The 57671-nt window shown below is 56.9% G+C and carries 48 protein-coding genes (1 of these 48 running past the window's edge); 19 read left to right on the top strand and 29 right to left on the bottom strand.

Features of this window, described 5'->3' with window-relative positions; translation table 11 throughout:
• Together VEG30_04750 and VEG30_04745 are read right to left on the bottom strand one after the other, a co-directional pair.
• Positions 1 to 468: part of a hypothetical protein coding region (locus tag VEG30_04750; GenBank protein HXZ79217.1), annotated on the bottom strand (this coding region is incomplete at its 3' end). Its footprint begins 532 nt before the window's first position; the window shows 468 of its 1000 annotated nt.
• On the bottom strand, positions 417 to 914 hold the full coding sequence (locus VEG30_04745; protein ID HXZ79216.1) for a hypothetical protein: 498 nt from the start codon (positions 912 to 914) through the stop codon (positions 417 to 419). The genes VEG30_04745 and VEG30_04750, both read right to left, overlap by 52 nt.
• Positions 915 to 1288: 374 nt before the next feature.
• Between VEG30_04745 and VEG30_04740 the strand changes: the two genes are divergently transcribed.
• Together VEG30_04740 and VEG30_04735 are read left to right on the top strand one after the other, a co-directional pair.
• On the top strand, positions 1289 to 1690 hold the full coding sequence (locus VEG30_04740) for a hypothetical protein (GenBank protein HXZ79215.1): 402 nt from the start codon (positions 1289 to 1291) through the stop codon (positions 1688 to 1690).
• Between the two features lie 74 nt (positions 1691 to 1764).
• Positions 1765 to 1887 (top strand): hypothetical protein, encoded by a 123-nt coding sequence (locus VEG30_04735; protein HXZ79214.1) that lies wholly within the window; start codon positions 1765 to 1767, stop codon positions 1885 to 1887.
• A 161-nt stretch (positions 1888 to 2048) separates the two neighbouring features.
• Here the strand turns inward: VEG30_04735 and VEG30_04730 are convergent, their stop codons facing one another.
• The 6 genes from VEG30_04730 to VEG30_04705 form a co-directional block, all read right to left on the bottom strand.
• Complete coding sequence (locus tag VEG30_04730) at positions 2049 to 5186, bottom strand: DUF3857 domain-containing protein (protein ID HXZ79213.1); 3138 nt, start codon at positions 5184 to 5186, stop codon at positions 2049 to 2051.
• Positions 5187 to 5603: 417 nt separating this feature from the next.
• Positions 5604 to 6386: a hypothetical protein gene (locus VEG30_04725; protein ID HXZ79212.1), complete on the bottom strand. Its 783-nt coding sequence runs from the start codon at positions 6384 to 6386 to the stop codon at positions 5604 to 5606.
• A gap of 104 nt (positions 6387 to 6490) precedes the next feature.
• On the bottom strand, positions 6491 to 7603 hold the full coding sequence (locus tag VEG30_04720) for a radical SAM protein (GenBank protein HXZ79211.1): 1113 nt from the start codon (positions 7601 to 7603) through the stop codon (positions 6491 to 6493).
• Positions 7600 to 7926, bottom strand: a complete 327-nt coding sequence (locus VEG30_04715; GenBank protein HXZ79210.1) for a PqqD family protein — start codon at positions 7924 to 7926, stop codon at positions 7600 to 7602. The genes VEG30_04720 and VEG30_04715 overlap by 4 nt, the downstream gene beginning before the upstream one ends.
• Before the next feature lie 11 nt (positions 7927 to 7937).
• A complete protein-coding gene (locus tag VEG30_04710; GenBank protein ID HXZ79209.1) occupies positions 7938 to 8762 on the bottom strand; it encodes a hypothetical protein in 825 nt (274 codons plus the stop codon).
• On the bottom strand, positions 8759 to 9190 hold the full coding sequence (locus VEG30_04705) for a signal peptidase I (protein HXZ79208.1): 432 nt from the start codon (positions 9188 to 9190) through the stop codon (positions 8759 to 8761). Before VEG30_04705 ends, VEG30_04710 begins: the two co-directional genes overlap by 4 nt.
• Before the next feature lie 533 nt (positions 9191 to 9723).
• Here VEG30_04705 and VEG30_04700 point away from each other — a divergent pair.
• Together VEG30_04700 and VEG30_04695 are read left to right on the top strand one after the other, a co-directional pair.
• Positions 9724 to 11556 carry a hypothetical protein gene (locus VEG30_04700; protein ID HXZ79207.1) on the top strand — a complete coding sequence of 611 codons (1833 nt, stop codon included), beginning with the start codon at positions 9724 to 9726 and terminating at the stop codon, positions 11554 to 11556.
• A gap of 81 nt (positions 11557 to 11637) precedes the next feature.
• The gene (locus VEG30_04695; GenBank protein HXZ79206.1) at positions 11638 to 11997 is read left to right on the top strand and encodes a hypothetical protein; all 360 of its coding nucleotides are present in this window, start codon (positions 11638 to 11640) and stop codon (positions 11995 to 11997) included.
• Here VEG30_04695 and VEG30_04690 read toward each other — a convergent pair.
• Positions 11994 to 12689, bottom strand: a complete 696-nt coding sequence (locus tag VEG30_04690; GenBank protein ID HXZ79205.1) for an outer membrane beta-barrel protein — start codon at positions 12687 to 12689, stop codon at positions 11994 to 11996. The genes VEG30_04695 and VEG30_04690 overlap by 4 nt on opposite strands.
• Positions 12690 to 13125: 436 nt before the next feature.
• On the opposite strand from VEG30_04690, the gene VEG30_04685 reads away from it, so the two are divergent.
• Positions 13126 to 13863: a carbonic anhydrase family protein gene (locus VEG30_04685; GenBank protein HXZ79204.1), complete on the top strand. Its 738-nt coding sequence runs from the start codon at positions 13126 to 13128 to the stop codon at positions 13861 to 13863.
• Between the two features lie 141 nt (positions 13864 to 14004).
• Here VEG30_04685 and VEG30_04680 read toward each other — a convergent pair whose 3' ends face one another.
• The 4 genes from VEG30_04680 to VEG30_04665 form a co-directional block, all read right to left on the bottom strand.
• On the bottom strand, positions 14005 to 15429 hold the full coding sequence (locus VEG30_04680) for an esterase-like activity of phytase family protein (GenBank protein HXZ79203.1): 1425 nt from the start codon (positions 15427 to 15429) through the stop codon (positions 14005 to 14007).
• A 302-nt stretch (positions 15430 to 15731) separates the two neighbouring features.
• Entirely contained in the window at positions 15732 to 17030 is a 1299-nt protein-coding gene (locus tag VEG30_04675; GenBank protein ID HXZ79202.1) for a hypothetical protein, read from the bottom strand.
• A 371-nt stretch (positions 17031 to 17401) separates the two neighbouring features.
• Positions 17402 to 18193 carry an SDR family NAD(P)-dependent oxidoreductase gene (locus VEG30_04670; protein HXZ79201.1) on the bottom strand — a complete coding sequence of 264 codons (792 nt, stop codon included), beginning with the start codon at positions 18191 to 18193 and terminating at the stop codon, positions 17402 to 17404.
• 204 nt (positions 18194 to 18397) lie between these two features.
• The gene (locus VEG30_04665) at positions 18398 to 18772 is read right to left on the bottom strand and encodes a response regulator transcription factor (protein ID HXZ79200.1); all 375 of its coding nucleotides are present in this window, start codon (positions 18770 to 18772) and stop codon (positions 18398 to 18400) included.
• Positions 18773 to 19558: 786 nt separating this feature from the next.
• On the opposite strand from VEG30_04665, the gene VEG30_04660 reads away from it, so the two are divergent.
• From VEG30_04660 to VEG30_04635, 6 genes are read left to right on the top strand one after another with little or no spacing between them, the layout of a single operon-like run.
• Complete coding sequence (locus VEG30_04660) at positions 19559 to 19924, top strand: STAS domain-containing protein (protein HXZ79199.1); 366 nt, start codon at positions 19559 to 19561, stop codon at positions 19922 to 19924.
• Positions 19924 to 20727: an ABC transporter permease gene (locus tag VEG30_04655; GenBank protein ID HXZ79198.1), complete on the top strand. Its 804-nt coding sequence runs from the start codon at positions 19924 to 19926 to the stop codon at positions 20725 to 20727. The genes VEG30_04660 and VEG30_04655 overlap by 1 nt, the downstream gene beginning before the upstream one ends.
• Positions 20727 to 21530: an ATP-binding cassette domain-containing protein gene (locus VEG30_04650; protein HXZ79197.1), complete on the top strand. Its 804-nt coding sequence runs from the start codon at positions 20727 to 20729 to the stop codon at positions 21528 to 21530. The genes VEG30_04655 and VEG30_04650 overlap by 1 nt, the downstream gene beginning before the upstream one ends.
• Positions 21527 to 22450, top strand: a complete 924-nt coding sequence (locus tag VEG30_04645; GenBank protein ID HXZ79196.1) for an MlaD family protein — start codon at positions 21527 to 21529, stop codon at positions 22448 to 22450. Before VEG30_04650 ends, VEG30_04645 begins: the two co-directional genes overlap by 4 nt.
• Positions 22451 to 22465: 15 nt before the next feature.
• Positions 22466 to 23071, top strand: coding sequence for an ABC-type transport auxiliary lipoprotein family protein (locus VEG30_04640; protein HXZ79195.1), 606 nt, complete (start codon positions 22466 to 22468; stop codon positions 23069 to 23071).
• Between the two features lie 11 nt (positions 23072 to 23082).
• Positions 23083 to 24012, top strand: coding sequence for an alpha/beta hydrolase (locus VEG30_04635; protein HXZ79194.1), 930 nt, complete (start codon positions 23083 to 23085; stop codon positions 24010 to 24012).
• A 196-nt stretch (positions 24013 to 24208) separates the two neighbouring features.
• Here VEG30_04635 and VEG30_04630 read toward each other — a convergent pair whose 3' ends face one another.
• Genes VEG30_04630 through VEG30_04610 form a run of 5 tightly spaced genes read right to left on the bottom strand, consistent with a single transcriptional unit; the run spans position 24209 to position 30510 of the window.
• Positions 24209 to 25036, bottom strand: coding sequence for an endonuclease/exonuclease/phosphatase family protein (locus VEG30_04630; GenBank protein ID HXZ79193.1), 828 nt, complete (start codon positions 25034 to 25036; stop codon positions 24209 to 24211).
• Positions 25033 to 25788, bottom strand: a complete 756-nt coding sequence (locus tag VEG30_04625; GenBank protein ID HXZ79192.1) for a phosphocholine cytidylyltransferase family protein — start codon at positions 25786 to 25788, stop codon at positions 25033 to 25035. Before VEG30_04625 ends, VEG30_04630 begins: the two co-directional genes overlap by 4 nt.
• Positions 25785 to 27032, bottom strand: a complete 1248-nt coding sequence (locus tag VEG30_04620) for a CDP-alcohol phosphatidyltransferase family protein (protein HXZ79191.1) — start codon at positions 27030 to 27032, stop codon at positions 25785 to 25787. The genes VEG30_04625 and VEG30_04620 overlap by 4 nt, the downstream gene beginning before the upstream one ends.
• On the bottom strand, positions 27014 to 28003 hold the full coding sequence (locus tag VEG30_04615) for a lysylphosphatidylglycerol synthase domain-containing protein (GenBank protein ID HXZ79190.1): 990 nt from the start codon (positions 28001 to 28003) through the stop codon (positions 27014 to 27016). The genes VEG30_04620 and VEG30_04615 overlap by 19 nt, the downstream gene beginning before the upstream one ends.
• A gap of 56 nt (positions 28004 to 28059) precedes the next feature.
• Entirely contained in the window at positions 28060 to 30510 is a 2451-nt protein-coding gene (locus VEG30_04610; protein ID HXZ79189.1) for a TonB-dependent receptor, read from the bottom strand.
• Positions 30511 to 30899: 389 nt separating this feature from the next.
• Here VEG30_04610 and VEG30_04605 point away from each other — a divergent pair, with 389 nt between their 5' ends.
• Entirely contained in the window at positions 30900 to 32081 is a 1182-nt protein-coding gene (locus tag VEG30_04605; protein ID HXZ79188.1) for a sigma 54-interacting transcriptional regulator, read from the top strand.
• A 176-nt stretch (positions 32082 to 32257) separates the two neighbouring features.
• Here the strand turns inward: VEG30_04605 and VEG30_04600 are convergent, their stop codons facing one another.
• The 4 genes from VEG30_04600 to VEG30_04585 all read right to left on the bottom strand — a co-directional run bounded on the left by VEG30_04600 (position 32258) and on the right by VEG30_04585 (position 35300).
• A complete protein-coding gene (locus VEG30_04600; GenBank protein HXZ79187.1) occupies positions 32258 to 33178 on the bottom strand; it encodes a universal stress protein in 921 nt (306 codons plus the stop codon).
• A gap of 26 nt (positions 33179 to 33204) precedes the next feature.
• Entirely contained in the window at positions 33205 to 34023 is an 819-nt protein-coding gene (locus tag VEG30_04595; GenBank protein ID HXZ79186.1) for a hypothetical protein, read from the bottom strand.
• Positions 34024 to 34087: 64 nt separating this feature from the next.
• Positions 34088 to 34711 (bottom strand): hypothetical protein, encoded by a 624-nt coding sequence (locus tag VEG30_04590; protein ID HXZ79185.1) that lies wholly within the window; start codon positions 34709 to 34711, stop codon positions 34088 to 34090.
• 4 nt (positions 34712 to 34715) lie between these two features.
• Entirely contained in the window at positions 34716 to 35300 is a 585-nt protein-coding gene (locus VEG30_04585; protein HXZ79184.1) for a hypothetical protein, read from the bottom strand.
• Positions 35301 to 36161: 861 nt separating this feature from the next.
• Here VEG30_04585 and VEG30_04580 point away from each other — a divergent pair.
• Positions 36162 to 36515: a hypothetical protein gene (locus VEG30_04580; protein HXZ79183.1), complete on the top strand. Its 354-nt coding sequence runs from the start codon at positions 36162 to 36164 to the stop codon at positions 36513 to 36515.
• A gap of 124 nt (positions 36516 to 36639) precedes the next feature.
• Here the strand turns inward: VEG30_04580 and VEG30_04575 are convergent, their stop codons facing one another.
• Positions 36640 to 37749, bottom strand: a complete 1110-nt coding sequence (locus tag VEG30_04575) for an AI-2E family transporter (protein HXZ79182.1) — start codon at positions 37747 to 37749, stop codon at positions 36640 to 36642.
• 392 nt (positions 37750 to 38141) lie between these two features.
• Here VEG30_04575 and VEG30_04570 point away from each other — a divergent pair, with 392 nt between their 5' ends.
• The 4 genes from VEG30_04570 to VEG30_04555 all read left to right on the top strand — a co-directional run bounded on the left by VEG30_04570 (position 38142) and on the right by VEG30_04555 (position 42912).
• Positions 38142 to 39359, top strand: coding sequence for an HlyD family secretion protein (locus VEG30_04570; GenBank protein ID HXZ79181.1), 1218 nt, complete (start codon positions 38142 to 38144; stop codon positions 39357 to 39359).
• An 8-nt stretch (positions 39360 to 39367) separates the two neighbouring features.
• Positions 39368 to 41044: an MFS transporter gene (locus VEG30_04565; GenBank protein ID HXZ79180.1), complete on the top strand. Its 1677-nt coding sequence runs from the start codon at positions 39368 to 39370 to the stop codon at positions 41042 to 41044.
• Between the two features lie 100 nt (positions 41045 to 41144).
• Entirely contained in the window at positions 41145 to 42482 is a 1338-nt protein-coding gene (locus tag VEG30_04560; protein HXZ79179.1) for a TolC family protein, read from the top strand.
• Between the two features lie 214 nt (positions 42483 to 42696).
• Entirely contained in the window at positions 42697 to 42912 is a 216-nt protein-coding gene (locus VEG30_04555) for a hypothetical protein (protein ID HXZ79178.1), read from the top strand.
• Between the two features lie 74 nt (positions 42913 to 42986).
• Here VEG30_04555 and VEG30_04550 read toward each other — a convergent pair whose 3' ends face one another.
• The 5 genes from VEG30_04550 to VEG30_04530 all read right to left on the bottom strand — a co-directional run bounded on the left by VEG30_04550 (position 42987) and on the right by VEG30_04530 (position 51494).
• The gene (locus VEG30_04550) at positions 42987 to 43307 is read right to left on the bottom strand and encodes a hypothetical protein (GenBank protein ID HXZ79177.1); all 321 of its coding nucleotides are present in this window, start codon (positions 43305 to 43307) and stop codon (positions 42987 to 42989) included.
• Positions 43308 to 43531: 224 nt separating this feature from the next.
• Positions 43532 to 44161, bottom strand: a complete 630-nt coding sequence (locus VEG30_04545; protein ID HXZ79176.1) for a response regulator transcription factor — start codon at positions 44159 to 44161, stop codon at positions 43532 to 43534.
• Positions 44162 to 44310: 149 nt separating this feature from the next.
• A complete protein-coding gene (locus tag VEG30_04540) occupies positions 44311 to 47334 on the bottom strand; it encodes a two-component regulator propeller domain-containing protein (protein ID HXZ79175.1) in 3024 nt (1007 codons plus the stop codon).
• A gap of 100 nt (positions 47335 to 47434) precedes the next feature.
• Positions 47435 to 48520 carry a hypothetical protein gene (locus VEG30_04535; protein HXZ79174.1) on the bottom strand — a complete coding sequence of 362 codons (1086 nt, stop codon included), beginning with the start codon at positions 48518 to 48520 and terminating at the stop codon, positions 47435 to 47437.
• A gap of 139 nt (positions 48521 to 48659) precedes the next feature.
• Positions 48660 to 51494: a protein kinase gene (locus VEG30_04530; protein HXZ79173.1), complete on the bottom strand. Its 2835-nt coding sequence runs from the start codon at positions 51492 to 51494 to the stop codon at positions 48660 to 48662.
• Positions 51495 to 52099: 605 nt separating this feature from the next.
• Between VEG30_04530 and VEG30_04525 the strand changes: the two genes are divergently transcribed.
• Together VEG30_04525 and VEG30_04520 are read left to right on the top strand one after the other, a co-directional pair.
• Entirely contained in the window at positions 52100 to 52702 is a 603-nt protein-coding gene (locus VEG30_04525) for a response regulator (GenBank protein ID HXZ79172.1), read from the top strand.
• Between the two features lie 572 nt (positions 52703 to 53274).
• A complete protein-coding gene (locus VEG30_04520; GenBank protein HXZ79171.1) occupies positions 53275 to 56562 on the top strand; it encodes a carboxypeptidase regulatory-like domain-containing protein in 3288 nt (1095 codons plus the stop codon).
• A 31-nt stretch (positions 56563 to 56593) separates the two neighbouring features.
• Here VEG30_04520 and VEG30_04515 read toward each other — a convergent pair.
• Positions 56594 to 57671: triple tyrosine motif-containing protein (locus VEG30_04515; protein ID HXZ79170.1), on the bottom strand; the 1078-nt coding region annotated here is incomplete at its 5' end.

Genomic DNA, 57671 nt, shown 5'->3' with positions numbered 1-57671 from the left:
TAGCGCGACCACCGGCCGCCGCGCATAGTACGGCTGGGAAATCTTCTCGATGAACGATTGTGGGGAGCCGGAGATCAGCGAGAGCTGAACGTTCTTCCAGTCTTCACCGATGGTGTTATCCACGATGGCCCAGCCCTGCAGCAGCGGTTTGGCACCCGATTGCGTGGGCAGGATGATGCGGTACGTACTCTTCCAGATCGGCACCTCGCTGATGTAGCTGACCACCAGGTCGCGGTCACCCGCGCCTGAGGTCGAGATCACCATGCGCCGCAGATCGCGGGCGCGCGAACTTCCGAGCAGGTCCAGGTAGCGGGTCACCTCTTCGTTGAGGTCGCGTTCGGCGAGACGCACGGTAGTTCCGGGCGTGAGCTCAAAAGTGCGCAGCTCGCCGCTCTCGGTCATGAGCGTGCACTCGGTCACGGGCACCAGTTCATCGCCCTTGGCGGTCTGCTTTTTCCTGGTTTCCACGCTGAGCAGCTTGCCCGTTGCAGTGGCCGATCCACTGCCATCTCCACGCGAGCTCCGCGCAGCGCATTGAGGAAGTCCGCCCGAGTCACTTGCTGCCCAAGCGGGATGCGCAGCGAGCGCAGTCGCTCATCCAGAGGAGCGATGGAGTTGTAGCGCACGGCGGTGACACGGCCTTCGCCGGTGTCCATCACGGTGAGCGACTTCAGAACGTCATCCAGTTGCGACGAAGTGAAGTCGATGGTGAGGTGCTGATTGCCGCGGATGCGGCCGGAGTGCTCGAAGTATCCGACACCATTCTTGTAAAGCACTACGCGCTTGATAGGGAGATGGCCGTTTGGCGACACCGGAGCCGCTGAAGCAGTGGTTGGCCGCGAAGGAATGGGTTCGGTCATGGCGGCCAAGCTGGCGATAAACAGCGCGACGAGAATTCTGATGGGGCGAGACATAGGTCCTCCTGCAGGATTAGACACCGCCCGAATTGGCAGGGGCGGGTCACGATCATACTGACGGTTTGTAGGGTGGGGGCCCAGGAACCAGAAATTGTTCGGGAAACCGAAACCATCAGGTTGTAAAGGGCGTGGAGAGACATTGGTTGTCTCAGCGAAAAAATCGCTGATTCCGGCCTTGATTGCCCCGCTTTTCACGCGCTCATCTCGGACTTGTCAAACGTTGGTAACTTCGGGCTTTGCGCTGATTCGTTGCGCTTCTGGGATGAGTCTAACCAGGTGAACACAGGGATTCTGGGGAATGCATGGGCACCAAGCGGGCAACCGCCATGGCTCACCCAGGCCCGAAGCTAAAGGTGAAAAGAGGAGAAGAAATGAAAATCATGAATCGAATGATGTTCACACTGGGAGTGCTGACGTTGTTGGCAGCGAGCGGGTACGCCGAGGATCGTATGGTTGCGAATGTACCGTTTGACTTCACCGCTGAAGGTCACGAATTCGCGGCTGGAAGGTACTACATATCGCAAATGTCCGATGGCTCGAAGGTACTTGCCATTCGCAATGATGCAAACAATGACACCATTTTCGTCCACACTTTTTCCGGGGATTCCTCGGGCGAGACCAAGCTGAGCTTCAATCGCTACGGGGAGACGTACTTCCTGGAGTCCGTCTCGACGCGCGATGCCGGTTACGAACTCGGCCGCTCACAGGCTGAGAAGAAGCTCCGCGCCAGCACCAAAGGAACCGAAACTATTGTTGCTGCGCTGGGTCAATAATGAATAGAGAGCCGAGGCGCTTGGCAAGGTTATGGCGCAAGCGTCTCGGCAAACGTTTTTGGAAAGAAGTAGTCATGGCGAAAGTAATTGAGTTCTACATTCCGGCGGGATACAGAGTGGCGCCGAAATGGAGAACTGAAACCGAAACCGGAAAGATCATTGAGTTTCCTGCAGCAGCGACCAAGAAATCGGCTTGAGGGAAGAGGCGGCGATTGTCCTGGAGCGAAGGGTGTGTGGGGTGATGAAGAAACCGCAAGGTCCTTCCTCAGCGGCCGCGACCCCCAAAAGGGACGGGGGTCGAGAAGAACGGCGGGGGCTTCGCTAAGGATGACAGGCTGAAAGCGATGGCAGTTGCAAATCAATCGGCGGAGGTGACCGCTTCGGGATCGAGCAACTGCACGACGCAACCTTTATCGCCGCAAGAGAGCGTTCCCCGGCGGACCAGTTTGGTGGGGGTGCCGTCGGGGAACGCCACCGGATATTTCCCGCTGTCCAGCTTGGAAGCAAAGCTGCGCAGCTTTTCGTCGCCAGAAAGAAACTTGATGCCGTCGATCTTGGGGCCGTTCTCGAAAACGAAGGCGAAGTCGGCCTGCGCGTTTCCGTTGGCGGTCGAGTCAAAGCGGGGCGCGGGAATGCCCAGGCCATTCTGGGCGGCGTTATGGATTGCCTCGTCCACTTTTTTAGGGTTCTTGAGCAAGGCAGTCAGGACTTCGCGAGCTTCGGGATAAGAATTCTTTGCCGCCAGAGCGGAAGCGTAAAGCCGGATGGCGTCATCTTTGCGACCGGCAGCTTCATAGATCCGGCCGAGGTGATAGGCACTCTCGCCGTGCGCGGTCAGCAACCAGGCAGCAGTGATGTATTTTTCGGCCTGCTCCAGATTGCCGCGCTGGAAGTGAACCCAACCCAGGGTATCCCAGAAGGAACCAATCGCGCCTGAATAGAAGTAATCCTCCAGGCGGAGGCGGGAAACATCCACATTGCGTAGCTGAGCTGCGACCTCGCTGACGGCAGACTCGGCATATTGTTGCGCGCGATCCAGTTCGATCTTGTGGCGTGCCAGTTCATAGGCAACGTTGTTAAAAGTGCTGGAATTGGGTGCGATCTCGACCGCCTTGTTCAGCGCCTCCAGACCTTTTTCCTGCTGACCAACTTCCAGGTAAGTGCGGCCCAGTTGGGTGAGAGTTCCGGCATTGCGGGGCTCCAGGGATGCAGCTTTTTCGAGTTCCGGCAGGGCCTCGGAAAATTTCCGCTGCTCGAGAAGTACCTGCGCCAGTCCGGTGTGGGCTGCAGAATCCAGGGGATTGATCTCCAGCTCCTTGCGAAAGGCAGCCGCTGACTCATCCCAGCGGTGATCGGCTGCGTAAGCGGCGGCAATCCCATTGTTCACTCGCGCCTCATAGGGATTCATCTCGAGAACTTTTCGGTAAGCGACGATGGCGTCGGCGGTCTTGCGCTCGGAAAGATAGGCGGTGCCCAAGCCGATCCAGGCATTCTTGTTCTTGGGCTCGAGCTCGGTGGCACGTTTGTAGGACTCGATGGCAGCGGGGAAATTCCGGTTGCGCATCGCCGCTGCGCCGGCGGCAATCAGGTCATCCGCCTTGAGGCCTTGAGGCAGTTGCGATGCGCCGGCCAGTGAGGTCTCGAGGGAGACCAGCTGTCCCTGGTCGGATTCGATGACGCGGCGAAAAGCGGCATAGTCATCGAGCCGCTGGCGCGGAATCTCACGCCGCAGCAGGCGCAGAGTTCGCTCTGCGGTGATGACGTTCTTCTCGTTCTTGTAAGTGACGGCATAGCTGGCATAGTCACGCGACACCAGGGCAGGCAGAGGAATGCTGACCGCGTAACGTGCGGGCACTTCCAGCTTCAACCTGTACACCGCCTCGATCGGAGCGCCTGTGAGTTCAACCTGCTCAGGCTGCTCGTCTTCGTCGCCCTCGATTTCGGGAGCTGACAGCTTGGGTAGGGGCACGGGAAAGGTTGGGTTCTTGCTCGACCAATCAAGATAATTCGCCACGGTAGCGGTGTAACGAAGCTCAAACGGCTTTTGCGTGTTGGTGGGGTTGTCGACGTTCAAGTTCGAAATCTCGCCGTTGATGCCGCCCGCGGACTTCACCAGGTCTTTCCACTCCGATTCCGGATGGCTGCGAAAGCCGTAGCGGAACATCAGCTCCGAGTCGCCGCGCAAGGTAAGGTGCATGTTGGCAATCAGCGTGCCTATGTCGTCGATCTTCGCATCGACATCGATGATCTGCTGATTGGGAACGGGCGAATCGGAAGGCGTCTCGATGAGAGTGCCGTTGCCGTCGGCCGGCACCCAGAGCGCCTGCTTGTGGCGCAGGCCGAAGCTGAGCAACTGGAAGGGCGCTACTTCGGTGGTGCTGTCGAGCCAGACCCGCTGTTTGCCCAGCGTGACCAGGGTGATGACGTGGTCGAACTGTCCCGGCGAAGGCACGTCGGGATCGATTCTGCGCCGCGAGTTGATGAGCACGGGATCGGCATGAATGCCGGCGATGGCTAGCATCGCTTCCAGCAGCGTGTGCTTATCTTTGCAGTCGCCGTAGCGGTTGGTGAAGATGTCGGCAGCGGCATGCGGCTGGTAGCGGCCGAGTCCAAACGAAAGGCTCACGTAGCGATATTCCGGTGCCACGAAGTCATAGATCGCTTTGATCTTTTCCAGGTCGGTCTTCTTATCTTTGATCAGCTCGGCGGTCTTTTCGCGAAGCACAGGAGTGGCCTGGATGCGCTCCCGCTGCAAAGGCGCGTACCAGGCGCCCACCTCCTGCCAGCTGCGGAAAGTGGTGAGCTGCACGCTAGGCTGCTCTTCCTGGAAGTGGCGGCGCCGCTTGCGGCGGTCTTCGCGGATTTCCTCCGGTGTCCTGTGCTTCAGATTGGCATTGGCCCAGGTATAAATGCGGTAGTCGCCGGATTCGTGAACCTCGGGATCGCGGCCGGGCTCGGTCTTGAGCTTGATAGGTTTGTCTTTGGGAACCGTGATCTCCAGCTTTTCATTGAGCACAATGACTTCGCGGTCGAAGTCGTACTCGAACCAGAACTGATTGGGAGCCAGGGCGGTTTCGATGGTCGTGGTGATGCTGTATTCCAGCTGATCACCAGGGCGCAGCCCCGGAACAGTAATGTGCTTCTGGCGGAAGTCGGTATACATGGGCGCCGTATGCACCACGGCGGACGCCAGGTCCTGCACGGCATCTGCGCCGGCGGTGATGACGCTGCCATCGGGTTTGCGTATGCGGACGTAATCGACGTCCAACTTCTCATTGCCCGAGCTATAGCCGAAGACCAATTGCCCGAGTTGGCGCACGCCCAGCTCGGTATTGACCAGAATGACGGCGGTCATCACCCGCCGGCCGGTACCATTTCTCTCGAACCAGACCTGGTTTTTCAGATCCTGTATGACGAAGGGCTCCTGAGAGAAATCCGGCTTCTTTTCGGCTTCGGCGGTGGCCGGAGGCTTGGATTGCGGCAGGCTATTCGGCACAGGGGGCGATTGCGTCCGATCCTTGATTTGGGAGCCCGGGGTTGAAGAGTCCTTAGAGGCGGATGGATTCTGTGTTGACGCGTTCTGGGCTGAGGCAGCATTCAGCGAGAACAGCAAAACCAAGAAGAAGACGGTGAAAGAAACGGCAACGCCTGAACTTCTCAAAATTAAACTTCTCATAGGTAGAGTCGCCTCTTGGCCCGATGTGCGCGCGCCCGCAATTTGGGAGTGCAGTATTCATTCTGACGCACTCGGGCGCGAAGGGAAAGGCATAACGCGGGAGACCGAGATTACGGAGGGGAAGCGGCGTTAGTGAGCAAGCAATCAGGACTCAGTAATCAGCGGTCAGCCAGGGCGCAACCTGGCCCACGAGCGGCGCCAGCAGGCGCTCGCTCGCAGATCAGGAAGTCAATGTGACTATTTGTAAGTAGCGTTGGTGCGAAGCAGGGAATCGCGGTGCGCGCTGAAGTCCACCATGGAACCAAATGCCGGACCCGTCAGCGGGTTGGCTTTCAGCGTATTTTGCAGCGCCGCATTGACCTTATCCAGTCCCTCCGCGTTCGCTGCGATGTACACAATCACGAACGTGCCGGGCGCTTCGGTGTGGATGGCTTCGGTATCGATTTCGTACTCATGGAGCGTGCCGTCGGCGAGCAGTTTTTCCAGTAGCGGCACAATCGCGCTCTTGCTAAGGGTGTCTACTGCGTCGTCGGGCGCGTCGGCTTTCAATTTATAGGTGCCAACGTGAGTGTAGGCGTTCTTGAATGATCCGGCATGCCAGTTGTAATACCGGCTGACGTAAAGGCTGTCCCAATGTTTTGTAGCACTGCCCAGGACCGGAGTAGTGGCGCCACCGGACTGGTAAAACTGCTCCAGCACATTGAGTATGGCCGCCATGGACATGGCCGACCACCAATCGTCGTGAGTTTCACCTTCCGGTTGGTGAACCAGAGTCACATCGTTACCGTAGGCCACGATGGTGCCTTTGGCGAGCGCCGCGTCGAGGATTTTCTGATCAGCGGCGTTGTTCTTTTCCATGTCGGCCCACTGCGCGCGGGGAATCTTCCAATTCCCCACATAGGAGTACATCGGCGGTTTTTCTTTGACTTCTGAGGTCTGCGCGCATGCGGGTAGTGCCCACAGGGCAGCCATCGCGAGCAGGCACACTACTGCGAACTCTCTTCCCAATTTCCTGTGCATAATCCTCTCCCTTCGGAAAGATAGTCAGGATTACCGATTTTCCTGGAGGCCGTAATGTATACGCGCAGTCTTGGGGAAAAGCCAGTCCAAACTGGCAAGGCTTCTCACGAGGCCAAGGACGATTCCTGCGGCGAGGCGCATCGGATCTGAACCAACTCGGAGGGCCTGAATTCAGTCTTGCGAATCATGTTGGCGGAACGAATGCCAGTTCTCAGCCAGGATTTTTCACAGTCCGCCGATGACGGTCCGCGCATATTGCCTTCCATGTAGGCCAATCCCGGACAGCGAGTGCAGGTTCCAACGTGGGAGCATTCGGAGCAGACCTCGAGATCGCGTGCGCGAATGGATCGCACCTGGTTCAATGCCTGGGAGGCCTTCCAAATGTCGGCGAATCTTTGCTGACGAAGGTTGCCGCAGGGGAGCGGGAACTGCACGCAGGGAAAGACCTCAGCATACGGCGAGATGTAAGCGAATGTGTGGCCGGCGCTGCAAGGATAACCGTCCAGGATGTCCGCTCCAACCGGCGCAGGCGGTGCACAGAATTCCTGGACGTCGCCCACCAGGGTTTCGTCATGCAGGATGCGCTCGAGATCCGTGCTGGGAATGCGCAGACTCAGGATGGTGCGGTCGCCATCCATATGCGGAGTAATGGTCGGGTCAACTGTGTAGTGGACGCCGAGTTCACGCGCCAGCTCCTGGACCCCGGCCTGATCGCCTATATTCCGATTCATGAGCACGTTGGCGATTGAGACGCGGACTCCATGGGCCGTCAGCAAGCGTACTCCTCTTAGAGTGCGCTCTAGAGATCCGGGCAGGTGGGTTATGGCATCGTGAACTTCGGGGCGATGAGAATAGACGCTGATCTGTACCCGATCCACTCCCAGCTCCCGGATTTGCTCCGCTTGCGCTTCGCGGATGAGGACTGCATTGGTTTTGATCTTGACATTGAAAAGCAGCTGACGGGCATGCTCTACCAGCTTCAGAAAGTCGCGGCGCAAAAAAACTTCGCCGCCACTGAAAGTTAGAAAGAAAGTCCCGGCGTCGGCGAGTTGGTCCAGCACTCCGATGATCTCGTCCGTGGTCATTTCGCCGCGGTCATGGTGATCGAGATAGCAGTGTATGCAACGCTCGTTGCAGCGGTAGGTGACATCAAGCTGGACGGAGAGCGGCACGCGAAGATCAATCGCCCGCTGGTTGATTTCCTCCAGCAGACTCATCGATGGAATACCCCCGATGGGGGTGTATTCGCGACCGGAGTGGTGCAGATCCGCAGAATTCCATGCTTCGCGAGCTGCTCCACAAACTCTTCGGCATCGCGCAGGGCAGTTTCGCGATCGATCCCGAAAGCTGAACAGATTCTGCTGTCCACGATATCAGCGAGTAGAGTCTGTCCATCGGCGGCCTGCCAAATCGCAGATGCAACTTCGTTCAGGCTAAAGAAGGTGGAGTCTACGGGAGACATGATCATCATTTCGCCGTCCAGCATGCGCGCAGCAATCGCCGTGCTGCGCGCCACATACTTGATTTGCCTGTTCTCCATGAACTCTGGCCTCAGCCAATCATTTCCCAGACATGTTCATCGGGGACAAACGTGAGCCGCTTGACCGGAACCTGCATCACAAAATCGCACGCAATTTGAAAAACCGAGCCCGCGAGATTCGCCGAATCTGCAAAGAAGAGAATGTTGCGCATCAGGGCATGCAGCGCTTCAGCAGGAGTTACCGGACTGACACAATTCTGGGGTCCTTTATCCAGAAGATAGATGGCCGCCACGGGTGCGGCACAATTCTTTCCAGCCTGGCGAAGCTCGCCGGAGAAAGGCGTGCCAAAGGCCCGGAAGGCGCCTTCCAGTGGACGCAAATATGAAACTTCATCGCTGAGCAGCGTGACATGAGGCGGGGCCAGTCGTGAAATTGTCGTCTTGCCGGCGCCGGAAAGCCCGGTGAAAACGTAAGCGCGCCCGCCGCGAATGGCGCTGGCAGCATGGAGGAGAAATCCACGCTGACCCACAAGCAGCAAGCTATGCAAAATGCGCAACACAGTGTCGATGGAATAAGGATTCGCCGTCTGGCGAACCTTCCCCCTGCCTGACGTCGGATCCCAGACGACGCTGAAGTCTCCCCGGCGCAGATGCCAGCACCCGCCCGTGAAGCGAACCTCCAGATCAGCATCCAAGTCGCTGTTATCGGGAAACTCCAGCAACTCCACCTCCAATTCGAAGCTAGGTTTTGCAGGAAGAGAAATGAAATCGTGATAGTGGCGTAGCAGCATCTGCCGAAAGAAAGGACTCTCCGTGTGTACGGTACCGACGATGCCGCCGATGTTGATTGCGATCGCGTCAGCTGCGGCAGACACGGATGCCAGAACGGCACTCACCAGGCCCTCCGGGCACGGGTATTGTGAGAGAGCTTAAGGTTCAGGGTGAAAAGCAGGTGGCGAAAGCGGTCCGAGCGCCGCACAATCCGTGAAAGAATCCGAGAAGCGAGTCGCGGAGTACGAGAGATCGCCCATCCAGTTCCAAAGCGTTGAGCTGCAGTTACCAGCCCCAAAACCTCTGAGCCACGCACCGGCAGATCGCCCGCTGGGAGAGTATCGCCTCGCGTACGGATCACAAGCTCACCGGCAGGCGCATCCATTCCTACGATGCGATGAGCCATAATGCGATTCTCGCGCAAAAAGAGAATCACATCGCCAGGAGCAAGTTTCTCCACTTTGACGGGCTTTACCCAAACCAGGTCGCCGGGCCAGAGCGTGGGCATCATGCTGGTGCCGCTGAGCCGGAGCTGAATCACCCTACCCGCCACAAGAGCCTGCCGGATCAGCTCGGTTTTTGTTGCGGCGGAAGATTGCGCACTGGCACACATCTTTTGGGCGTTGCGGACGGATCGATTTGCCGGCCAATCTCGAATAGTATGTGAGGCTCAAAGTGAGCTTGGAATAACTCCCCTGATACGGTCTTTCTGAGCCTGGCGTACACCCTTAGTACATATGCTTTCCAGCACTGAGGGTCCTAGCGTGAAAAAGCAGCCTTAGAATGTCTCGGGAGGGTGCGAGTGCTGCATGAGTGACGCCGAGAGAGGCGACGATCAAGAGCCCGCCGGGGATCCTAAGCCAGCTCGAAAGCCTTATCACAAGCCGGAATTCCGCTTCGAGCGCGTGTTTGAAACGACGGCCTTGGCCTGCGGGAAAATTAATGCCACCCAAAAGCACTGTCATTTCAATCGCAAGACTTCATAGCACGGCTGCGCCGATGTCCATAAATTGGGCTCCGCGCCAAAGCGGTCCCAAAATTGGGAGGCTGTGTTCATGAGTCAGAAGTTCGGTGAGGTTACAGGCAATGAAGCTAATTAGGGGAAGTATCGGCCTGCTCAGCTTGCTTATATTGCTGGGATCTACCGCCATGGGGCAGCCAGGCCCGGGGCATGTCAGGGTCGACGATGAGTCCGCGGAGCACGCGCATCACCTCGGATTTCCTGAGGACTGGAGTTCGCGCCACGTAGTCATGACCGGCAACCTCGCCAGCGAAGCGATTGCAGCTGGGTGGAAAGAACCTCGCCATGTTTACAACATGGTCAGGCGCCAGATGGCTGATGAAGCCGGCGCGCCAGTCATCTCCAGCAAGAACGCCGTCAGGATTGATTGGGCAGTCTCGCTGGAAAACGGTTTCGTACCCGCCAACCAGTATCCCGCAAAGTACAGATTCGATGTGACCGCGCAGGATTGTAATGGTGACTACGTAGTTTTTGGGCTAAATGCACCTTCGGGCCAGGCGAATCTGGTGGGCATCAACAACCTGTACACGGAAAAATCGCCGCCCTGCAACAGCGGCAGCCCCTGGGTCGCGTTTGCCTATAACACTTTCACCCAGGGTGGCGGCCACATTCGCACCTCACCTACCATTTCTGTCGACGGCACCAAGGTGGCATTCGTGGAGAGCGCAACCCTGGGATCTTTCTTCCACGTCCTGGTGCTGCCCAATCCGATTCCAGCTCCGCCCTTGCAGACGGGAACAGTGTTATCGCCATCAACTCCATCGTCGTGCACTACACCTACAGCGCCCAACTGCATGACGACGGTGCAGATCTCGACTGGCGCGAATACAGATTCCTCGCCCTATATCGACTACAGCACGGACACGGCTTACGTGGGAACGGATGACGGCAAGCTATACAAGATCACGCCGGTGTTCGGAGGCGGCCAGCCCCAGGTGGTCAATGACAGCAATTGGCCGGTGACAGTGGTAGCCAACGGCCTTGCGAGCAAAGTGGTAACCGATGCAATTGTGGACAGCAATGCCGACCGCATCTTCATGGGAGACGGCAATGGCTATTTGTACGCTATCAGCCTGACCAGTCCCCACCACGGAACGTCGGCACGCGTCGCGATCGGGTGGGTAGGTCATGGTGCGGGAACGGGCGTTATCGACGCTCCGATTGTGGTCAATGATTCGGCCAATCCCGCTGTTGACCAGGTATTTGCCTTCACTGGCTGCAGCAACGTGAATGGCACCGGAGGAGCCATCACTCAGCTTCCCGCTAACTTTACCTCCAGCTTTACAGCCAGTAATTCCAATACGGTCGACCTGGGCTCGGCCAGCGGCGCCGGCGACTGCACCACCGGCAACGTCCACGCCGGCGCCTTCGACAATCAATTCTGGATCGGCGGAACTACTGCTGGGCATATCCTGGGCTGCGGTTTTGTATCAGGTACGACGGGAAATCCGCTGATCCCCTCGAATCCCAAGATGTACATGTATAGCTTCGTGAACCACACCTTGCAGAAGCCTGCGTCCACGGCAACCACCTGGGTGGTCAACAATAGCGTGGGAGATGAGTGCTCACCTTTGACTGAGTTCTACAACGGCACCACCGACCGCATGTTTTTTGGCGTGGGCAGCGTCAATGACGGCTTTCTGGAGAGTTCGACTCTTACTGGGACGGCGTCCCAGCCCAACTGCAGCAATCCCCCGACTTCGAGTTGCGTTGCCGCCCCGCGCGCCTTGGGAGGAACCAGCGGCATTGTGGTGGATAATCAGGTGACCAACGGCGGTACCAACATCTACTTTTCCACCCTGGTAGGCGGCTCGGTGAACGGAGGAAACTGCAAAGTAAGCGGGGGAGCCGCTACTCCTTACTGTGCCGTGAAGCTGACGCAGTCGGCGCTGCAGTAGAAAACTCGTCTTCGGCGCTTGCTTGCACCTCAGACCCGGATCTATGTGCAGTCCAGTGCATTCCCACACCGGGACCGGCGAATGGGCGCCGATCCTTCTAATCTGCCTGGAGATGTTGTTTTCCCCGCTTCAACACTTGCGGGATTCGTCCAGCCTGCGCTGCTTGCGCTCGAGCAATTCATTGAGCTCGCGAATCAGTTCCAGGAATCGATGGTGATCCTTCTCACACTCAATCTGCGCGCACAACTGGTACATGCGTTTGATTTCTTCAGGTTTCATCGATGGTGGGATGGCGTAAATTGGCCCAAGGTATTTACGGGAAAGCGGGTATTCTCGTGTGCGGTGCGCCCTAGGGGTAAGAAAATTGGTATGCAGAAAATGAGTGAGGGGTTGAAATCAAGGCAATTAGATGATGTTCGGGGTTGTGAGCGCTTTGCTTAGCGCAGATGCCCCCAGCGAAAAACCGGGCCAACCGAAAACCGCACATAGTTCTGCCGGCTGGTCAGCAAATTCGAGAACAAATGGGTATTCACCCAGTCTGTCGCGAAACGCACCCCGACTGCTCGCGATACATTCACGTCGAACCCACCACCCAAGCCGAAGAAAACCGCCGTGTCGGTTTGGTGAGAGGCAGGGACGGGAGCGCCCAGCAGGGTCAGGAGTGCTCCAAGTTGTGGGGGCAGATCAAAGTCGGCTGATTCGTGGATTCCGCCCAGGCCGGGTCGGGCGAACAGCGTTATCTTGTCCCACTTGCGCAAGTAAAATTGGGTACCGGCAGCAAACGTGTAGGTAGTGGATCGGAAGGCAATATGAACCGCACTTGGCGGCGGCGCTCCTAACCCTGCGGCCCCGGCCAGCAAGGGGGCGAACACAGTTTCGGTGCCGGTGATGGTCCCTGCGCCGCTCAAAACGTCGTCGCCCATGGCGCTGAAGTCCGCGCCAATCCCCAGCCAAGGTTTCACGATCATACCGAAGTCGCCCTCGAATCCCCGCTCTGTAAGGTTGCGAGCGGGGCTTATCAAGTAATCGAAGCCGGTGAATACGGCATATCGGTTGATGTCCTTCTGCTGTGCAACGCTGGGGGAACAGAGAAGGGCCAGGAGTGCGCATAATAAGAGATTTCTTGGGTTCATCTGTGGTTCCCTGTTATTGAACCAATCGTTAACGCAACGCCGAACTAAGCGGCACTCAGCACGGACCTGCCAAGCCTCTCGTGCTCGGATCCTGTCGTGTACTCGCTCTTGTACAGCCACTGCGGTCTGTACGGCGGTGATCTTGCGAACGGTGTTTTTTGACAGAACCACAGGTAGTCAGCCGTTGAGATCACGTCGATTTCACAGCGACCGGATCACTTGTGAGCCAGGGAGGTTTCAATATGGCGCCAACTCAACTGACACCCGACTTCGTTTTCATCTGTGGTATCCTCGCTGCCCTTAGGGGATCACTAGATCGAGGAACGAAATCGTGCGCCATCCAAACGCCAGAAGGACGACGTGCGAGAACCGTCAGCCCATTTTCTGCTTGGCTCTGACTGGTCTCTTCATACTCGTAAGGCCATGGAGGAAAAATATGACAAGAACCTGTGACGGCTCTCTGGATCGTCGCAGCTTTCTCAGTGTGGGGCTTGGTACTTGTTTCCTCAGTCCTGCCCTGTCTTTATTACCGGCGCAGTTCGCGCCCAGCATGAGGGATTCTTTGACGAAAGAGCAACGTGACAGCATGACCCCGGCGCAGGTTCTTGATGAACTGAAAAAGGGGAACGAGCGCTTCCGCACCGGAAAGATGGCTTCTCGGGATTACCTGGCGGAGAAACGATCAAGCGCCGCGGGGCAATATCCGGCGGCAGTCGTGCTCGGGTGCCTCGATTCCCGAGTGCCAGTCGAGATCGTATTCGACGCTGGGATCGGCGATACCTTTACCGGCAGGGTGGCAGGAAACGTGGTGAACGATGACATGCTCGGCAGCATGGAATTTGGCTGTGCAGTTTCCGGCGCTAAGGTGGTGCTGGTATTAGGGCATACAGCTTGTGGAGCGATTAAGGGCGCGATCGACGACGTCGTGTTGGGTAACCTCACCGGGCTGTTGGCGCGGATCAAGCCGGCCATACCGGCGACCAAGTTTGATGGCGAAAAGTCCAGCAAGAATGCGAGCTATGTCAATGCAGTCGCACGATCCAATGTCATGCTGGGTCTGGCCGAAATCCGCAAGCGTAGTCCAATCCTGGAGGAGATGGAGAGAAAAGGGAGCATCAAGATCACAGGCGCGATGTACGATCTGGCGACCGGCGTCGTCGAGTTTGTCAGCTAGCGCCGAATCTTGCTGTCGGCAATGCTCCCCTTGCCAGTGCCTGGTGGTTAAGGACTGGTGTTAACACAAGTGACCGAGGCTGAAGACGTGGTGATGCCACGTCATCACCGAACACGCCTCGGGCATTCGGCCTACAAGACCCTACTCATCCTCGTCGTGTTCCCGGAACTGAGGCACAAATGTTGAGCCTCCCAAGTCGGCGTCACTGAAGCCGAACACGAAAAACTGGTTGGGATTCGCAACTGGAGGCACGTCGTTGGTTTCGAGCACGAAGTCGTTATCATTAGCCACCCACAGGGTGTGAAGCTTTGTGCCTTTACGCTTGATGTCCCGGCCGAAGGTGAGGCCTTCAATCTTGGAGGGAATGTCAAACGTAACGTCGAAGCCGTTCGCCTTCAGTACCTGGACGATATCCAGGAACAGCGTCTTGGGAACTGCAAGTTTGACCGCGTCGGTGCCGTTCATGCCGGTCACGTCGACTGCGCCGTCCAGGTCAATCTTGAAAATTTGTTTTACCCGCGCGTCATTGCTGGTCAGATTGTTGCCCCCCTCGCGTCCCCTGCCATCACGTTCGTCGACAAGGAATTCGTGATTATTGAGCGCCAAAATTTCACTCACCCCGCTGCCGGTGGTGAGCTTGTACGCGTATTGGTGGGTGACGTTACCGGAAGCAACATCAATGGTGACGATGCGCAGCAGGTTGGCAGCGTCTCCCTTTAGCTTGGCGTCCTGGAGCAACGCAGCCTGGATGATGCCGACTAGGGTATGGCCGTCGGGTGTGATGGCGAGACCTTCCATACCCTTGTTTGCAGTTCGGCCAGCGGCGTTTTGAGAAATTTCTGTCGCGCCGACCGGCGACAACGAAGTTACGTAAAAATCATCCGGCAATTTGAACGACCGGACGCGTTCTCCCGTGAACCGGTTGAACTGATATACGTAGGGCCCGTACTCGTCGGAAATGAATACACTCCATCCGTCATTGGAAACACGAATGCTTTCCGTGTCCAAGCGGGCATTCTTGGGATTGCCGGAGTTCTCGCCGGGATCGAAGTTGTCGGAGCGTCCGGTGAAGAAGTGCTGAAAGAAATTGTTAACCGGGGGAACGCCCGAGGGGACGCCAAGTCCGTCCCCGGTGCCATACACCAGGGCGGTGTGGCTCCAAAGCAAAGTCGTACCCTTTAGCCGCGGGGTCAGCGTGAACGGCAGGCCTCGTGCGGCGTCGGGTTTCGAGTTCAGCACCATCTTGACAGTGTGGAAGCGATTAATGTAGCTGACGGTGTCGTCTATCGCCGTGTCAAAGGAAACAGCGTTGGGGCCGCGATCTGGGAGAGCAAGAAAAGTATTATCGGATGCGTACGCCAGTCCTGACCCCAGACCTCCCAGCAGGTTCGCCGGAGCACCATTCTCCAGGTTATAGGTCAACCCCGAGAGGTCAACATTGTCACCGGCGCGGGAGTCCGTAAGCTCGCCGACCGCAAGCAAAGTGACTTGTGCGCCGCAGTGCGACGCCGTCAATAATCCGAGCGCGAAGGCCAATAAGGCAGTGCGACAGACAGACAGCTTCATAGACATCAGGGTCCCCCCAGGATTTGACATCAGAGCGGGGCAAATCCTAAGAAGGCACGAGAACCCAGTCAAATTAATCTTTGATTACAAGGATCCTCGTGTACCTGCCGCAGCAGCCAATGAGATTTCGCGCGGATAGGATTTGAGACAACACTCCAATGCCGAGCCTTCAAACGGCATGAAGGACAGCTGTGCGCTCAGAAGTTGTGGATAAGTTTCGAGAATTTCCAGCGCAGTGAGCGGGATCAGTCGTGCAGTAGAGAGCCGCCAGAAGACTCTTCAGCAGTGCCACTCGCCAAGACTCAGCGGTGCAAGCCCCCGTGCGAGCTGTGACCGCTCATGCCGCTGTGGGAGGCAAATGATCCGGCAGTATATGAATGAGCGGGGGAACCGCGATAGCCCCCGTAATAGCCCGGCTGGCCCCCAGTGTACGCCCGATAGCCCGCGTAATAACCCGGGCGGCTTCCACTATACGCGCGATAGCCCCCGTAATAACCCGGGCGGCCTCCACTGTACCCGCGATACCCAGGAGAGTATCCGTGATAACCGCCCCAGGAGCTGCGATAGCCATACCCGTGATAGTACGGAGTGGGGTAGCGATAGTACCCGCGATATCCGTAGTAGTAGGGATAACGGTAATAACCGGGATAGCCGTAATAGCCAGGATAGCCAAAGAAGAAGCTAAACGAAGATCCGTAGTAGTACGGATAGCCCGCATAGTAGGGATAGCCGTAATCGTAGTAGTAAGGATAGTAAGGCGGCCAGTAGGACAAGTAGTAAGGGGGCGGGTAAGCCGGAGGAGGCGGGGCTACTGCCGGAGGCGGAGCCGCCGCAGGTGGAGGTGGCGTCTGAGTGGCAGGGGATTGCTGAGGCTGTGTCTCCGCCTGCGAATAATCGAGCGAAGCCACTCCGCGAAATGCCTGTGGCGCATATTCAGTGTCTATGGTCACGGGAGCTGTAACTTGAAATGTCAGCAACGTCTCCGGCGGAAGTACCGTGGGGTAGCCCCGAGTGAGCAAAACACCGAGCGCACCGGTTGCAGCGCCCGCTCCTGCGCCGATCCCTGCTCCTTTGCCACCACCTGCGGCTCCGCCGATGGCCGCGCCCAGTGCAGTTGTACCTGTGACAGCCGCGACATCCCGCACGTTGGACGTTGGACCTCTGCGAACCACAAATTGCGACTGGATCGGCAAGTCCTGACCGTCCACCAGACTCAGACTGCTCAGCGTAATTTTCAGGTGCGAAACGCCGGCGACCATGCCTGCCTTCTTTGCCTCCACTACTCGGCCTGCGACAGAAGAGCCGCCTTGTGCGACCACGATGCCCTGCACGACTACCGGTTGCGCGAGGGTAGCGGAGAAGAGATCGCCGGGCTGGTTGCGGTCCGAAGAAAGCTCCTCGTTGATGCGGACCGTCAAGATAGTCCCCGGGCGAAGAGTCAAAGGCGGCATCGCCACGCGGCTCTGCAAGCCAGGATCAGAGGGAGAAGGAATACTGGCTGGATAGGTTTGTGCCAGGATCGGCGTGCCTGCGATCAACAGCAGGATTATTCCAAGCGGAAAAATCTGTTGGTGTCGGGTTACAAAAGCCAGCGGGTTCATAGCCTGCTCCTGTTCTTTTTGCTGATCAGCAGCTACCCCGTTTTGTGCAATGCTGTTTGTTAAAAAAACCCGATTATTCCGCCAATAATTTTACTCCCAATCGGACGCGCTGCACGCGCTGCACAGCAACATTCCTCAAACGGGAGCTGCAAAAGTGTGCACAGCCAGGCAATTCCGTGTGTCGGCGAGCGATCGCGAACCGTTCCTCAGCAGAAGCTAAATGTCCTTTGTAATCATAAAATTGGAAAACAAGGTCGCGCCAATTTCCAGACCTGCCGCTACTCTTTGGTCACGGAAATCGTGATCCGCATGCCGGGGCCAGGATCGCGCTCTGACAGCCAAGAAACAGTCTTTGCTTCCACCCCAGTTATCTAGCCGTTCTTGATCTTCTTTGCCAGCACCCATTCCACCAGTTGCGGGGCTAATCCGTACACCTTGGCGGCGATCCAATAGCGATGTGGGGTGAACACTTCCCGCTTACCATGCAAATACCCGTTGAGGATATCCCTGGCAACGGTTTCAGCACTCGCGCCACGACGCCTGTCGTCCAGTTGGCGAGGGTCGCGGCCGGGGATTTTGTTGGCACGGAAGTTTGTCGCAATGTATCCCGGGCAAACCGTCAGCACGTGCACGCCCGTGCCCAGCAACTCAACTCGTGCCGCTTTGCCGATCGCGTTCATAGCGAATTTTGTTGCACTATAGGCAGCCTGAAACGGCAGGGGAATGTGTCCCGCGACGCTAGAAATGTTGATGATCGTGCCACCGCCCTGGCGCTTCATAACAGGAGTCGCCGCCTGCATCCCGTCAATCGCGCCGAAGAGGTTCGTCTCGAACATCCGTCGACAGGCATTGAGGTCCATCATCTCTACAGAGTCTTGCAAGCCAAGACCGGCGTTATTGACCCAAATGTCGATACGACCGAAATTGTGCAACGTCAGTGACAGCACGCGGTCGATGTCTTCCCGGTTGCGGACGTCGCAGGCGAGGGCCAACGTGCGCTCGGGATGGCCGATACGGGTGCGGGCCGCCTCCAACCGTGCCTGATCACGGGAGGCCAGGACGACGGTAGCGCCTTCCGCAGCCAACAAGCGCGCCAGCGCCTCGCCAATTCCCATCGAGGCACCGGTAATTACGGCAACCCTTCCACTGAGCTGATCAGACATAGTTAATTCGACAGACCTGAGCGTAGCAGATAAGCATTATCCGCAATCGTACTGGGTGCGACACTATGCCATCGGGCCAGAACATGATTTCCCTGATCAGGAAAGGCAAAGTCCTGCCAGGAGGGGAGACAAATTCGCACGACTACACGCTTGGCCCGAACGGCTACGGAAAAATCAGAGCTTAGAAGTAAGAAAAACGATCCCTCAGCCCGTGTGGACCTGACGGATTGTTTCCGCCAGGTCCCTGGGAGGAGCACTCTTGAGCAGGTAAGCGCTGGCTCCTGCTGCCAAAGCACGCTTGATTTCGGTGTCCGTTTCAAAAGTCGTCAAGATGATGATGCGCGCGTCGGGAAATTCTGTCCGAATTGCAATCATAGCGTCGATGCCGCTCATATCTGGAAGTCTAAGGTCCATGAGGGTGACATCGGGCCTGTGTTCACGAAAGCGTTCGATCGCCTCACGCCCACTGGAGGCTTGCGCCACCATCACCATTCCTGGTTGGGAATTGATGACGAGAGCAATCCCCTCGCGCAGCAGAGGATGATCATCAACGCCGAAAACACGGATTTGGCTGCTCATCGTTGAGAAAGTGCTTTCCAGTACCCAGCGAACTATCGGTGACCAAGGATCACCAGATGTCGAACCTCGATCCTACTCGGGATAAGGTTGCCCCAGCAACAAAGAGGGGGTTACACAGATCGGAGCTGATAAATAAGGGAATGCCACCTTGATCACATTCGACGGTATCGGGGACGGTCATGCCGTTCATGCTGTCGATCTTCCTGCGAAGAGGGGAGGAGGGTTCCGGCCGGGCCGGTGGGTCCAGACCCGCGCGAGAGGATGGAAGAAAGTCACGCCGGAACCGATGAGCCTCCACGGCGACTTCCCTGAATGTTAGAGCCGCATTTGTGGTTCGAGTCGATCTCGCCCACGTCTTGCATTCTCATACCAAGCATTTTCTGTACCACGGGCCAGCCGATTCGGCGGTTGTCTCCTGCGGCTCGATCACGCTCTTGCAAAAACCATTTGATCTGGTGACCTTACAACCAATGGACAATCGAATACTCCCAGCGGCCACGATCGTCGGGCGGCCGGTTTTCAGCACGACCATGGCGATTTCTGCAACTTCTGCTTCCGTCACCTGCCAATAGCTCGTCACTCTCGTCTCTCAGACCTGCACCACAACTTGCCCGATTCTTCAGGCATGGGCATGTAATCGACTGTTAAGAAATGAGATCGCGCCTGGGAGCTCTACCTCTTGGTTTGGAAGCTTGCATGCTTTGAAATCGGTAGATCGAGCAGGCGTAGCCTGCGGTCTTGCGGATCCATTGGGGAAATCCGAGAGGGAGAATTCCGTTGACGCGTGTGATAGTCACTGCGGCCGAAAGTCTTGAAATCATCGTAAATCACGGCGATGAAGGCGACCTCGTGAAGTTGCGTGGCCGTCTGAGCATCGATACCTCGCCAGCCCTTCGCGATCAGCTTCTGTCCATGTTGGGAGAACCTTCGGCCGAACCCATCGTCGTTGACTTAGCGGAAGTTCCTTACATTGACTCCTCAGGCATTGCGACCCTGGTCGAGGGACTGAAAGTCGCGCGTAACCGACAAACCACTCTGTGCTTGCGGAGGATGCAGGGCCGTCTGCTGCACCTATTCGAGATCACAGGCTTGCTGTCTCTGTTTGAAACGAATGGCTGTGAAACCGCTTTGTCAGCCTCGAAGAATTCCTGATGGCAACCATTCTCGAAGACGTCGGAAGAGATACCCTCACGCACCTCGATTATGTCGGGAGCCTGAACATCCAGTTGTGGGCGACGCTGCGCGCCATGTGGACCGCATTGCCATTTGTGGGAAATCGCTACCGCTGGCAGGCCGCGGTGCGCCAGATGCTGCAGATTGGGGTGAATGCGCTGTCGATGGTGTCCCTGATGGCGCTTTGCTCTGGATTCATTCTCGCCATGCAAGGAGCCTCCGAACTGCGACGTTTCGGAGCCTTGCATTACGTTATCGATCTGGTGGCGATCGGCTTCACGCGTGAGCTCGGCCCGCTGCTCACCGCCGTAGCCGTCAGTGGGAGGTCGGGTTCGGCTTTCGCGGCTGAAATCGGAACCATGAAGGTGACCGAAGAACTCGATTCCCTGCGGGTGATGGCGCTCGATCCCGTGGAGTTCGTGTTGGCGCCGAAGTATCTGGCTGCGCTGATCGCGGTTCCTTGTCTCAGCGTGGTGTCAAACTTTTGCGGCATTCTGGCCGGCGGACTGTTCATGTTCTTCAGCACGCATCTGTCGCCGTTCCTGTACCTGCGATACGTGTTGCAGTCGATCCAGTTGCGCGATGTCATCACGGGACTGATCAAAAGCGTGGCCTTCGCCACGATTATTGCTCATGTTGGCTGCCTGGAGGGTTTCCGGGTTCGTGGGGGACCCGATTCCGTTGGGCGCTCGACCACCAGCGCGGTCGTGAAGTCAACGTTCCTCGTCATTGTGGCCGACGCCATTTTCACGGCCATCTTCTACCTCTCGGGGAAATCGTGATGCCAATCATTTCAGTTCGCGACCTGGTGGTCGAATACGACGGGCGGCGAGTACTGGACGGGCTCAATCTCGACATTGAACAGGGAGAGACCATGGTCCTGCTGGGCGGCAGCGGTTCGGGCAAGAGCACGCTGCTGCGCCACATCATCGGGCTTGAGCGTCCCAAGTCAGGCAGTGTCCTGGTAAAGGGGACCGACATTGCCCATTGCTCGCCGGCGGAACTGAAAACTCTGCGGCGCTCCATCGGCGTGGCTTTTCAGAGCGCGGCTTTGTTCAACTCGCTCTCGGTTGAGGACAATGTCGCGCTGATGCTGCGTGAACATACCAAGCTTGCGCCATCCATAATCGACCTGATGGTCTGGATGAAATTGGCGGTGGTCGGGCTGGCAGACTTCGGCAAGTTGCTGCCGCAGGAGCTGTCGGGTGGCATGAAGAAACGCGGCGCTGTCGCGCGTGCTCTCGCGCTTGACCCCGAGATTCTCGTGCTCGATGAGCCTTCGGCAGGACTGGACCCGATTGTTGCAGCGGAGCTGGATGAACTCATTCTGCTCCTGAAGCAAACCTTCCAGGTGACAGTCGTTGTGGTGACGCACGAACTGCCAAGCGCATTCCGGATCGCTGACCGGATCGCGATGCTGTACCACGGAGTGTTTAGCACGATTGGGACTAAGGACGAAGTCAGGGCAAGCCAGGATCCGCGTGTCCGGCAATTCCTCGACCGAACGCCTGGAGATATCGCCAAAGCGCCCGCCGTCGCCGCTTACTTCGACAAATACTTGCGCAGTTCGGAGGCAAACTCGTGACAACAGAAGCAAAGGTCGGGGCGTTCGTGCTGGGATGTTTTGCCCTCCTGGCGTTTACGCTCATTTGTCTGATCAACGCCCAGTTCAACCGGGATACGGTTCCTTACCGGACATACCTGCGTTATGCCGGCGGACTGGAGCCGGGAGCGTCAGTCCTCTATGGCGGCATTAACGCGGGCAAAGTGACAGCCGTACGGCCGTGGGAGAAAGACCCGACCCGGATCGAGATTCTGTTGGAAGTGAACCGGGGTACGCCGCTGAATGAAAAATCCGTGGCCAAGCTGGGTATGACCAGCATTATGAACAGCGCTTCACTATCGATTACCACCGGCAGCAACGAGGCAAAACGCCTTCCCCCCGGATCATCGATCTCCTCTCAGGAAGCCGCCAGTCTGGATGAGATTGCCGGCAAGATGGCCACGGTCGCAGATAACGCAAACACCTTGATCGTGCAGGTGCAGGGAGAACTGGAAGGGATCAGCGGCGACACTCGACATCTACTAGCCAATTTGAACACGGTGACCGGGCCGCCCAATCAACAGAGGATTCAAGCGGTGTTGGATCGGGTTAATGGAATGCTGGCGACCGAAGGGCCGAAGATCGATCGAATTTCCGATCAAGTGATCGCGCTCAGCCAGCATGCCGATGACACCGTTCAAAACGTGAATGGCACGGTCACCGACCTGCGGGAACCGATGCGCAAAGACCTGGCTGACTTGCAGGCTACTTTGCTGCAAGCTAGGAGCCTGCTGGCGGACATGCAGGTGGTGGTGCGGGCGAATGACAGCAAGATCGACGACACAGTGGAGAATCTGCGGGACGCGACAGACAACCTGGATCAACTGACCGAATCGCTGAAGCAGCGTCCGTGGAGCTTGATCCGAATCAAGCAACCCAAAGAACGCAAGATCCCGCAATAAATAATGAGGATGGATATGAAAACGCATTCTATAGCCGCGCTGGTTGTGCTGGTCGCCTCGATCGTTTTGGCTGGCTGCGGAGGTGGGGTGAAATACCCGAAGTACTACACTCTGCAAGTGCCGCCGCCACCGGATCCGCCGGCCCCGGAAGGCGTCCGTGCATCGTTAGCGATACGCGAGTTTAGATCGCCGGCTTACCTGCGACAGGGCGCTATCGTCTATAAAACCACTCCCGAGCAGATCGGCTTCTATAACTATCACCGCTGGGCGGAGGATCCACGCGAGCTCGTTACCAATGCGGTGATCGATCGTCTGCGCGCAAGCGGAAACTTTACCCAGGTAAAGTCGTACGACGGACGCGCGGATGTCGATTACATACTGAGCGGGCGGCTGGAAAAGCTGGAGGAAACCGACTATGACGGTGGAATCAGGGTGGAGGTCGCGATTTCTGCTCAAATGACGAGTCTTGCCAGCGGTGCAACGGTGTGGACCAACTCGGTTCTCGAGAGCGGAACGGTCGCCAATCGCGACGTACCCGGGGTTGTATCCGCGATGAATCAAACCATGGAGCGTGCGATTGAGAAATTGCTGACGCCACCTCCTGCCGCAGTTTCGAAATGACCGAGGGTGCTATGGCAGTTCACAGCAATCTTCCCTTAACGATGCCTTCCAGCGAGTTTCGATTTTCCAGCGTTGATGGATTGCAAGTAGCGTGCGCCCGCTGGGATAGCCGTGGCCCAGTGCGCGCCGTAGTCCAGATTGCGCATGGTATGGGTGAACACATCGGGCGGTACGCCGGCACGATTGAAGTCCTGATATCCGCCGGTTTCATCGTCTACGGAAACGATCATCGCGGACACGGCCGTACCGCACCCTCCGCCAAATACCTGGGCGATTTCGGCGAGGGAGGCTTCGATCTGCTGGTCGAGGACATGGTGCGGCTAAGCCGTATCGCCAAGGAAGAAAATCGTGATAAGCCATTCTTCCTGCTGGGACACAGCATGGGTTCCTTTGCGGCGCAAGAATATGTGCTCAACCATAGCCGCGAAATCAACGGACTCGTTCTCTCCGGATCGGGCGCTCTCGATGGACTCGCTCATGTGGCGAACTCAGCGCCGGCGGGGAAAAACATTTTGAATGCGCGCTTCGAACCGGCGCGGACCGCGGTCGATTGGTTAAGCCGCGATCGCGCAATAGTAGATGCATTTATTAACGACCCTCTGTGCTTTGCGCAGCTTCAGCCACCTTCCTTTGCATCGTTTCTCGCTGCTGCGCCTCGGTTGTCCGACCCTGCTAACCTTCGCAACATACGCGTTGATCTACCCATCTACCTGTTTTCGGGGAGCGAAGATCCCGTGGGTCAGCAGCTTGAAGGAGTCAAAACCCTGATAGAGCGCTATCGCAAAGCGGGCATGTCCGACATCGCCCATCATTTCTATTTCGATGGACGGCACGAAATGCTCAATGAGATCAACCGGCACGAAGTTCTGGAAAACTTGCTTGGCTGGATGTCTGGAGTGCTGGCAACCCGCGAGGCGGGTCAGGACAGAAGTCGGCAGTAGGTAAACCCGGTGGGATAGCCCTGGCCCGGTGCGCGGCACAGTCTAGATTGCACATGGGTACAAGCGAACAGGCGAAAATACAACCAACCTCGATCCCGGTTGCTGAATAATATTGACGAATCTGCTTCAGCCTGGGACGGCGCGCGCGGAGCGTAGAACCAATACTGCCAAGCAGGGGTCCCCGGGATCGATTGGACTATGCAGTCAGCGTAAAAGAAATTGGGTAATGGTCCGAAGCCTTTACCTGGCTATGTACGCGCCCGGAGCCAGCCTGTATAGGTCCACGAATGAATGCCCAATCGATTCGGCGCCCGGATTCAAACAAACCACGCCCCGGGGTGGTGGGTGCGCGTGGAACCGCAATCGCATCTTGGAACCCCTGCTTGGCAAATCCCAAAGCCGCACTATTTTTGGAAGCATCCAGGTTGAAGTCGCCCGCGATCACCAGGGGACAGCGGACGTCCTGGCGTGCCGCATCCGACAAGACTTCCTGCGCCTGTGATAAACGCAGTTCGTCATTTCCACGGCTTTCCAGATGAAGGTTGTAGACGATGAATTTGCTCCCCGCGATATCGATGTCTGCCACCAGCGCGATTCTTCCTCCGAGTCTCTCCTGGAAGGGCTCGATCCGGGGCAGAAACCAGCGGGGTTGCCAGAAATGAGACTGTTGCGAGAAACGGATCAGGCGAGGATTAGAGATGGGCCATTTCGAGAGAATAGCTTGCCCATGGTACGCGGGAGAGGTTTTGGATCCCTGGACAAGCTCTTCAAACTCCCGGCCGAACACATACTCCATTTGCAGCTTCCGGGCAATCTCTTCGGCTACGTTCAGGTGCCGCGTACGGCGCGCATTGAGATCCACTTCCTGAAGGATGAGAATGTCGGCATTTGCCGATGCCAGGAAATTGATGATCCCGTCTAACTGCAGGCCACGATCGATGTTCCAATCGACAATGCGCAGCTCCCGCGGCGGCCAGACTACCCACTGGAAAGGCACATAGCTGCCGCTAATGATTTCCTTCATTGCCATGTTTCTACTGTAGCGGACGAAGCGAGCTGGGGAAAAACACTCTGCTGGGCAAATGTTAAATCAACCGGGTCGTCGATTTCTGCCCAAGGCGCTCCTGCTGTCGTGGTGAAGCCCACCCAGAGACCCTCGTCTACAAGTTCCTGGACAGCAACATTGAAGAACTCATTCACCCGGCTGGCTTCGATCAGATCCTGCATTTTGGCGAAGAATCGGGCGTTGACTGCTCGATCGAACAGGGTGATGCCGATATAAGTTCCACTAAACTCCAGCTTCGATATCTTCTTGCTCATCCGAATTACTCGTCCGCGCGAGACAATCACCTTCATGGTCTCATCCCGCCATTCCGGATCCACAATCATCGAGACCAGTGAATTTGCTTTCAGGGCGGAATTGAGAATCTGAGGGTCGCAAACAACGTCGGCGTTGAGACAAACGAATCCATCCCCGTTGAGCCACTCGCGTGCCAGCCAAAGCGAATAAATATTGTTAGTCAGGGCAAAAGCCGGGTTTTCGATGAAGTCAATCTTGGGTTTGCGATGCCCGAATCGCTGCCGCACATGGCGAACGATTTGCTGCTTCTCATACCCGATCACGATGGCGATCTCCTCGATTCCCGCTCCCCACAGGGCTTCGATCTGGTGGTCGAGTATGGTCCTGCCATTAACTTCAATCAGACACTTGGGGCGTTCGCCGTGGACGGCACGAATTCGTGTGCCTTGCCCGGCCGCCAGAATCACTGCTTTCATGATGCCTCCTGCGACACCTGGATTTCCCTCAGAGGAAGGTTGGGTGTCGCCTGCTTGAAGAACCTGTGGTTGAAATAAAGGGCGAGTGTCCAGGTAAGATGGCTACCCAATGTTGCCAGATAGAAAAGCACAGGCAGTCCACCAAGAACGGTAAAGATCACGACGTAGTGAACGGCCACGCCCCTCTTTTGGAACGCTTGAGCGTGCCGCACCGCACGTGAAATCCAGTTGGAGGAGTCCTTCTCTAGCTTTCGGTAGAACGTTCCCAGGTATTCACTGGGACGGTCGGCACTGGTGGCACGTTTTCGCTGGAGTGAAGTAATAGCAATTGACAGGACAGTTCCAACCAACAGGGCTGCACCCACCCAGAGTTCGCGGCTGCCGTACTGGCGATAGAGTCCAATGGTGATGCCGCCGAATAAGAGCAAGTAGCTGAGCCCATCCGCGAAGCCCTCCAGCCAGGTTCCGAAGGGCGAATCGGCGAACTTGATACGAGCCAACATTCCATCCATCTCGTCGAACAAGCCGGCAATGAAGAACAGGAGGGCGCCGGCGACATATGACCAATAATTTCCACGTGCAAAGGCCATCGCGGAAAGAATCGACACCATCACTCCTCCGAAGGTGACTGCGTTCGGGGTCACGCGAGTGTGCGAGAGCCATCTGACTATCGGACGACACAGGCGACGGTTGAATGAAGTGTGGATTCCGTCCAGTATTTTTCCGGAGTTTGCGACAAGAAAGCGTTCCGCGGCCTCAGCGGACTCGTCAGAAGTGACCGCGATGCCCTCCGGCAAGCTTCTGCCCTGGGGCGCCAGGCTTGGTTCAGAAGCCACCGTCGCTTTGGAGACCCACGCTGGTACAGTCCAGTTCGTATGCGACTGCTCCGACTCTGGGAGGGCGGCGAGAGCTCGGGGATACGTGACCCAGTTCCAGGGCAACCAGACAAATCGGTCCTCCAGGAGATCCTGGAGACTTGCCCAACTTGAAAGCGAATTCGGATCAAAATCCTTGATCGGTACGAGCCTGACCTTGCCATTCTTCCGGAGCTGGGAAGACCCGAGAACCGTCTCCGCCATCTGCACAAGCATGCTCTGCGGCCAAATCAAAAGAACATCCCTGGCTCCAGCGCGTTGCGCAGTGGCCAAACTTCTTGCCAGGAGGCCGACTCCGCAGATCCTTCGTGTAAGCTTGGCGCGGTCCGCAGTCGACGTGGTCTCGGGAACTACGACAACGACTTGCATGGCAGTGCCCCTTCCGTGAACATGGTTTCACCCTCGGTCTTGCTCTCTCTGGAAACCCGCGATCGCCAGGCGAGCCATGCCAGGCCGACCAGGGCCCAGGAAAGATCGCGTGCGCGACGTGTGAAGGCCAGTGTCAGGCCGAACGCCGGAGACAGCCCAGACGCGGCGAATGCAGACATCGCCCCACTTTCGTCAGCCCCGAGACGCGCCGGAACCCATCCCGACATCATCTTGACTGCGCGGGTCAGGCCTTCGATGGCGAACACCGTCACCAGATGAAGAGGCAGACGCAGTGACCACAACACCACCGCCACCTCCGAAGCCAACAGGAGCTGACATCCCATGCTGAGCCAAAACATCCGACTCACCAGCTCTGGCTTCTCCGTGCGCAGATTGCGTATGGAAGATTCAATCTCTCCAGCCCGGTTGAGCCACGACGGTGATCGCTTCCCGAGTGCTCCGGCAATACTTGAGAGAACGGATTTGCGTCTCGCCATGAACGCAATCACCAGCACGAACACAGCGCAAAGCGCCAGAACCGAATTCCCGCGGGTCTTCAACAGGCTGAGGCAGAAGCAGCCGGCAATGCCGAGAAGCGCAGACGTGAACCAGTAAACTCCGTTGTCAAGAAATGTTGCCGTGGCGGTTGAGGCTACAGGGGTACGCAGCAAATTGATCTTCATGGGCTCGGAAACAACAGGCCCGAACACGGTGAGATAGCCCATTGCCTGTGACGCGAGCCGAATCCCCATCAGCCGTAGCACTCCAACTTCGAGGCCTTCATTCTTGAGGGATGCCGACCAGCTGAGGGTCTGCATTAGGAGGCGGCCCAAACTGAGCGCGACCACAATGGGCAGCGCAATTCGCAGTGCCGTCAGTTGCTGAATGATTACGAGCCTGCCTGAGTGCATGATCACCCATGCCAAAAGGGCTGCCCCGATGACTGCTGCAATCAAGTTGGCTTTCCGCACATGCCAGCTCCCGCGCGCGCGGCTCAATTTCGAATTTGATTTGAGTTTCGTCATCATCAGAATGCAAAGACGAACTTGCCTCTGAAGGTCCGAGGCGCAGAGTTGAAGAATTCACCGTAGCGGTAGCTGTCCAGGTTGTTCTGCACGTCGCGTGGATTAAAGTGGTCGAAAACGTTGAATACTCCCAGGCCTACTTTTATGTTGCGCTCCTTACCCCGGAAGGGCACTGTGAATCCCTTAAGCACCTGAACATCCACCGAGTTGAAGCGTCGGAAACGCAGTTCATTGCGCGGGCCCACAAACTCGCGCATCTGGTCGACAACCGAGTAGGGGAAACCGGTGTGAACGTCGAGAACCGGCAGCACTGTGATCTTCCAGGGTGCGTAAAACTCACCCCAGGCCAGAAAGCGATTAGGTGCATCGAAGGGCAATGGTCCCCGGGCATTAGCCTGGATCACTGGCTGAGGATCACTTCCGAAGAACTGATTGAAGTCGTTGAGATCACCGGTTGCCTTGGATCGCACGTAGGACGCATTCAGCGTGTGCTGGCGAATCTGGTAGCGGCCGGTGACCTGGAATTCGCGGTAGAAGTCTCGCCCGCTGCTGGCCAGCGATAAGACGCTGCCGTTCGCAGTTGTTGCCGGCGTGAGGACAAAATTACGGACGGTGTTTCTCTGCTGGTAGGCGACGCGAATCAGCAGGTGGTCGATAACCTGCCGGTCAAGCTCGACATTCCAAGCTTCGCTTCGGGGATTTTCCAGTCTCCCGTTGATGACGTTTGAATATGGAATCGACGAAATCGTCGCGCCCGCCGGATCCAGAGTCAGAATTGTGCGATTCGGGAAGGATGGGAAAGCTGGGACGTTCAGGGGAACGCGATCGTAAAACAATCCGCCGCCTGCCCTCAGCAGGGTCTTGCGATCGCGGGTCAAGGCCAGCGTCAAGCCGGCGCGGGGCGCAGGATGAGTCGAGTCGGTGATTGAATCGGTGTCGAATCGCGCGCCGAGGTCCAACGCCAGGCGGGACCAAGGCGTCCATTGATCTCCGAGAAACCAGGCAAATTCGTTTTGGCGGACGGAGAAATTGGTAGCCGGGCTAAAGTCGATTCGTTCCAACGCCGACCCGGCCACACCGACAATGTCTACCGGCAGAAACTGCTGGCGACCATCGTACGAGCTGTGAGAAAAATCCAATCCCGCCTTCAGCTGATGTTCGCCTAAGAAGTGCTTCCTGGGGGCCGAGTAGATTTCCTGCCATTCCACCCGATGGGTGCGCCGATCTTGACGGTTGAAGAATCCGCCTTCGGTCGTTTCGACTAGCAGGCGATAAGGATCTTGACTGTTGGGAAGCACGTCTGCATCGAACTGCGAGTAGGCCAGGCGCGAGCTGAGCAGGCCGCCCGATTCTGAGGCGTAACGATGCTGCGCCGAGAGCTGATATCCACGCTGATGGAGGTCTGGAGTGGAGGGTTGCGGAGTGAAGGTATTCAGACCCAGGTAGTCGAGTTTCTGAGGAAAAACTGCGACAGACAGGGTTGCTGTCTGCTTTTCGTTGATCTTCCAATCCAGTTGACTGAATGAGTCGAAGCTCTCGAGCTTCGTGTCGCGTTGGAGTGGAGGGAGACTCTCTACCGGAGTGCGAACGTAGCGGTACTCGAGAGACTGGGTGAAGGCCAGCTTATCTTTTATGATTGGGCCGGTGAGGGTCGCCCGCGGCGTGAAAGCCCCAATCCCAACGATGTGACCGTCGCGGTCTCTAGCTCGCGGGACGATGTTCTGCATGGAGAAATGGAATTTGTCGAGATTGCCGCTACGGGTCTCGACACTCGAGATTGCTCCCGTGAACTTTCCGTACTCGGGATCATAAGGATTGGAAATAACCTGAACGGAAGAGACCACATCGATGGGCAGGTTTATGGCTTGCCCGCCGGTCGCTGGATCTGTCACGTTCGCTGAATTCACCAGCCAGCCTGCCTGTGTGGACTGGGCGCCTTTCATATTGATCATGCCATCGGGTCCACGGACAACGCCTGGGACAAGCGGCAACAGAGTCTCGATTTTCTCGTTTTGGTTGGGCGCTGCTTCAATGGTCGATTGGCTGATAGTGTTCTTCTGAGCCGATTCTTCAATTGGAGGAGGGTCGCTCGCGGTGACCGTCACGCTACTCGCAACCGCTGCGACGTTCAGCTCGATCACCAGTACTGATGCTGCGCCCGGCTTCACGTCCACTGCCAGTGCGGTGTTAAGACCAGGAGCACTCGCTTCGATTTGGTACGTTCCTGGGGGAAGGTTATCGATAGTGAATGCTCCCCGCGCGTCCGACTCGGTTTCCTTGTTTTTGGGCCCCTGGAGGACGATGTGCGCGTTCGGCAAAACGGCAGGTTCTCCGTTCTGGGTCTTGGTAATCACCTCACCGCGAATTGATCCGGGTACCACGGTAGTGTCTTGCGATAAGCAAGGCATCAGGACCAGTACAGTGAATGCAACGACGAGTGAAATTCTTCGCATGGCTGCTTCTTCTCAGCAAAGGTGAATGCAATGAGGCGTCCAAACGGCCAACCAGCCCGCGCGGATTGATCCAAGTCTTGAGCGGTTGGGTATTTGAAAGAAACTGACGCGGATACTTTTTGCCGCGAATCCCATTTCAGAAAGCGCCCGGGACTTGACACTTGTCGAAGTCTTGGCAGATTGCTTGCCGCCTGGAGTACAACCGTGCGCATGGAAATGCTTGGGAGTGGAAAGCCCGCATCTCCTTCACCCGGAAGATGGTTACTGCACTCTTCCTCGAAAGTGGTATCGCACTGTCACTTCATCCTGTGAGCGAAAAAGACCTCTATCTAGGGTTGTCGGTGAATTGATTCAGATCCATCATCGTGTAGTGGGATGAGGGAGAGACCATGAACACAGTCGAATCTGGAACGACATCGCAGACTCCGTTTGTATATGACGCATCGCACGCGGCGTTCGAACAGCTGGTGACCGGTTCGGAGCCGCTGGAAGCACGATTTGAGGCACTGTCACACCTTTCCCGATCAATTCTCATCGAGAACTCGCAACTTCAGGCAGAATTGCGAAATTTGAAATCCGAATTCAGCGAGGAGAGAATTTACCCGGAGGATGAACTGACCGGCGACGCCTACTTTGAAGAGATCGTCGGCCGCAGCCCCGCTCTCCGACGAGTGTTGCAGCAAGTAGAGGTGGTAGCCCCCACCGACTCTGGAGTATTGATTCAAGGAGAGACGGGCACCGGCAAAGAGCTCGTGGCTCGCGCCATTCACAACCGTAGTGCGCGTCGTGATCGGCCCTTTGTGAAGGTGAATTGTGCCGCTATACCCTCGGGTCTGTTGGAGAGCGAGCTGTTCGGGCACGAAAAAGGCGCCTTCACTGGCGCCATTACGCGAAAGCCCGGCCGCTTCGAAGTAGCGGATAAGGGAACCCTGTTTTTAGACGAAGTCGGTGACATTCCGCTCGAGCTGCAATCCAAACTGCTGCGAGTCCTGCAGGAGCATGAGTTTGAGCGCCTGGGCAGCACTCATACTCAGCAGGTTGATGTACGCGTAATCGCTGCTACCCACCGTGACCTGAAGAAGATGGTAGAAGAGGGGACCTTCCGCAGCGACCTGTACTATCGGCTGCATGTGTTTCCCCTCGTAGTCCCTCCATTGCGCGATCGCCGCGAGGATATACCGCTTGTTGTCCGCCACTACGTGGACAAATATGCGCAACGAATGAATCGGCGAATCGATACCATCCCGGCTCGCACCATGGAGATGCTTGCCAGCTATGCGTGGCCAGGCAATGTACGGGAGTTGCAGAACTTTATCGAGCGTGCGGTTATTCTTTCACCCGGAACTTCCCTTCGCGCTCCGCTGGACGAACTACAGCAGGAGACAAAACATCCTTCTCCCACGGACTTGAGTACCCTGGAGGAGATGCAACGCGAACATGTGCTGCGCGCCTTACGGGAATCGAACTGGGTGACTGGGGGGCCGAATGGCGCAGCAGCCCGCCTCGGGATGAAACGTACAACACTGGCATACCGCATCCGCAAGCTGGGGATCCAGTGTCGCCCACAGTGATTCCCGTGCCCCTGTTCCATCAACAATTACCGACGGCGAGCGGACTTCCCCCCGCGTCTGCAAGCCGTCCGCCAGCCCATATTCCCAAAGATGTGTATTCGCTGGCTGCGGCGGCAAGAATGAGTTGTGGATCGGACGACATCGAGGCGGGACGCTCTGCCTATCCCGTAGCGCGGCTATCGCGCATGCACGGTTAATACTGGACAGGGGGAATCGCAGAGCACTCGATATGGGTTCGTAGACAGAAATCGGTCAGCAAACCTGTGACCCCCCGGTACGGAAAGCACGATCAGGTCGGCGGCAATCTGATGAGCTACTGACAAAATGAGATCACTTTGCACGCCGGAGTCCGCTGGCGAATGCTGAGGACCGCTCAGTGCAATATCGAATGTCGCGTCTCTTCGCTCGGTTTCGGGCGCTTCATACTCCAACCCGTTCGCGGTCACACGGCTCCACTCCTTTTCGCGACCGTCCACAGTGTGGAGCTGGGAACCATATTTGCGGGCCAGTGAAAGGGCATACGATTCTGCAAGTGCGGAGCGGGTTGGGGCTACGTTGGCCAAGAGAATGCTTTGAGGTCCGAATTCCTGCATTCGCGGCCGATCGGCGGAGGGGCCTACGGTCAATACCGGGCACGAAGATTGGTCCACAATGATCTCGGCAACCGATCCCAAAACCATTTTCCGCCATCCCGTTCGACCATGGGTACCAACAACGATCAGATCAGGATGAAGGTCTTTAACAATATCTGGAAAAATTCCGGCCAGGTCTCCGGCCTCAACTTTGATGTGGACTTCGACATTCTTGAGCCGGTCTTGCTTGCGAAACCCCGATATCAGCCGTTCGAGCTCGCTCTTGGCGTCATCGCGGGTCGTCTGGACGGCGCCCGGGTCTACCATGTCGTAAGGTATCGGATCGATACAGTGAAAGAGATGCAACCGCGATTGATAGCGGCTGGCGACTCCCAACGCACAGCTGAGGGCTCGTTCTGAGCATTCCGAGAGGTCAGTCGCCATTAGAATGTTGCGCACGCTCAGCTGATCCGGGCTGATGAATGAATGTTGTACTATCCCTTCCTGCGGATCTGCCATCGCCATATCTGTCTCTCGAAGCCGTGTCGGACCTACTCGGCGCCAACGAGGTGCCGTGCGCGAGCCTCCTGGGTTGATCCCTCTTTGTTTTGAGCCGCATTCACAACATAGTTTTGGTGTTCGATAGTCAGAACTTTCTTGCCATAGAGCCTGACCTGGACAAAGGTCTGATCTCTTTCAGGAAGCCAGAAATTATCGATCTTCTGGTACTGGCGCACGAAATCAGCTCGTTCGATCCAGAAAGACAGTTTTTTCGCAGGATGGCCTTCGATGCGAACTACGGCGTAATCATTAACATCAACCCACAATTTGCCTTCGAACAAGTACTTGTCTTTCCGCCGGGGAATTGCCTGCGCTACGAAACAGAGGTGAGATCCAACCTGCTGCTCACCGATCAAATTCAGGGAGTAGTTTGCCGGTGAGATGGCGCTGTCATGATGACTCTTACCGGCAGCGGCTTCGATTTCGCTGGAGATTAGCGGATTCAGCGCCATTCGCCGAACGAGTTCCGATCCTTTTTCAGACGTTGGCACAAACCTCTTCTCGTCAGGTGCACGGAACTCCATCCGCCCAACTTCCTCGGCATGCACTTTGCCCTTCAAATCACTGACTTGATAGGTCCTAAGGACTGTGTAGTCAAACAGGGCCGACTTTCGAAGCTCGTTGTGGGCATCTATTTCGGCGAGAACCTGGTTTTCGGTGATCCCGGAACGCAAAGCGTGGAGAGGAGAAGTAATTTCCTTCCGGTTTTCCTGATCAGACTGCGCCCTTGCCGCCACCGCAAATATTGTTATTGCGGCAAATGTAGCGGCTAAGAGAGTGAGTTTGAGTTTCGTGTTCGCTGCTGTCATATCTCGTGTCTCCAGAAGTTCGAATATCGTTGTTCAATCTTGCGATTTGATTGGCGCGCCCGGATCATCCCTGCGACGCTCCAGGGTGCTGCGGTACTGACGGCGCACGCTCTCTCGAGACCACAGATCCTTGCCCACCCTGCACCGGGGCCGCGTGCGAAGGGCCCGGCACAGACGATTCCTTGATGGTCTTGGCTACATTGCGAGCCAGGTTATGAGTAGCGCGCAAGTTGCCGCCCATGAAACGCACATTGCCGTCGACCACGTGTTCCCAGATGACCCTGCCGTCCGGCGTGCACAGTTGAGTGCGGACGGTTAGCTTTGTTGCCCCGCCAAAAGTGGTTACCGCACGTTTAGTCTCGCTTCCGGGTGTGTACTTCTGCACACTGGTTTTGAGGATCAGCAGGTCAGGAACGGCATTGGCATTCCGGTCGCCTTCGCGAAATACCTGTTTGAATTCCTTCGTCTTGTCCAACTCGTGCAAAAGGCTCTCGTAGATGGCAAGCTGGAAGGAAGATGAGAGGCCTGAATCGCCAGGGTCAACCTGGTCCACCTGCACGCTCCATTCCTTGGAATTGGAGCTGTTGTTTCCTGGTGACGTTTTCGTGCCCCCATTCTGGGCAAAGAGCTGAAGCGCGCCTGTAGCCGTAATCAAGATCGTCGCCGCGGCCAGCAGAACCGATGACATTCGTTTATTTGCTTTCACGCGTAACCTCCGCAGTGCTTTGTTTTGAGGGTTCTTCATCCTTGTGACTGGCATGCGCGCCTCGGGCGATGAGTTCATTTTTCAGAACCTCTCCTTGCCCTGGGTTCAACTGGAAGATCGCTCCATGGATCGCTCCATTGGCGTCAACATATTCCAGAGCAAGAGTGTCGTACTTCTTGTGGGCAAAGAGGCTAACCACTCGCCCGCCGCCATAGGGAGCGGCTGCTTTGCCTAACGTCATCGGCAACCCGCCAACTTGCTTGCTTTCATCGCCTACAAACACATCCTGGACGGAGGCGGTTTTGATCTGTTTGGCGGGACTTCCGTTCGTCTCAAACTTCAGAACATCGCCGTCGAGCGAGACAGTCCCGTTTGCGTTATCCCGAGCGCCTGCGAAACCCAGTAGATGGGTAGCCTGAACGCTGAACGGGGTAGTCGAACTGCTTGGTTGGCTGGTGCTCTGAGCAAACGCCGCAGCGTTGCAAAAGACGAACAAAATGAGGAAACTGAGGGTCAGACGAGCGATCGGCAAGTCCGACGTGCCATACCTCTGAATAGCTTTACGATTCATGTTCTCTCCGGCCCCGACCCCAAAACGGAACCTCTTCGTCCTCGGGCGGGCAACAAAAATTCACCTAACCACGTGCAACCAGAATTCCAAACCGAATTGCTTTCCAGCTGCAAGAGTTGCGGCTCAAACCCTGAGACATACAGCGTCAAGCGGTACCTGTTAAGCAATTGGCCTCATACACGTCCGCCGAAATACGGGCAAACCATTGGCATGTGGCAGCTGATTGGCCTCTGTTTGCGGTAGCCCGATTATTCAGAGCTCAGGACTGCATTAGCCCACACCCATTCCGGAAACCAGTCCCTACGACACTTACCGCGACATTGAAATTCCATCATGGCTCCGCCACACTGTGGGCAGACCAAATTGATAAGCGAAGAGATGATGCTGTCCTTAGTAGTTCCGGGTAGCGTTTCAATAATCGTCATGCTCTGCTCCTAAGGGTGGAGTTCTGCGCCGAGATTGGCTCCAGATCATTTACAACGCGAGGAGCAGCCAGGTTACGTATGAGGAACAAACCTGCCGGAAGTCTCTCGCTCTCAAGCGCTCCGCGCTGGTTGGCTTTCGGAGACGTCTTGGGACCAAGTAAACCGGCTGCCGCCTCGCAGGTATATGAGCTTGCAAGCGGGATGCCAACTGCAAGACACAAATGACGAGTGTCAGGCCAGGGATTCTCAACAAGTGGCGAGCGCCGAGACACGGAGATTTACTTGTTGTGACAACAAGGTCCTATCACGTGCTAAATTTCCGTCAAGTATCTGTTCGCTCTACGAGAAGGGACATACCACGCTGCATGCCCGCGCTTTCTCGCAGCCCGGTGGGGACTGGAGCGTCAAATGCTTCACGAAACACGAGGAGAGACGAATGCTGAGACTGATGTGTTTGTTCTGTATTTGCTTAGTCACCATTTCGATGTTTTGCCAGTCAGCGTCGAACTATCAAGTGGCCACAATTACGGCTGTCAAACCTCATCAGCCTGCAGGTGACAGTGAGCGTAATGCCGGCGGTTACGAAGTTTCGCTTAAAGCAGGCAATACCATTTATGTAGTTCTATACACACCGCCGCAGGGTGCTGACACTGTGAAATATGCGGCTGGCCGTGACGTGCTGGTGCTGGTCGGAAAAAAGACAATTACCTACAACAACATACTGGGCGAGTCGATAGAAGTGCCAATTATTAGCCAGAAACCGGCTGCCGAGGCCAAGCAATCGAAGTAGCTGCCAACCGCTGCTGGGCGAGTCGATTGGGCTGAAACTCTAACAGATCAAAGGCCCCAGTGCGTCGCCGCGCAGAAGGTTATGTCCCCGGGAGCATGGGGGCGCGGAGGGGATTGCACCAAGGTCAGCTGATAGCCGTCTCCGCCAGGCTAGATGGCACTTCCGGAGCAGCGTCGAAATGATGATAGTGGCCCCGGCTAGTGCGCTCTCCAGCATAAGCACTGAAGATCAGACGCAGGGCCGCCATCAAAGGTACGGCTAGGTAAACTCCGACGATCCCTCCGATTTCGGCTCCTACCAGCACCGCAAAAATTGCGGCCAGAGGGTGGATCTTCAGGTGACTTCCCATAATCCGGGGCGTCGCGAAATAGTCTTGGATCACTCTCCAAATGAGCAGTAATGCTGCCATCCAGAGCCAGTGGCAGTGATTCAGCAGCCCGACACCGACAATCGTCGCGAATGTCGTGATCCAGCCCGCCACAGGAATGAATTCCAGCACTCCCCCCAGGCTGGCAAACAAAATGGCGTGCGGAAATCCCAGAAGCAGCAAGGCGATCAAATAAAACAGGAAGGACAGACCACAGAGCAGCAGCTGCGCCCTCACATATCGTGTGAGCATTTCGTGAAGATCATTGGCTACTGTCCAGACTCTTGCGTACCGGTTTGAAGGAAACAAGATTCGGATGAGGACATCGGCGATGTGCTGCCCGTCGCGCAAGAAGAAGATCGCCAGGACAGGAATCAGAAGTGACCAGCCGATTATCTGCGCAGCATTGGAAATGTAACGGTCTACGGTTGGCACCAGGCTCTGAATTCCTTCTCTATGCCTCGCCAGAAACGCTCTGAAGCGAATTTCCTGTTCCTCGCTCCAATCGTATTTTTGCCTCAGGTCGCCGGCAATATTTCCCGTTGCCAGTCCATCCATCACAACTGGAACCTGGTCCATAAACTTCACGGTGCGTCTTGCCGCACCCGGCGCGAACAAGTATCCCAGCACCCCGATCAGAATCAAGAACGCAAGATAAACCTCCACGACCGCTGGCCCTCTCAGATTCCTGAAGAACAGGGAATGACTCTGTAAAAACTTGACCACAGGATTAAGCAAGTAGGCGAAAAAAATCGCCAGGACAAAGAGAAGAATAATGCGCCGAGCGCTGTAAACAGCTGCGCACAAGACAGCGAAGAACAATATCGTCATCAGAATGTTTGCGGTGCGACGCTCGGGGAATGACATTTGTATGGCCTCAGTGCGACCTGCGACGGCATTTCTGGCACTGCCTGGAACCAATGTGAGGTATGCAATATGGGGGCCACTTCCGCCCGGACAACAATGCCTGGACTGCGGTGCATCACGAGCAGCCCACGCGCCGTGGAACTTAATACTTGCAGGGCTTCTCTGGCTGAAACCGCCACGAGTTGCTAACATTGCCCACTACGCTGGGGTGACGAACCCTCGTCACAAGACAAACATCTGCCCAGGAATCAGACGACGTCATGCCGCCAAACTGGAAGAAATCCGTTCGATACTCGGTAACGTGGTCTGGCATGACGATTGCAGAATAAAAATGCTTTAAGTGTGGCGTTGGACTGCGCGATTGCCTCCCGCACAGCGGAAAGAGGTGGAGAGTGGCTGCAGAAAAAGCAAGTCCCATCCCAAGTGAAACCATGAAGCCGGCGCCGGCTCCGGTGCGAACGGCTGAACCGGAGCACCCCCCGGCGCAAACCAGACGGAATTGGCAGAAATACGGAACCCCGGCTTTGGTGGTGCTGCTGGCGGCTGCAGTGATCTTCACCATCACACGAAACTGGAATGCCTGGGAGGGAGGCCGGATCGAGCAGGTCACAGACGACGCGTACGTTCGAGGTGATCTCACGCCGCTAAGTACCAAAGTGGCCGGAATCGTTCGCGACGTAAAGGTGTCGGACTACCAAACGGTGCGCAAGGGAGATCTGCTGGTTCAGCTCGATGATGACGATTACCAGGCCCAAGTCGCCCAGGCCAAGGCCGCGGTGGAAGCTGCCAAAAGCGCAATCGAAAACAATCGCCGCCAGAAGCAGCTGCAGCAGGCCAAGGTCGACCGTGCGCTGGCAGGAGTATCGCAGGCACGAGCGGAAATCTCATCCGCGCAAGCTGGGATTGAGGCTGCGCAGGCGGATGTGGATCGAACCGCTCCGGAGCGGCGCCGGCAGGAAAATCTCATGGAGACCAACTCAACGACGCGGCAAAAGCTTGAGCAAGTCGTGGCTCAGGACGAGCAGTCGCGCGCACAACTGACCAGCCGGCAAGCCGGACTGCAACAGGCCAAAGCCGCACTCGCGAGTAGCGAGTCATCCGTGGATGCCGAACGTCGCGGCCTGGCTGTGCTGGATTCGCAAGAGGCACAGCTCATCGCCGATCTCCACGCCAAAGAGGCCGCACTCACCGTCGCGCAAGTCAACCTCGGCTACACCAGGATTGAGGCACCCAACGACGGTAGCGTGGGCGAGCGACAGGTTCGGCCTGGACAGCTGGTGTCTCCCGGAACACAAGTAATTCCATTTGTCAGCCGAAGTAAGTGGGTCCAGGCGAACTATCGCGAAACACAACTTACGAACATGAAAATCGGCGATGTAGCCGAGATCCGTGTTGACGCGTATCCGGGAAAGACGTTTCACGGCAAAGTAATCGAGATTGCGCCTGCCAGTGGTTCGCAATTTGCGCTGCTCCCGCCCGACAATGCCACCGGTAATTACACGAAAGTCGTCCAGCGCCTTTCCGTAAAGATCGCCCTGGATGACGCCAGCACGGCTGACGAACTGCGACCAGGTCTTTCTGTAACTGCCACCGTCCGCACAAGACGATAACGCGAATCATGGCCGCCACGACGATTCCAGCCCGCCCACCTACCCCTGTGGAGATTGCGCGTGCCACGGCTGCGGCGATCCCCGTAGAGTTATCCGCACGTCAGGTCATAGGGATCTTCGGAGTGCTTCTCGGAGCCGGCCTTGTCACGTTGACGGGACGCTTGCTTAGTCTGGGGCTTGCCGATCTGAAGGGCCATGTGGGCATTAGTTACGATCAGGGTGCATGGCTGGACAGCGCGTTTAACGCGACACTCGTGTTCATCGGACCCTTTAGCGTCTATCTCGGAGGTTTGCTGGGGCCACGGCGCATCCTTCTCTTTGCCGCTGGGGTATTTACGGTGACCTGCGCCTTTCTCCCACTCATCCACAGTTATAGTCTGCTGGTTGCGGCTTTGATTGTCGCCGGGCTAACCTCGGGCACGTTTTATCCGCTCACGCTCACTTTTGCACTTCGCATTAGTCCTCTTCGATTCCTGCCTTTCACGATGGCGTTCTACGCCACGTTTATCGATGGGTCCGTCAATGTGGCGCCCTCGCTCTATGGCTGGTACCGCGAGCATCTTTCCTGGCATTGGATGTTCTGGAATTCGGCCTTAATTGCCCCGGTGATGATGATATGCATCTATCTCGGGATACCCAAAGCCCCTCCGCGAAAGAAGGACAGTGCGGTGCCCAGCTTCGTCGGATTTCTGTACCTCAGCCTGGGATTGGCGCTGATGATGGCAGCTCTTCAACAAGGCGAAAGGCTTGACTGGTGGCGTTCTGGTGTATTCAACGCGCTGTTCTGGTCCGGGGCTCTCTTCACCCTTTGCGCGCTCATACGGCGACTACGCGGTCCCAACCCGCTGGTAGCCCTCCCCTATCTCTGGCGATGGAACACTTTTTTGTTGGGAAGTCTGCTCTTCTGGTTTCGGTTTACTCTCACCGGAACCATCATCCTAATCCCTCAGTCACTGGCCATTCGCGGCTTTGAACCGGAGCAGATCGGGCCGGCTGTGATCTGGAGCGCTGCACCGCTGTTGCTGACTACGTTTATTGCGGCGCTTTTGATGCATCGGAAACTAGACCCTCGTCTGGTGCTGGCTGCGGGTCTGACCTGCACCGCCTTCGCCGTTTACTTGAACGCCGGGTACACGACGGCCTGGTCGGCAGCGAACTACTATCGCACCGAGCTGCTTATGGGCGTCGGACAATCGTTTGCCCTCATCGGGCTGGTGGGATGCATCATCCTGCAGGGAGTGTTCACGGGAGGATTAGCGAAACCTGCCTGGATCCTGACATTCTCAGCGATGTTTCACACCATTCGCTTATTTGGTGGAACAGCGGGGGCCATCTACATGGGCCACTTTCTCGCCACGCGCGAGAAGCTGCACTCGAACCTTTTGGGTCTGCACGTAGCCCGCGGCACCTGGATCACAGATGTGAATCTTCACGCCATGGCTGCGGGCGTTTACGCCAAATCATCCGGTGTGGCCGACGCGGCCGCCCGCGCCGCTAGTCTGATCGGAGCCCGGCTGCGTCTTCAGGCCTATGCCTTGAGCCTCAATGAGGGTTTCCTGTTGGTTGCCTGGACCTGCGTCCTGGGCCTTTTATTGACTGCGTTACTGCACAAGTCGCCGATGAACTACGGGGACCTCAGCGATATTCAGCAACAATTGTCCGAACGTAAGGAATCGAATTCATGATTGCTGGCGATCGGTTTTCACTCTTCTGCCGGTCTGTCCGTAACCACACCTGCGTGGAGGCTGAACCATTGTGCCCTGCACCTTGCTGGAGGAAGGTTCTATGAAAAAGCGCAACAACGCGATTATCCGCTGCATCTTGCTGATGCTCTGCGCGTGTGTATGGGGGTCTGCCGCAGCAGCTCAAGAGCGCAGGATTACGCTCCAGGAGGCCATTGCTCTCGCACAACGCCAGAATCATGCGCTGAAAGCGGCGTCCTATGATGTCGCAGCAGAAGAGCAAAAAAAACGCATGGCGAAGTCTGGCTACTTTCCCTCCATTACCAACGAGTCTAATTTCCTGCATATCACGGACCTGCAGCGGGTCGAAGTGCCCGCCGGCGCCTTCGGTGCAGAGATTCCGGCCGCAAACGTTTTTCTTACTCAGGGAACGGAGACATTTGAATCCAGCGGCACCATGCTTGCCCAACCATTAACGCAGCTCATTAAGATCCATCAGGCGAACAAAATGGCGACAGCCGACCTGAACCGCTCCCAAGCCGCATTCACCAAGGCATCGACGGATGTGGTTTTCCGTGTGCACGAGCTCTACTATCGCATCCTCACCAGCCAGTTGCAGAAAGAAGCGGCAGAACTCCTGATTACGTCAGGAAGCGAGAATTTGAACGAGAACACAGACCAGGTCAAGAACGGCAGTCTGCTGGAAGTGGCACGGATCGAAAGCAAAGCCAATCTTCTCGAGGCCAGGCAGGCGCTGCTGGCTACCGACATGCAGATTGCTGACCTGACCCTTCAGTTGAATGATGCGCTTGGACTGCCTCTGAACACCAAGCTCATCCTCGACCCTAATGTTGACGTCGCGCTCGATTTACAACCACGCGAACAATCGCTTAGCGCCGCGCTCAATGACAACCCGGAAATCAAGGAAGCAACCCAAGCCCTCGAAAAGGCACGAGCGGCGCACGCTGCGGCCAAGGCGGAATACATACCCGATATTACTGCCTACGCCCGGCACAGCTACCAAAATGGAGTACCGTTCTTGGACCGGAATTTTGGTACCTTCGGCATCAATCTCACTTATGACGTCTTCGATGCCGGCAAACGCCGAGCGCTCGTGCGAGAACGCCGGGATGAAGTTTCGGAAGCGGAAGAGAACCTGCAACGAGTAAAGGACGAGATCGAAGTTCGGGTCAACACGATCTATAACCGGCTGGACGTGGCCCGTGCCTTGGTGGAAACGAGAAAAGAGTATGTGGCTGCGCGAGTGGAGAATGCCCGGCTCTCCGAGGATCAGTTCAAGCAGGGTATCACCCTGGCATCGCAGCGCGATGCATCTCGGGCCCAAGCCATGAAAGCACGCGCCGGGTTGCTGGACGCCAGCCTGGCTTATCTGCTGGCCCGAGACGATCTCAATCGGACCCTCGGACGTACGAGTCCCTGATTGCTATCCACATCTGCCTGCCATCACTCTCGTCCATTAGAGCCGTCGGAAATTCTCTTCCCGAAAAAGCCCGATAACCGCCCACACTGTTATCTCTCCCCACCCCTAACGAGGTATGCGCTCACCATCCACTCGGGGTAGCAAAAAAACACTGTATCTCGTGATGTGTTAAGAACGGCAGTTTGCCAGAATGCCATCCATGAGGTGGCAGGCAATGACAACGCTGAGAACTGAACGTCATGCTGAGAAAACGGCTTCGCTAGAAATCGTATGGCGCAATCCCAATCCAGTAAGCACTAATCGCCGGCGGCACAGCTTCGAACCTGTGACCCGTTGCTACATCCAGCAGGAGTTCGTTTATGACGGACGCCTGGGGTACTGGATGACCCTATCAGACTTGGAAATTGTGGTGGGTGGTCGGGCAGCGTGATTGACCGATGAATACCACTCGCAGAGCCTGGAAGAATCTTTCATCGCCTGAGCGTGACTCATTCGCGCGCTTCCTTAAGTGGAGTCGGGTTTCGATGAAAGGGCGGGAATGATAATTTCCCTTCGCCCAAACAATCGTGAGTCGAGGGATATTGCTCCCGGGCCCAGGCAAATAATGGCTACTTCGATGACTGCCACCAACGCGGCAGTCATTTGAGTTTGAAGCAAACCGAGGTGGAAACCCGGTAGCCACCCAAGAATCCCGGTCACGCCCGCGACCGCCGCTATAACTGCAGCAGCTTTGGTCAAAAACCCAACCAGCAGGAAAACCCCAGCTGCAATCATTGCAGCAGCAATACCCAACGCCAAAAAACCCAGTTGACTCTTATCGCCCATGTAGGCGATACCCTGAGCAACAAGAACAGCCCCGCAGGTCACTCGCAGAAGCAGAAGACCTGCGCCGGGCCAGCCATCCGGAAACGTGGAAAACATTGTTTGCAGCGAACATCCCCTTTTACAGCCAGGACCTAGAGTAGAGGTTTTGCTGAGGGGATGAATCCCTAGGGGTTGGAGTTTTTTTCTACCACTTTCGAGGTATCCGGAGCTGGGCTGCAAATGTATTAGAGCTGGATGATTCCGCGCCGCACTCCAATTGCCACGGCCTGGGTCCGATCGGTAGCCCCAAGCTTCTCCATGATGTGCTTGATGTGCACTTTGACAGTTTCTTCGGTGATAAAAAGCTTTTCAGCGATATCACGGTTCCGACTGCCGCCAGCAATCTGCTGCAGGACTTCTATCTCACGAGTGGTGAGGGCCTCATCGCTGTAATGTTCAGCCAGGTAGGCTGCGATCTCCGGCGGGATTCGCTTCTTACCCGCATGTACTTGGCGGATAACTTCCACCAGTTCCTTGGGAGGCATACTCTTCAGCACGTACGCTCGGGCTCCGGCTTCCAGCGCCCGTTGAATCTCCACGTCGCCAGAAAAAGTCGTCAAGATGATGATTCGGGCTTCTGAAAATTCCGAGCGAATCGCAATCATCGCGTCGATCCCGCTTATATCAGGCAGCCGCAGGTCCATCAGCGTCACGTCAGGTTTGTGTTCCCGAAAACGCTGAATAGCTTCGCGCCCGCAGGCAGCCTCCGCCACCAGCACCATGTCCGGCTGGCTCCTAATGACGGTAGCTACGCCCTCGTGCACCAGAGGATGATCGTCAACGCAGAAGATTCGTATTTTGGCGGCCTCAGCCATTTATCCCGCCCACGTTCTTTCGCCCCTGTTACTGTAACAGCCGCTTAGACGCGTTGTTAGACGCATGAGATGCAAAAGCGATTCGAACTGGGATATACCGGTCCGGGTGAACGCCGGGAACCCTAGGTCGGATTCTATAGGGTACAAGCTCACTTGACCTTCCTCTCTCGCTGTTGCAGGCGCGCGAACCAACGGGGAGCGGGGCCGGTGGGATGGCAGTCCCAGGCAACCTGGCTGGGCAGGCAAAGTTCGACCTCGGTACCACCTCCGCGGCGGCTCCAGACTCTCAATTTTCCTCCGATCCTCTCGGCGCGCTCGCGCATGCCCGCTATCCCCCAGTGCCCGTCGCGACCCGATTGCAAAACCTCAGGATCGATTCCGCGGCCGTCGTCTTCAACCAGAATGCGCAACTGATTCGCCGCATACTCCAGGTGCACATCGATATTGCTCGCCCCAGAATGCTGGAAGGCATTCACCAGCGCCTCCCGACCAACACGGTAAACCTCATCGCGAATGGCGGGCCGCAACGGCAACGAGGTTCCTTCTACCACCACCCGAAAATCAATTCCCTTTCCCCCGCCCAGTTCTTCGGGAATCCGCGAGAAGGAATTCTTCAGATCCTGCGCGCTTTCGATCGAGGAGCGCAGCCCGCGCAGCGTGTTGCGCCCTTCTTCTACCACCTGCCCCGTCAACTGCAATACCCGCTTCATCGCCGGCAATACCGGCGAATCCGGGGGCAACTGGTCCACCGCCACATGCAGCTGCATCGAGGCGCTCAGCACCCCTTGCAGAAAGGTATCATGCAGTTCCTGCGCGATGCGGGTTCGTTCCGCCAGCCGCTCCTCAAAGCGCACATTGAGCAGCCGCGTCAACTGATGCATGCGCACCCGGTACACGCCTAATACCAGCAGCCCAGCGCTCAGCACGCAGCCCAGCCGGAACCACCACGTCTGCCACAAAGTGGGCTCCACTTCGAACCCCACCGCTGCCTCCGACCCGTTCCACAGCCCCTCGCTATTGCTGGCCATCACCCGGAAACGGTAGCGCCCCGCGCCCAGATTGCCGTAGGTGGCCTCGCGGTTGGTCACCGGCTCACTCCAGCCGCGATCAAATCCCTCCAGCCGATATCGGTAGCGCACCCGCTCCGCATTGCTCAAGCTCAGCCCCACGTAGCGAAACGTCGTCCGCTGAGGTGACGGGGGAGTCCGCACGGGCCCCCGCAGATCGAGCGAGCTGCCGTCGGCAGAAACCGCCTCGATGTGCACCAGCGCGGGCGCGGAACTCACCGTCGCGCGCGCCGGGTTGACCACCGACAGCCCGCGGTTCGTCGAAAACCAAACCTGCCCCTGTCCATCGGCAATCACCGACGACGAGCGCTTCACTCCCTCCGTGCCCTGCAAGCCGTCCGCTAGCCCGTACTCCCGCACGTCGCCTTCCTGAAATCCCTCCCCCAACAAGGCGCTGCGCTTCACCTCCAGCACGTGACTGGCAGTCGCCATCCACAGCCATCCGTTTCTGTCCTCCGCCATCCCTAATACGGGTTGGTGCAGCGAGTCCGGTACGGCTGGCGGCACCTTAACCTGGCCCGCACGGAGAAATGCCACTCCCTCGGAGGTTCCAATCCACAGCACTCCTGTCCCATCGCGCAGCAGACAGTTCACATCCGCCGACGACAATCCCTCGCGCACGCCATAGCTGCGCCAGCCAGTCTTGGTCAGCTCACTCACTCCTTTGGGCGTGCCAAAGAACATCGTGCCGTCCGTGCCTTCAGCCATCGACGTCACCGTGTTCGACGCCAAGCCATTCGCCGTCGTGTACGTCGTGAAGTGGCCGTTGCGAAACGCACTCACTCCTCCACTCAGCGTTCCCGCCCACACCGTGCCTTCCCGGCTCGCATACACCGCATACACGCTGTTCTGCGCCAGGCCGTCCGCCTGGGTGTAGATCTCAGCCGTGAACTCACCGTCCCGGTAGCGCAGATGCGTCAGCCCGCCCCGCTGTCTTCCGATCCACAACTCATTCTTGCCGCCGCCAGCCAGCGAATACACGATGTCCTCGGCCAGTCCAGCGGCCGTGACCTTCCCCTCCTTGCCTCCCCGCAGCCAGCGCAGACCACCCGCGATCGGCGCAACCCAGGTGCGCTCCTCCGCGTCCACGTACAACGGCCCCATGCTCTGCGCTGGCAGACCGGCAACCGAGTAGGTGACAAACGCGCTATCGCGCAACCGCTCCAGCCCGCGTTCACTCCCAATCCAGAGGTTTCCTTCCCGGTCTTCCAGCAGCGCGGTTACCGCCCCACCACCGGCTACCGTACTTACGGAGGAAACTCCCTTGGCGTTGAAGCGCAGCAGTCCTTGGGTCGTGCCCACCCAGAGGTTTGCGTCCCGGTCGCGAATCATAGACAGCACTTCTGCATGCAGCAGTGCCGCGGGCACACCCGCGCGCGTCAGCCTGCTCCCGTCCCAGCGCCACACTCCCTGGCCGGTTCCGATCCACAAGCCAGCGCTCTCCACCGGCAGAAGGTAGCTGATCCTCGCCTTGGGCAAACCATCCACTGCCGACGCCCGCCCCTGGCGCAGATAGAACAGCCCGCCATCCTCTGTGCCCATCCAGATCCTGCCGTCCTCCGTCGCTGCCATCGAAATCACCGCCGACGTTGGCTGCGCTAATCGGTCGGGCATAATGCCAGTGGACCAACTGAGACGGCTGGATCGTTCGTCAGGAGCCTCTCCCTGCGCGATGCTTGCGGAGTCAGCGAATTGAGGCGGGGGGGAAACGGTCAGAAATCGTTTGCCGTCGTATCTGAGAGTTCCCATGGCGAGTGATGAAAGCAATATTGCGCCGGCACTTCCGCGGCCTATCGCGGTAATTCCGTTCTCAGCCTCTCCACGAATCAGCTCGAAGCTTCCATTGTGGTAGCGAAAGAGCTTGGTATTTTGCGACAGCACCCAGAGGTTCGCTTGCGAGTCCGCCAGTAGAGATCGTACCGGACCAATCACGAAGGAAGTAGGATTGGCTTGCTCAAACTGACGAAAATTCAATCCATCGAAACGCACCAGCCCCTTTTCCGTCCCAATCCAAAGATAACCATCGGGAGTCTGCGCGAGTGCCGACACCGAGCCGCCCGCAAAGCCTTTTTCCGTTCCCCACGAGTCATCCAAGTATTGCGACACTAGCCGGTTTGGATCAATTGCGAATGCTGACACTGCCAAGCACACTGCGGCCAGCCCGGCGGTAGCCCGTCTAATGAGCCACCACTTTCCAATCCCGGGGTTACGGAAGGTATTCAAACTTTTCAACCACTACCTCGCTGGGTTGCTGCAGAGGGTTCTTGTCACTCGCGACGACATAAAAAATCAGGTGAATCTTTGATTGCCCCGGAGAAGGTATGCCCGAGGCAAATTCATGTTCCATCACCACCGGAGCTCCCGCACCAGCTGAGCGGCCGCGGAAGGTCTTAAAACTTGTGCGGCCTGACTCCCAGCGCATCATATGCGTGAGGGTACCTGCGGGCACGTCAAATGCCGATACGTTCCCGGGAATGTAGAAAGGTTGGATTACATACTGCGCGTTATGTTTATTTGCAGCATCCCCCCAGCGGCTCACCTCGAGGTCCATCTCGCGATAGTACTGGTCTCCTCCCCAATCCTCGAAAGTAAACATGCCGAACACGGTTGCGGGTTCCAGGTGAGAGGTATCGCGGACGGTTACAACGTAAGTTCCATACCCGAGGCTGCGGCTTAACACCATCTCTGCGCATGCCCACCGGCCAATCTTCTTCTTTATTTGAAGATGAAGTGCGCCAGTCGCATCTGTCCAGGCGTTGTCGGGATCATAAAGATTGTTCGTGCCTCCGCGATCGCTCGCGATGGTGCGAACGTCCCAATCGTAACCGCTAAACTTCAGTGGCTTAGTCGGAGCATAGGTTGGGGTGCCAGTGCCTTTAACGATGTTCACCAGAACCACGGGACCGCCTTGCGTAGGCGCCACGTCCATGGTTGGAAGTGGGTGATAGTCCGGTTCTACCAACAGTGCGGCATACTCAAATCCCAGGTGAGTTTCGGTGCTCCAGGTTGAGTCCGCACGGATGGGAATGAAGGGTTTGTCCGGCCACGGCTGCACCCACCACGGCCCGCTGTGTGCATAGACAATGATCTGCTGGCCTGGGCGCGCGTTTCTGACGCGCCCCGCGATGGTATCGACTTTCTCTCGCCCGCCCTGCGATGCGGGCGGAATTTTGGTGAACTCGATGGAGGGGCCGGTGTCGGCTCGATGCGACTTGCAGCTGTCTAGCGCGAAACAGAGAATCAGCAGCAATGCTGATTGCAATAATACGGGGACGAACACCCTTAGCTTCATGCAGGCCCCCACACTACCTGCCGAACGAACAAAGCGGGCGCTTCGCACACCTTCCAGGGCACTTGAACACAGAGTCTACACGACACGAGATCAGCTTGCACGTCACCGAGAACGTTGGCAGGGAAAGTGCGTGAGCCGGCTATTGGAGTTTCGCATATTCTTCCCTAGCTTGCCTTAGGACCGGAACATCAGGATCCGCGTCTTTCCAGATTGTCAGGAAGTCCTTGTAGGAGGCTTTCGCTTTGACTGTGTCGCCTTGCATCGTGTAGGAGCGGGCCAGGCCCAGGCGGGCCAGCGCGCCCCAGGGAAAGTTTCCCACCAGACCCCAGTGGTCGAGGAACTTTTGAAACTCAGTTGCGGCTCGGTCGCCGTCGTGCAACGCGAGATATGCTTCCCCGCGCAAATAAACGGGGCATAGGTAGATCGAGATGTTGGTGGGGGTGCCGAGTTCTATCGCGCTCGCCTGCTTTAGTAGATCAAGAGCCCGGTTCGGGTCTTTCCGATCCAGGGCAAGGGCCGCCCGAATGCTGGGCAACCAGTAACCCTGCACCAGCGTGTCGAGTGGAAACATTTTGTCGAGTTCTGCCGCCAGCTTCTCTGCTCCTGCAATGTCGCCTGAACGTGCTAAGGCGAGGCCAGCTATAGCCCGGACATCCCGGTTTGCGCCCAGTTTCAAGGCGGCGTTCGCCTCGGCACGCCCCCGATCCCCGTAGCCAGATTCGACCTCTCGCAATGCCGCCTCGGCCTGATACGAAGCGGCGGTCTCTTTGGCATCATTGCGCAGGGCGGAATCCATCGCTTGCCTGGTCAGGTCGCGAGCGCTCTTAAGTTTTCCATACCAGGCTTGAGTGTCTGCTTGAGAAGCAAGTAGTAGATCTTCAACGCCTGGCTTACCAGTAGCAGCCGAGAGGCACTCCGCCATCTGCGCGGCATCGCCCTTCAGGAAGGCCAACACGTAGCGATCCGAGACCAAGCCTTCACTCTTCATCTTTCGCTCCTCCGCCTGCCTGTACACTGCCTCGGCCTCGTCTAGCTGATTGAGAGCTGTGTAGTTGTAGGCAAGGTTACTGTAGAGGACCCCGTAATTGGGCTCCAACCCCAGCGCATCGCGGAATACATCCACTGCCTTCTCATAGTGTCCCAAGTTGGCGGAAATGACTCCCAGATTACCGATTGGCACAAAGTCTCTCGGATAGGTCTGCTGCCACAGTTCGTAAGTTTGCGCCGCCTTCTCCAGTTCTCCCCTACCGTAGTGGTAATAGAATGCCTCTATGTAGAAACGCTCCCGTTCACTCACCTTCTGCCGCAGCTCGTATGCCTTCCGGGCATGTTCCGCTGCCAGGCCAACTTCAGTCAGGTTCTGGTAGGTGTTTGCGAGCCCTGCGTAGGCCAAAGCAAACTTCGGATCGAGCTCAATCGCCCGCTTGTAAAAGGGCAGCGCCGCGGCTTCCCCTCTGGAATACTTCACTTTGCGTCCCAGGCTGTATGCCTTCAGGGCCTCCAGCGACGATGTGGTAGCTTCTTCGACTGGCGTGGCGTGCTTCTGCACCGAACTCAAGGACTCACCGAGCTTACTGCGCATATCCACAGCCGCTATGTCCAAGACCCGAAGCACGGCCTCTTTGCTCTCGGCCTGTTCCTGTGCTTCGGCCAGAACGTCGCCAGTGCTACAGTTCAATGCTTTCAATCCGATTACATATTGGCTGCCCAAATTCGCAATCGACCCACTCAGGTACGCCTTGCTGCCCGTGCGCTGGCAGACCTCCCGCGTGATTTCGGGCGTCAACCGGTCACCGGCGGAGTGTCCCATCAGCTTCAAGGTTTGATTCACCTTGCTATCGGAAATCAGGGAAAAAAAGGGCGACTGCCCAAGTTGTACCGAGAGTCCCTGCCTTAAGGTGTCATCGAAGACCTCTTCCCTAGTCGTGTTGACGAAATCAGAGATGACGATGGTGTCCTTCTCCGTCAGTGCGCGGCCTTTGCGGAAGGAAAACAGCCAGCCGATCAGGAGGAGGGCCAGTATGGCCGCGCTTGCGGGCACAATCCATCGGAATTGGCGGGCAGTCTGCGGGTCTCGCTTTGCGCGTCCGACAGTCGTTCGAGCTGAGTCTGAATCCCGCTTCAGCCGCTGCAGATCTGCGTGAATATCGGCCGCGCTCTGGTAGCGCAGCTTCCGGTCCTTCTCAAGCGCCTTGTTGATGATGTTCTCCAGTTCCGAAGGCAGGTCGGGATTCAGCCGTGCGGGAGCGACGGGAGCGCGATTCAGAATGGCGTCGAATATCGCCCCTGAACTCTCACCGCGGAAGGGTAAGATTCCCGTTGTCATCTCGTAAAGCACCACGCCAAATGAGAATAGATCCGTGCGGGCGTCAACTTCCTTCCCGCGTACTTGCTCGGGCGACATATAAGCCACCGTGCCTAGCATCCTGCCGGCGCTGGTCAGATATTTCTCATCGACTACCGTCACCGCTGTTGAGTTTGCGCCCACGACTTGTCGTTTGGACTGCACCACCTTGGCTAGCCCGAAATCCAACATCTTTACCTGCCCGCGCTCGGTAACAAAAATGTTGGTCGGCTTGATGTCGCGGTGAATGATCCCCTGGGTGTGGGCAGCATCCAGCGCATCGGTGATTTGAATCCCCAAGTCGAGCAATAATTCGATTGTGAGTGGCCGACCCTGGATGTGACCTTGCAGCGTCTTGCCTTCCAGGAACTGCATGACCAGGAACTGCTGGCCGCTGTGCTCTCCAACCTCGAAAATCGTACATATGTTGGGGTGGTCCAAGGTGGAGGCGCATTGCGCTTCACGCTTGAACCGCTCCAGAGTCGTGCTGTCGTTTGCCGGGTCTTCCGAGAGGAACTTCAGGGCGACATGACGGCGCAGCTGCTGATCCTCAGCTTTGTACACCACACCCATACCTCCGCCGCCGACCTTCTCGACGACCCGGTAACGCGAAATGGTTTTACCAATCATAGAACTCGGGCGCTTGTCACTGAGCTGAATCCCATACTCATGTTGAGCTGCGCATCCTTCTGCGTGCTGGCCTCTCTGTGTCAAGAAATGACAAAGGCTCGAAGCTGACGGGGGTTACCAACATAAAACACCGGCCCGCGTTCTTGAATTGCAACCGGTCTTCCATTCGGCGTCCTTGTGGGAACTGTGGCAAAGCGTTGAGGCCGTTAGTGCTTAAAGAAAATGTTGGGCGTCGGCCCCTCGCATCGTCCTGCGCTTTACCGTCAAACGCCAAACTTTTGACATGGATCCTCGAATCCCAGACTGCTTAAACCGCGATCACTACCGGGATTTCTTCAAAGTCAACCAGCGGTCGATCCGTAGTTGCTACCCCGAACGAGGTAGCCATCAGAACATCTCTTGGGGTAGTAAAAAAACACTGCATCGCGTGATGTGCTCTCAGCAGCAGCCGTGCGAAAGTTCGTATTGGTGAAGGGAGAAACGACATGTGGATGAGAGCATGCGCCATTTGTAAAGCACTTCTCCAAAAAAGCCGGTTGTGCGACTCAGTGCGTTGTCAGTGTGGATGGTCCTGGTAGGGCCGCCCCGTTACTTGCGAGGTGCCTATGAAAACATCGAAGGAACTTATCCTGTGCGTTGGTCGTGACCCGAAAGGTGTTGCTGCTCTGCGGGACATCTTACAAGGCCAAGGGTATCAGACGCTGCTGGCCCGCGACGAAGCTGCGGCTCTCCATATCTTTGAGACAGCGGCGCTGGATGCAGTAATTCTCGATTATCAAACAGCGGGCGAAAATGGGGTTGGGCTCGCCGAACGAATGAAGAAGATAAATATACATGTCCCCATCCTGATGTACTCCGCGGAGAGCGATTACTGCGGTTGGGAGCTGGGCTCGGTTGATCAGTGCGTGTCCAAGACTGGTTCTCCGAGGCAGCTGATTTCTGCAATCAAAGAATTGCTGGAGGTACGCTTTCCTCCCTTTCTTCGCTGGTTCGGAGATTGGAAGAACCGGTTCCGAAAGGCGGGCTGGCTCACACTGTTGGTCCATCCCCGATTCCGGCAAGCAACTGACTTTCGAAGCTGTCTATTGCAGACGCTTAACACGACGAACGCCCGTACCCCGAATGTGGTACTCATCCACAATTCTTCGGTGGTAGGAAAAAAACACTGCTTTTCGGGATGCACCTCTGCGTTTTTGCGGGCAGAGTAGTCAACAGCCGGAACTCGAATGGTCAATACGAAGGGTCGCATTATGAAAGACGCAAAAATATCGGTTAGGGGTCTAAGCCCATGCGTCAAGCTCTTCATCGAGCTGTTACTCAATGGGGACGACGTGAACCCGGGCGCCCCATCGTCTATGGAAGCGAAGCCCCCGTCCGTAAATGAATCGAAACGAATCCGAAATCCCAACTTACGGCCAGCGCGTGCCAGGCGCTGAAAGTCTGCCCAACTTCATTTCCTCGAGCACCACAAAACTGCAAGCATAAATTGTTGCTGGACCAGCTTCTTGAACTGAACGAGTTCCTCGAATTCCTTGGCTCATTGAACTTGCCAGGCAACAGCCAATCCTGCTCCTTCACATCGCAACTTGTTTCCAAGAGCAGCCAGGGGCTGTGTTTCTCGCACCAAGATTTCGATGGCTCCTGTTTTTGAATCGATCCGGCCGGGTCTGGTCCGCCTGGAATATGGTTCGCGATGAAGTCCGCGTTTTGCGACGCAAACAGCGCTCCATCCCCTCATGCAATATCATAGGCGTCACCCCAGGCCACCGGAGCAAGCACCATGCGCCGCAGATCCTCGATTTGGCTCGAAGCCATCATTTTCGGGGCGATATTGTCGCAGGCGCAGATCACCACTACGAAGCTGTTGGGCACAGTTGTCGATCCGAACGGCGCTTACATCGCCGGTGCGGAGATCACCCTCACCAACACCGACACCAACATGGTGCGACAAATTCGATCCGCAGCCGACGGCGCTTATCGGGCGGAGTTTCTGCCGGTCGGCAATTACAAGCTGGACGTCAGAGCGGCAGGGTTTCGAGATTACGTTCGTAAGGACATCATTCTCGCCTTAAACGAGAATGTCCGGGTTGATGTCAAGATGGAGGTGGGAAGGGGAAGCGACAGCGTCGTGGTAACGGAGGCACCGCCACTGGTGGACACTAGCAGTGCCTCGCTGGGGCGTACGGTGCGGGCCTTCGAAATTGCAAATCTGCCGCTGGTCGACAGAAATCCTTACAGGCTTCTCGATCTGACGCCTGGAGTGCAGTCGAACAACGCCGGCCTCGCGACCGCGAGTAGCGCGACCAGCAACATCGTGCTGGGATTTCCCGAGCAGCGCACACTGATCAACGGCGGCGTTGATGGCGGCGTGGGATCGGTAAGCTACTATCTCGACGGCGGCATCAACATGACCGGACTCCGCAACACCGGGAATGTGCTGCCCAATCCCGAAGCCATCCAGGAATTCCGGGTTCAGACGAATAACTACGGTGTCGAATACGGCCGGTTTGCCGGCGGTGTGATTGACGTGGTGACCAAGTCCGGCACCAATAGCTTTCACGGCTCAGCATTTGAATTTGTCCGCAATGCGGTGTTCAACGCGAATGACTGGGGTTCCACGCTGCCCAAGGCGCCTTTTCACGGGCACCAGTTTGGCGCTACATTTGGTGGGCCCATCCGGAAAGACAGTACCTTCTTCTTTTTTTCCTACTCCGGTCTGAGGCAAACGACCAGCACATTTCTGAACAGTGCTGTGGTTCCGACCCCGCTGGAACGCACAGGAGATTTTTCCCAGTCGGCGCACAAGCCCATTGATCCGGCAACCGGAAAAGTGTTCACGTGTGACGGCGTCGTGGGCAAAATCTGCTCCAACCGGTTGGATCCGGTGGCGATGAACATTCTCAATACCTTGGTTCCGTCAGCGACGCCGGGCGTGGCGGGGAATGTCTGGCAGGGCTATGTGCCCAGCCCTTACAACAGCGACGAGTTCCTCATCAAAGTCGATCACCAAATCAATACTGCGCACCGCTTCACCGGCAGCTACTTTGAGACGGGCGGCAGCAACACCATTCAAGCTGGTGGCGGAAACTTGCCGTGGGGAGTGCAGGAGTTAAGCTGGCGGCAACACGAAGTCAACCTGAGTGATGTCTGGGTGATCAGCGGCGATCAAGTCAATCAAGCCTGGCTTACCTATACGCGCAACTTTGGCGGGCGGTTGAACCTTCCGCCAACCTCGCTCGGTGACCTCGGTTCCACCTTTACGGTGCAGGGTGTGCCCTCGTTGCCACAAATCACCGTCCAGGGCTACTTCAACCTGACCAATGCTATCGCTGGCCCCACCGCGGGCACAAATTTTTACTCTCTGCGCGACGTGTTTCTCTGGTCTCGGGGACGGCACACCATCAAGTTCGGGGCCGAACTCTCGTTGAACAAGGACATCCAGCAAACATTGCTTAACAATTACGGTGTTTTCACCTTTAACGGCGGCGTCACCAAGGCGAGCAACGCTCTCGCTGATTTCGAGCTCGGCATTCCCAGTGCTGTAAGCCAGGACTCGCCGATCACCGGGTATACGAATAGCTGGTACATTGCGCTGTTTGCGCAGGATGATTTTCGAGTTCATCCCCGAGTAACCCTAAATCTCGGGCTGCGCTGGGACGTACAGACACCGCCGACCGATCCGCTGGACCGCGAAGCTACCTACCTTGCCGGTGAGCAGTCTACGGTAAGACCGAGCGCGCCCACGGGAATTCTGTTCCCCGGAGATGCCGGTGTGGAGCGCGGGATTGTGCCGATACGGTGGCACCACGTCTCGCCGCGCGTAGGCGTGGCTTGGGACCCTTTCGGTGACGGCAGGACGGCCGTGCGCGCTGGCGCTGGAGTTTACTTTGGCAGTGTTTCGGGAAACGAGTGGAACACGACGACAAATTTCGAGCCGTTCTCCATCCGGCTGTCATTCGCTAACGTTAACCAGAAAACCTCCCCCAGCGGAGCGCCGCTAGGGGCGACTCTAAGCAACCCCTACAACGCCTACCCTGGGGGTAATCCCTTTCCCTACCAGGGAACATTTGTCGCGGGCGGCTCGATCTTCGGCGCGTCCACAAACTTCCAATGGCCGTACACGTATCAATTGAATTTTTCAGTCGCACGCCAGCTCACAAACAGTCTAGCGGTTACGGCTGCCTACGTTGGATCGCTAAGCCACGATCTTCCTTTCGCGCAGGACGTCAACTACCCGGTGGTCACTGCCAACGCGACGACCAGCAGCGCAAACGTTCTGGCGCGCAGACCGAATCCAGCCTTTGGCCAGATATTACTGCTGCAGTCAAACCAGACTGCTTCGTACCATGCATTGCAACTGGAAGCGTCCAAGAGAATGGGCAATCACTTCGGCTTGAGTGCCTTCTATGTCTACAGTAAGACTCTGAACAGCGTGGAACTGCAGAACAACACAACTCAAGGCGGGGCGCAGAACATGAGCAACTTGAGCGAAGACCGGGGACGCGCCGATACCGATCAGCGCCACGTGTTCGGGGCCTCTTTTGTATTTCAACCTAATTACTACAACGGCAGCAGCGGCCTGGCACGCGGAATCCTTAACGGTTGGTCGATCTCATCAATAATAAGGTGGCGAAGCGGCGTGCCTTTTACTGTGCTCAACGGCATTGACGCGAACCTGGATGGCGTATCGAATACAGACCGTGCCCAATTGATCGGGGATCCGCATGTTTCCCATCCCACGGCTGCAAGATGGTTCAATACCGACGCCTTCGTGCAGAATCAGGCGGTTACCGGAGTTGCCACCGATGGCAATTCGCCGCGCAACTTCCTCGACAACCCCGGCTATCAGGACATCGATCTAGCCATCTTACGCGACTTCAAGCTCACAGAACGATTCGGGTTGACTTTCCGTGCGGAGGCCACGAACGCATTTAACATGGTGAGCCTTGTCGGCCAGCGCACTGGAGCGACGGGTTTCGGTCAGACAGTTGGTACCGCGCTATTCGGACAACTGCGCAATGCTCAACCCATGCGCCGGTTGCAGTTTGGACTCCGATTAGTCTTTTAGGGAGGTCCAAGGCTAAACTGGCCTCCGGCACTTAAGAGCGCTCCAGTCGGCTCGCTGAGCCGTTTCTAGGGCTCAAACGGTTAAGACATCTCTGAACAACACCCGGGGACTTGGATTCGAACGCGACCTGACCAGGCACCGACAGCTCGACTTCTGTTCCAGCTGACACATTGCTCCAAATTCGAAGCTGGCCGCCAATTTTCTCCGCCCGCTCGCGCATGCCAATGACTCCCCAATGCCCCTCCCGGCCCGAATGGAGCACCCTGGGGTCCATACCGCAACCATCGTCGCGCACCAGGACGCGAAGCCGCTTGTTTGTGTATTCAAGTTCGATTTCGATCCTCTTTGCCTGCGAGTGACGAACCGCATTGATCAACGCCTCCCGGCCAATGCGATAGACTTCGTCACGAAGCACAGGACGCAGTGGGCGTATATGCCCCTCGACGATCACACGAAATTCAACGTCACCCTGCAGCGTCATTTCGTTGCGAATTCTCGAAAAAGCCTGCGGCAAATCCAAGGAAAGGCCGTCCGATGAACGCAAGCCTTTGACGGCGTTGCGGCCCTCGTCGATAACTTGCCTCATCAACTCCAGAACAACCGAGATCGACTCCCGGGCGGGCGAATCTTGCGGCAATTTCTCCATCACCACGTGCAGCCGCATGGAAACGCTCAAAAATCCCTGTAGCAACGTATCGTGGAGGTCTTGTGCGATTCGCGTGCGCTCATTCAACCTATCCTCGAATCGCAGATTGAGCTGCGCTGCCAGCCGGTGAAGCCGCATACGATAGAGGGCCAGAATTCCAAGCGCGCAAAAGGAAACAACACTCAGGCGGAACCACCAGGTTTGCCAATAAAGCGGTGCGATCTCCAATCCAACACTCGCAGCGGCAGGATTCCAGGCGCCATCCGGATTGCTGGCAGCGACTCGGAAGGTGTATCTACCCGGCCCCAGCTGGGTGTAAGTTGCCTCGTGAGCGGCAGTGGGGTCGCTCCAGTTCTTGTCGTAACCATCAAGCTCGTACCGGAATCGCACCCGATCGGGATGGCGGAGGCTCAATCCCGAGTAAACAAACGTGAGTCTTCTCGGCGGGACGCCCACTTTGACC

It is taken from the genome of Terriglobales bacterium, assembly GCA_035624455.1.
GTDB lineage: Bacteria > Acidobacteriota > Terriglobia > Terriglobales > Acidobacteriaceae > DASPRM01.
Note: the sequence above shows the minus strand (reverse complement) of the source record. Positions and strands in the feature narration are given on the sequence as shown.

Bases quoted from the DNA above. Each gene is read 5' to 3' on its own strand.
- VEG30_04560 (HXZ79179.1), top strand. From the start codon at position 41,145: ATGAAAAAGCGCAACAACGCGATTATCCGCTGCATCTTGCTGATGCTC.
- VEG30_04675 (HXZ79202.1), bottom strand. From the start codon at position 17,030: ATGAACCCGCTGGCTTTTGTAACCCGACACCAACAGATTTTTCCGCTT.
- VEG30_04585 (HXZ79184.1), bottom strand. From the start codon at position 35,300: ATGAATCGTAAAGCTATTCAGAGGTATGGCACGTCGGACTTGCCGATC.
- VEG30_04590 (HXZ79185.1), bottom strand. From the start codon at position 34,711: ATGTCATCGGTTCTGCTGGCCGCGGCGACGATCTTGATTACGGCTACA.
- VEG30_04555 (HXZ79178.1), top strand. From the start codon at position 42,697: ATGACAACGCTGAGAACTGAACGTCATGCTGAGAAAACGGCTTCGCTA.
- VEG30_04680 (HXZ79203.1), bottom strand. From the start codon at position 15,429: ATGAAGCTGTCTGTCTGTCGCACTGCCTTATTGGCCTTCGCGCTCGGA.
- VEG30_04630 (HXZ79193.1), bottom strand. From the start codon at position 25,036: ATGAAGGAAATCATTAGCGGCAGCTATGTGCCTTTCCAGTGGGTAGTC.
- VEG30_04535 (HXZ79174.1), bottom strand. From the start codon at position 48,520: ATGAAGCTAAGGGTGTTCGTCCCCGTATTATTGCAATCAGCATTGCTG.
- VEG30_04525 (HXZ79172.1), top strand. From the start codon at position 52,100: ATGAAAACATCGAAGGAACTTATCCTGTGCGTTGGTCGTGACCCGAAA.
- VEG30_04735 (HXZ79214.1), top strand. From the start codon at position 1,765: ATGGCGAAAGTAATTGAGTTCTACATTCCGGCGGGATACAGAGTGGCG.
- VEG30_04725 (HXZ79212.1), bottom strand. From the start codon at position 6,386: ATGCACAGGAAATTGGGAAGAGAGTTCGCAGTAGTGTGCCTGCTCGCG.
- VEG30_04575 (HXZ79182.1), bottom strand. From the start codon at position 37,749: ATGTCATTCCCCGAGCGTCGCACCGCAAACATTCTGATGACGATATTG.
- VEG30_04550 (HXZ79177.1), bottom strand. From the start codon at position 43,307: ATGGGCGATAAGAGTCAACTGGGTTTTTTGGCGTTGGGTATTGCTGCT.
- VEG30_04530 (HXZ79173.1), bottom strand. From the start codon at position 51,494: ATGATTGGTAAAACCATTTCGCGTTACCGGGTCGTCGAGAAGGTCGGC.
- VEG30_04695 (HXZ79206.1), top strand. From the start codon at position 11,638: ATGGGCGCCGATCCTTCTAATCTGCCTGGAGATGTTGTTTTCCCCGCT.
- VEG30_04685 (HXZ79204.1), top strand. From the start codon at position 13,126: ATGACAAGAACCTGTGACGGCTCTCTGGATCGTCGCAGCTTTCTCAGT.
- VEG30_04600 (HXZ79187.1), bottom strand. From the start codon at position 33,178: ATGGCGATGGCAGATCCGCAGGAAGGGATAGTACAACATTCATTCATC.
- VEG30_04635 (HXZ79194.1), top strand. From the start codon at position 23,083: ATGGCAGTTCACAGCAATCTTCCCTTAACGATGCCTTCCAGCGAGTTT.
- VEG30_04520 (HXZ79171.1), top strand. From the start codon at position 53,275: ATGCGCCGCAGATCCTCGATTTGGCTCGAAGCCATCATTTTCGGGGCG.
- VEG30_04605 (HXZ79188.1), top strand. From the start codon at position 30,900: ATGAACACAGTCGAATCTGGAACGACATCGCAGACTCCGTTTGTATAT.
- VEG30_04640 (HXZ79195.1), top strand. From the start codon at position 22,466: ATGAAAACGCATTCTATAGCCGCGCTGGTTGTGCTGGTCGCCTCGATC.
- VEG30_04620 (HXZ79191.1), bottom strand. From the start codon at position 27,032: ATGCAAGTCGTTGTCGTAGTTCCCGAGACCACGTCGACTGCGGACCGC.
- VEG30_04650 (HXZ79197.1), top strand. From the start codon at position 20,727: ATGCCAATCATTTCAGTTCGCGACCTGGTGGTCGAATACGACGGGCGG.
- VEG30_04545 (HXZ79176.1), bottom strand. From the start codon at position 44,161: ATGGCTGAGGCCGCCAAAATACGAATCTTCTGCGTTGACGATCATCCT.
- VEG30_04610 (HXZ79189.1), bottom strand. From the start codon at position 30,510: ATGCGAAGAATTTCACTCGTCGTTGCATTCACTGTACTGGTCCTGATG.
- VEG30_04665 (HXZ79200.1), bottom strand. From the start codon at position 18,772: ATGAGCAGCCAAATCCGTGTTTTCGGCGTTGATGATCATCCTCTGCTG.
- VEG30_04700 (HXZ79207.1), top strand. From the start codon at position 9,724: ATGAAGCTAATTAGGGGAAGTATCGGCCTGCTCAGCTTGCTTATATTG.
- VEG30_04670 (HXZ79201.1), bottom strand. From the start codon at position 18,193: ATGTCTGATCAGCTCAGTGGAAGGGTTGCCGTAATTACCGGTGCCTCG.
- VEG30_04745 (HXZ79216.1), bottom strand. From the start codon at position 914: ATGTCTCGCCCCATCAGAATTCTCGTCGCGCTGTTTATCGCCAGCTTG.
- VEG30_04580 (HXZ79183.1), top strand. From the start codon at position 36,162: ATGCTGAGACTGATGTGTTTGTTCTGTATTTGCTTAGTCACCATTTCG.
- VEG30_04740 (HXZ79215.1), top strand. From the start codon at position 1,289: ATGAAAATCATGAATCGAATGATGTTCACACTGGGAGTGCTGACGTTG.
- VEG30_04655 (HXZ79198.1), top strand. From the start codon at position 19,924: ATGGCAACCATTCTCGAAGACGTCGGAAGAGATACCCTCACGCACCTC.
- VEG30_04690 (HXZ79205.1), bottom strand. From the start codon at position 12,689: ATGAACCCAAGAAATCTCTTATTATGCGCACTCCTGGCCCTTCTCTGT.
- VEG30_04625 (HXZ79192.1), bottom strand. From the start codon at position 25,788: ATGAAAGCAGTGATTCTGGCGGCCGGGCAAGGCACACGAATTCGTGCC.
- VEG30_04595 (HXZ79186.1), bottom strand. From the start codon at position 34,023: ATGACAGCAGCGAACACGAAACTCAAACTCACTCTCTTAGCCGCTACA.
- VEG30_04715 (HXZ79210.1), bottom strand. From the start codon at position 7,926: ATGGAGAACAGGCAAATCAAGTATGTGGCGCGCAGCACGGCGATTGCT.
- VEG30_04720 (HXZ79211.1), bottom strand. From the start codon at position 7,603: ATGAGTCTGCTGGAGGAAATCAACCAGCGGGCGATTGATCTTCGCGTG.
- VEG30_04565 (HXZ79180.1), top strand. From the start codon at position 39,368: ATGGCCGCCACGACGATTCCAGCCCGCCCACCTACCCCTGTGGAGATT.